Source organism: Catenulispora subtropica (assembly GCF_039531675.1).
Lineage (GTDB): Bacteria > Actinomycetota > Actinomycetes > Streptomycetales > Catenulisporaceae > Catenulispora > Catenulispora subtropica.
In genome coordinates, this window is the sequence record NZ_BAAAQM010000034.1 from 1 (window position 1) to 57,671 (window position 57,671).

Consider the following 57,671-nt stretch of genomic DNA (forward strand, 5'->3'; position numbering starts at 1 on the left):
GCCCGCCGACGTGACGGGGGATCCAGGACACCACAACTGTGTTCAGGAACCACGTGCCACACGAACCCTGACTTTCCCTCCGCGAGTGCCGTGTGACACGTGGATCAGTAACACAGTTGTCTCGTCCTGGATCCCCCGTCACGTCGGCGGGCGTAGCCAATCTGACCGGCCCGGCGGTGTCAAGCCGGGCGTTTCGCAACCACACGCTCGAATGATGCGGCTTGATACCGCCGGGCCGGTCTGATTCCGTCAGGCGACGATGTGACGGGGGATTCAGGACATGGCGACCAAAAAGCAGACCGCAGCCCGCGCGGGGGGTTGGTGATCCCCCGGAGCCGAGGCCCGCCGGAGGCTGCTCTTGACTTTCCAACCCGCGCACCGCGACACGGTCGCCCACCCCGAATCCGCAACCACCCTCACAGCCCGCAGCCGCCAACGCGCCAGCACCCCGCTCAGCGAACTGCGACTCCCCGCGGACTTTCACCACCATGGCCGAAGGTCGTATCAAGCCTTTCAACCACAGGCCAGCCGCCACCATCAGTCCCAGCCCAGCCCTGGTCCAAGCCCCAGCCCAAGCCCCAGCCCAAGCCCAAGCCCCAGCCCCAGCCCCCAGTGACCAGCCCTAGCCAGGCAGTTCCACCGACAGCCCATGCCGGAAGACATTGCGCGGATCGTACTTCGCCTTGACCTGCTGCAACCGCGGGTAGTTCCCCTGGTAGTAGAGGTCGTGCCACGGCACCCCCGACGTGTTCCACGCCGGGTCGGCCAGGTCGGTGTCCGGGTAGTTGATGTACGAGCCGTCGTTGACGTCGTTCGGCACCGGCACGCCGCCGGTCGCGGAGTAGACGCTGCGGTAGAAGCGCCGCACCCAGTCCACGTTGTCGGCGTCGTCGGGCTCGGCCAGCCAGTGGTTCGAGAAGACGGCCTTCATGACGACCGAGCGCTGCGCCAGCGCCGTGGCGTCCGGTGCCACCGCCTGGACCTGGCCGCCGTAGCCGATGAGCAGGAAGCCGGAGCCCGCGGTGCCGCTCGGGTCGGTCAGGCCCGTGTAGATCGCGGAGAGCTGGTCGGCGGAGAAGGACTTCTTCAGGTACGCGGCCTTGATCTTGTAGCGGCGGGTCAGCTTGTCGCCGCCCTCGCCGTCGGTGGGCCACGTCGTCATGTGCAGCCAGGGGAACACGGCGCCCTGGTTGACGTACGGCTTGACCGTGGTGCCGGCCGTGACCGCGTCGATCAGGCCCTGGAGGGTGGCGCCGATGTTCGGGAGGCTCGCGTCGGCCTGGACCGCCATGAGGAAGGTGCCGGACAGGCGGTTGCCGACGTTGAGGACGGCGTACAGGCCGGTGCCCGGGGCGCCGGGGGCGCTGTTCTGCTCGTGCCAGACCCCGAAGTTGCGGACGATGGTGCTGAACTCCGCCTCGGTCATGGAGGCGTCGAACGGCCACTCCACCAGCCAGAACAGCATCTCGCCGGGCGCCGGCGGCAGCTGCCCGGCCGGGTCGGTCCCGACCGCGTCCGGTGAGCGGAACCAGAACCGGGTCACGATGCCGAAGTTGCCGCCGCCCCCGCCGGTGTGGGCCCACCACAGGTCGTGGTTCGGGTCGTCCGGCTCGCGGGTGGCGACGACCGTGCGGACGGTGCCGTCGGCGGCGACCACCACGACCTCGACCGCGTAGAGGTGGTCCACGACGGAGCCGTAGCGGCGGGACAGCGGGCCGTACCCGCCGCCGACGAAGTGGCCGCCGGCGCCCATGTGCGGGCAGCCGCCGGCCGGCAGGGTGACGCCCCAGCCCTTGAAAAGCGCCGTGTAGACCTCGCCGACGCGCGCGCCGGCCTGGATCGAGAACGCGCGCATCACCGGGTCGTAGCCGACGGCGTTCATCGGCGACATGTCCAGCAGGAGCTTGATGCCGGGGTCGGCGGTGAAGTTCTCGAAGCAGTGGCCGCCGCTGCGCGCCGCGATCCACCGGCCGGAGCGGACCGCGTCGGTGACGGCGCGGACCACGTCCTGGGTGCAGGTCACGACGCGGACCTCGTCGGGATGGCCGACGAAGCGGAAGTTGTCGCCGCGCAGCAGACTGTCGTAGCGGACGTCGCCGGGTTTGACGGTCACCGGGGGCAGGCCGCCGGCGGTGGTGGCGGTATCAGCGTTCGTGTATGTGTTCGCGTTCGCGTTCGCGTTCGTGTACGCGTTCGGGTGAGTGCTCGCGTCCGTGGTCGCCGCCTCGGCGGTCGTCGCCCCGAAGCCGGCGAGCGCGCCCGACCCGACCGCCACGGCCCCGGCCCGCCCCAGCAGCCCGCGCCGGCTCAGTGCGCCCTGTCCGTCGCTCATTCGATCCTCCATCAGCGTCACTACAAACCTCTGATGTCAGAGAACTTACACGCCTCGGGCTCCGAAGGGGCGCGCTCAGACCGGGAACTCGATGTGCGGCAGCACCGCCAGCCCGGGCCCGAACCGCGTCGGGATCGGCGGCTCGTCCCCCGCGGCGAGCAGCGGCGGCTCGGCGAAGTCCAGCTCGAACTCCGCGCGGTGCAGCGCCATCAGATCCGGTGCCGACGGCAACGCGGGCTGCTCCACGACCAGCAACGGCCGCTCCAGCACCGGCGCCAGCAGGTCCAGCACGCCGTCCACCGGCGCGGGCTGCGCGGGCTCCCGCAGATCGAGGAACGCCGGCGCCGCGACCTCGACGGTCTTGGCCGCGGCCGCCTCCGCCACCTGCCGCGCGGCGTCCTCGGCGGCCGCGATCGCCTTCGACGCGGCGTCCACGACCGCCACGACCTCGGCGACGGTCTCCGGGAGGACCACCTCGGTCGACGCCAGGGCGCGGAAGGAGACGGTGGCCGCCTCGGCGAGGACGGCGGGCTTGGGGAGCTCGGGGGGTGTGGTGGCGGGGACGAGCTCCGAGGACGAGGTCGACGCCGACCGGCCGAAGACGGCTGGCGAGGAGTCGGTCGGGGCGGGGTCGGGAGCGGGGTTGCCCGATGCGGGTTCGGACACGCGGTCGGGAGCAGCACTGTCCGAAGCGGCTTCGGACGCGAGGTCGGGAGCAGGGTTGGCCGAAGCTGTTTCGGACGCGAGGTCGGGAGCAGCGCTGTCCGATGCGGCCTCGGACGAGAGCTCGGCAGCAGCGCTGTCCGAGGTGACTTCATCCACGACGGCACTGTTCGCAGAGTCGCTCGGCGAGTCAGTGGCCTGACCGGCCGACGCCTGACCGGCCGACGCCCGACCGGCCGGCGCCTCATCGTCGCGCAGCACCGGGAGCGGCTCGGTCGGTGCTCCGTGCGGAGCCGTGTCGGTCCGTATCGCGGGCATGGGCATGGTCATCGCCGCCGCGGCCGCGTCGCGCACCGCGTTGCCGATCACATCGGCGGAGCCGGGGACGACGTTCGGGATCGGCACCGTGCGCGCCGAGTCTGCGCCGGCGTCGGCCGGCACCCGCGGCATCGGCTTGGTCATGGCCACGTCGTCGGCACCGGGATGCACCCGCGGCATCGGCCGCGTCGGGGCCGATGCCCCGTTGGCCGGCTTCGGCATCGGCACGGTCCGTGCGGCGGGCTCGGTCTCGGCCCACACCCTCGGTATTCGCTCGGTCCGTGCGACGGCCGACTCGGCCGCTATGCCGGACTCGGCATCCGGCCCATCCGAGCTGGCATCCGGCCCATCCGGCCCGTCCGGCCCATCCGGCCCATCCGACCTGGCATCCGGCCCAGCACCCGGCCTCCCGGCACCCGGTCCCCCGGCGTCCGGCCCGCCATCCGGCTCGGCGACGGCTCGCGCAGCCTCCACGCCGGCCTCCGCCTCAGACCCCGCATCGCTCACCGCGGCCTTCACCTCCCCCTCACCGCCAGCAGGCACGTTGCGGTTCTTCTCGTCGGGCTCCATCGTCCCGGGTTCGATCCGGACAGTATGCGTCGTCGCTTCGTTCACCGGCATCAGGGGCTCGCGGGGTCGTCGTTCCGGGTGCTCCGGGCGTGGAGTTCGCGGAGCTCGTCGTCGTCGGGGAAGTGGTCGACGGTGCGTTTGATCAGGCTGCGGGCCTTCGGGTAGAGGTGCCAGTGGAAGGGCTGCATGCCGTCGGGGTCGGCGTTCGGAGTGCGGGTGAGGTTCAGGGTGGCGTTCGGGTCCTCCTCCAGCTGCACCGCCTCCTCCAGCAACGCCGCGCACAGTCCATAATGCCGCGTCTCGTACTGGAACGTGGCCTCGTTCTTCCACAGCGCGATCATCAGGGCCCGCAGTTCGGGGGTGTCGCGGTAGGCCAGTGCGGTGCGCAGGCGGGTCGCCCGCTCGTGGAAGGGCTTCGGGTGCTCCTCGTCCATGGCCTGGGCGATCAGCTGGTGGGCGATCTGGTGCGGCGCCGCGGCGTCGGCGTCGCCGCTCCACTGCGGGTCGGCCAGCAGCGACCACGCCATGCGGTCCAGGGCCAGCGGACGCCGCCCGGCCACCGCCGCCGAACACGCCAGCAGGCCCAGCGCCCGCGACAGCCCGGCCTGGTACTCCGGCTTCGGGTCGATCTCACTGAGCTCCTGCCACCACTGCACCGCCTCCAGCAGGTCCCCGTCGGGACCCGGCCGGGTCAGGGAGCCGGCCCGCTCGGCGAGCACCACCTCCAGCAGCGCGAACGCCTCCGGGTCGTCCGGCGTCAGGTCCAGCGCGCGCCGGACGTGGGCGAGGGCCAGCACGTAGTCCTTCTGGACGACGCGCAGTTCGGCGGACTTGCGCGTGTGCGCCACGGCGAGGTCGGCGAGCAGGTCGGCGTCGTCCGGGGCGACGGTGAGCGCCTTCTCCAGCACGGCGATCACGGCCTGCCAGTCGTCCGGCGCCGGCACCGCGATCTCGGTGGTCTTGGCGAGGTCGACGGTCCGGGCCGCGGCTCCGAGCTCGACGGTGCGGGCCTCGCTGTCGGGACCGCCGCCGTCCCCGCTCCGGCCGCCGGCCGCCGAACCGCCGGCGCCGGCCGCGTCGCCGCCGCGCACCGGCCGCCCCAGCACGACCCGCGCCGCGTTCAGCCCGGACTCCGCCGCGATCTCGACCAGCATGGACTCGGGCGCCGTATCAGGAGTCAGCGACGCCGCCCGCGCTATGCAGTCCAGCGCGTCGGCCCACTGCTCGTCCAGATGCAGCTCCATGCCCCGCATCACGAGCGTCTTGCGCAGCAGGACGGTCCACTCCTCGCCGCGGTCCTCCTCCGCGACGGTGTCCAGCGCCGCGATCGCCGCCTTGAACCGCCCGTCCTCGTACAGGTAGTGCTGCGGCCCGAGTTCGCCGTAGAGCGCGACGGTCCGGTTCCGCTCGGCCTCCTCGTCGCCGGACGCCTCGGCCTCGGCCATCTCGGCCAGCTCCGCGGCGCGCAGCGTGTCGGCCAGGTCCCGCCACTCCAGCAGCGCCGGGGTCTCCGGCTGCTCCCGCAGCAGCCGGTCCAGCGTCGGGCTGAGGATCGGGTTGGTCTCGCAGGCGAACACGTCCATCCCGAGCCGCACGGTCCAGGCGTCGGCCTCCTCGCCGGTCCGCCCGTTGGCCTCGTCGACGGCGCGTAGGGTGTCGCGCAGTTCCTCCATCAGGGACCCGCGGTCGGCGACGAACCGCTCCTGTCCCGGGGCCAGCGCCTCCGGGGTCGCGCCGGTGGCCTGCGGCCGGAAGTCGGGCGCGTAGAGCGCCGAGACCAGGCAGCCGATCGTCCACATCCAGTGCTCGGCGCTGCCGGTGGTCCGCGCGATCCGGTAGGCGGCCAGGCCGAGGGCGTGCAGCAGCCGGGGGTTCGTCGGGGCGTCGCGGACCAGGCGCAGGTAGCCGTCGAAGGCCTCCTGGTTCCGCTGCTCCTCGGCGTGCTGGCGCGCCTCGTACTCGGCGAGCGCTTCCAGGGCGGCCAGGGCCTGCGGCTGGTCGGGCCGCACCTGGAGGGCCTGCCGCAGGTCGCCGAGCGCCAGGTACGGCTCGCCGCGGCGGATGGCCTCGGCGGCGCGGCGGATGAGCAGGTCGACGCGTTCGGCCTCGGCGTCGGCGGGCAGCCGTTCCAGGGCGCCGTCCAGGTCGCCGGCCTCGGCGCGCAGCATGGCGAGCTGGCGGCGCAGGCGCGGGGTGAGGCCGGTGCCGTGCAGGGCGGTGGCCCACTTCGTCAGGATGCGTTCGGCCTCGGTCGGTATGCCGGCGCGGCGGGCGGCGTAGAGGACGGCGTGCAGCGCCGACTCGACGCAGCGCTCGCAACGGTGGGAGTGCGTCTCCGTGGGCCGGAACAGGTGCGCGTCGCAGCCTTCGCGGCCGCAGCCGGCACAGGTCGCGGCGGCCTCCCGGGTGCACTCAACGCCGACCGCGGTGGCGCACAGCGGGCCGGGCGCCTCGGCCACGGCCGCCTCGGCGGCCTTCTTCGCGGCGGCGCGCTCGCCGGCCAGGGCTATCTCGTTGACGTCCAGGGTCAGCGTGCTCTCGGCGTCGTCCTCGCCCGCGCCGCCGCGCTCGGAATCGGCGTCCTCCGAAGCCGCCGATTCCGCGCCCGCGACCGGGGCCACGTCGTTGTCCAGGAAGCGTCTGTACCAGAGCACCGCTTCGGCCCATTCCCCGGTCCGCTCGGCGACCAGGGCCCGCACCCGCGCGATCTCCGGGTCGCAGCCGGGATCGGCGGGCAGGCCGGCGAGCAGCGCCACCGCCTGGTCGACGCGGCCCTCGACGAGCGCGGCCACGGCCAGGTGGCAGCGGTCGCGCACGGGGCCGGCGGGGTCGAGGAAGTCCGGCAGGTTCGCGGTCGTCCCGCCGGCCAGGTCGACCAGGGCCCGCAGCCGGTTCTGGCGGGTGCGGTGCGTGTCCACCCGCGCCTCGACCGGCAGCGAGGCGGCCAGGTCCAGGGCCGCCGCCGCCTTCTCGCGGTTCTCGGGCAGCTCGCGCCCGGCCAGCAGCAGCCACGCCGCCTCCCGCAGCGCGGCCTCGCGCAGCGCCGCGCGGCGTTCGGTGGCCTCGGGGGCGTCCAGCAGCGCGAGCTGCAGTTGGATGCGCGCGGCGGTGGGGTCGCTGTCGAGCAGTCTGCGGGCCTCGCGGTCGCGGGCCACGGCGATCCACTCGCGCAGTTCGCCGGTGCGCAGCTTCTCCCAGGTCTCCAGGGCGCCGGCCGGGTTGCTGGCCCGCAGCTGCGCCAGTCCGTAGTGGAACGACGCCATTCCGCCCCAGTAGGAGGACTCCTCCGCCTCCGGGTGCAGCAGTTCCTCGGCCTCGTCCCGGCGGCCGGCGGCGAGCAGCACCGCACCGAGCCGGATGCGCGCGGCCCGCGAGGTGTTGTCGTGCCGCAGCGCCGCCTGGTAGTGCGCGATCGCCTCGGCCGGGCGGCCGGACTGCTCGCGCAGCAGGGCCAGGCCGAGGCGGGCCGGGGCGAAGGCGGATTCCACCGCCAGCGCCGTCGAGAAGTGGCTCCAGGCCTGGTAGTCGGCACCGAGCTGGACCGAGAGCCGGCCCAGCGAGTAGTGCACGCGCGGGTCCTGCGGGGCGACGTCCGCGGCGGCGCGCAGGTCGCGCTCGGCCTGTTCGGTGCGGCCCATCTGCTGGTGCGCCAGGCCCCGGAACAGCATCGCCTCCGGGCGCAGCCACGGACCGCGCGACCAGGGCGAGGCCGGGCCGGTGCCGCGGCGCTCGGCTTCGTCGTAGGCTGATATCGCCTGGTCGTAGCGGCGCAGGGTGCTGAGCTGGATGCCCCATCGGAACCACAGTTCCCCGCTGCCGCCGGGCACCCAGGCGGCCAGCAGGTCCTCGGCCTCCTTCACCCGGCCGTCGCGGCGCAGCATGGTGGTCAGGGCCAGCACCGGCCAGTCCACCCCGGGCAGGGCGGCCAGCGCCGCCCGGGCGGTGGCCTCGCGCTGGGCGTTCGGGCCGGTCAGGCAGCGCTCCTGGAGCCAGACGATGGTGCGGACCGCGGTCTCCTCGTCGCCGGCCTCGACGCCGTAGGCGAGGGCCTGCAGGAAGTCGATCACCGGCCGCAGGTCGCCGTCCTCGACGCGGAGCCGCTCCTCGGCGAACTGGCGCACCAGCCAGCGGGGCAGCTGCCGGAAGGGCTCGGTCAGCAGCGGGTAGGCCTCGCGGAAGCGGGCCATGGCGTCGGTGAAGATCCCCATCGCGAGGATGGTCTCGGCCTCGCCGAGCAGGGCCAGGCCGCGGTAGTGCCGCACGTCCTCAGGGGCCGTCGACAACCTCCGCGCCAGCCTGGCGTACCGGTCGCGGGCCCGCTCCATCTGCCCGGCCGCCGCGAGGTCCTCGGCCCTCGCGAACTCCTGGGTGATCCACTGCGGGTCCGTCCCACGTCCACGCCCACGCAAGGCCACACCGTCCCATCGACTCGTATCGCTGGCTACAGCTTGACATACGGGCCCGCCACCGCGCCGGACCGGATTCCGGCCGGTCCGCGCCGACCTCGGGATTTCCCGGGCGATGCCACGTAGTTCACCTTCATTACAGACGTCGCTCACATCGCGTTGCGTTCCATCGGCCCGGTGCCGGCCTTCCACGGGTACCCCGTCCGCGCGGGCGGACGCGCCGTCGCGCCGGAATGGCCCGCGACGGCGAAGCAGCTGCACGCGCGCCCGAACACGGTGCGCTACCGGCTGCGGCGTTGGAGGAGCGGACGGGGCGGCCTCGGTCGGATCCGCGACGGCTGACGGAGTCGAGCCCGGCCTACGAGATCGAGCTGCGGCAGGCGGGGGTCGTCGAGCGGGTCATCGAGAGGTGACCTCCGCAGGCTCCGCGCCGCGTCGGCCCCACACCTGGAATATCCGGGGCTGAGCGATCACCGTCTCCGGGTCGGCGGCGAGCGCCTCCAACTCCGCGTGCAGGGCCGCGATCTCGTCGCGCTCCGCCAGACCGGCGCCGAGGAGCGCGTCGGCGATGTTGGCGAGCGTCAGGGTGTGGAGGGTCTTGGCGCGGCCGGTGACGTGCGCCGGGTGCGCCAGGCTAAGGTCGATCCCGGTCAGCCCGGCCCGCCGGAACAGCCCCGGGAGCTTCGGGCCGATCGCCGGATCCCCGCCCCGGTGCCGGTGCAGATCGGCGTGGATGCTCCGATATCGGTCGAAACCCGCGGCCGGCGGGTGGCAGAACACGCCGTCCCAGTCCAGGTCCTCGACGACCACCAGCCCGCCCCGGCGTGTCACCCGCACCATCTCCCGCAGGGCGTCGAGCGGCTCCGGCAGATGCGTCAGCAGCAGGCGGGCGTAGGCGACGTCGAAGTGTTCGTCCTCGAAGGGCAGCCGGACCGCGTCGCCGGTCTGGAACTCGACGTTGTCCAGGCCGTCGGCCTCGGCGTCGCGGCGGGCCAGGTCCACGATCGCGGGGTCGATGTCCACGCCGACCACCCGGCCGAGCGGCCCGACGGCGTGCGCCAGCTGCCGTGAGGCGTGTCCGCCGCCGGCGCCGACCTCCACGCACCGTGCGCTCTCCGCGACCCCGCTGCGGCGCAGCAGCTCCGCCGTGCCGTCGCGATACGCCAGGTCGAGGACGTCCAAGCGGTCCTTTCCCGCTTGGCCTCCGCGGATCATGTAGCCGCCGACAACGCTCCCGGACTTCATAGGGCTCCCCGTGGACCGCGGCCCCCTCGCGGCGGCCGTCACCGTTGTGAACGTCGGCCAACATAGAATCAGTTCCCTGCTATGACCGGATAGCAGGGAACCGGTTCGGCGCCCCGCCGTCAGTCCCGTCCCCGCGCCGTCTTGATGAACACCGGGTTCGTCAGCGCCGCCATCGGCCCGAACAACAACGCGTCCCCCATCGTGTTGCCCTGGCCCGGAGTCCCGTCGGCCATCGGGTGGCGGATCTCGGCGCGGACGTAGGCGGCGAGGGAGGGGGTGGTACGCCAGACGACGACGCCGTCGCCGTCGGCGTCCAGCGACTGCTGGAACATCTGGCCCTCGTCGGTGATCAGGCGGACGGTGCCGTTGGGCACGCCGTGGGCTTCGAGGCGGACGTCGATCGGGGCGAGGGCGGGGAGGGTGATGGTCTCGCCGATGCCCGCGTGCTCGCCGCCGCCGGTGACACTGAAGTCCAGCTTCACCGCGGACGACTCGGCGATCCAGCTGCGGCCGGCGCGCAGGCCGTCCATGACCGAGCCGGTGGACAGGTCGTCGGCGTGGACGACGTTGTGGGGCAGGCCGATGACGTTCGGGACGCTGTGCGCGTCGCTGTTGCCCATCGCCGGGATCCAGCGCTTGCCCTCGCGGACGGCTTCGCCGAGCTTCTGGTCCCAGGTGCTGACCGCGTGTTCGTCGTCGTAGGTCCAGGGGCCGGTCCAGACCTCGGTGGCGTCGGCGTCGTCGAAGCCGAACTTCCACTGGCAGGCCACGTACGCGCAGTACATGTGCGCGGGCACCACCAGACCGCCGTGCCGGCGGACCTGGCGGGCGAAGCGGGAGAAGGCGTCGTCGCGGGAGCGGTAGCGCCAGTCGATCCACTCGCCGGCCGGCAGGCCCAGCGCCAGCCAGTGGCCGTTGCGGGTGGTCACTTCCTCGCCGGTGATGATCAGCAGGTCCGGGCCCGCGTACTGGCCCCACACCGCGTGCGAGGAGGAGGTGTTGTGGTCCGTGGAGACCATGAAGTCCAGGCCCGCGGCGCGCGCCCCGGCGGCGACCTCGCCCGGCAGGCGACGGCCGTCGGAGTAGACGGTGTGCAGGTGGCAGTCGCCGCGGTACCAGTCGCGGCCGCGGCCCTTGGCCCGGGTCGGCGGATGGTCGGGCACGAAGGCGGTCCCGGGCTCGCCGTAGGTCAGCGTGACCTGGACCTGGTAGTTCAGGCCCTGCGGGGCCACCTGGTACGGGCCCAGGACGATGTGCCAGGTGCCGCGGTTGACGGGGCCGGGCAGGTAGCCCGGGGTGGCGTCGGAGGCGCTGATCGAGAAGGCGGTGCGGAAGCCGCCGGACCAGCCGCGGAAGCCCTTGCCGCCGAGCTCGACGCCGCGCTCGTCGAAGATGCCGATGTCGCAGGAGTTGGCCTTGGTCCCGTTCGGCACGGGGGGCCGGTCGTAGGAGTACTGCACGTCGATCTGGCGGACCCCGGCCGGGATCTCGAGGGGGAGGTACACGAAGTCGGCGGCCCCGGTGTCCAGGTGGCCGCTGATGGTCCGGGTGACCTGTGTGCCGTCGGCCGGGGTGCCGGCGGAGCCGGTGGTGGCGGAGCCGTCGGCGGCGTGGGCGAAGGTCATCGGGCCCAGGGTGAGGGCGGCGGTCGCGGCGCCGGCGGTCAGCACGCCCCGGCGGGACAGGCCGGAGCCGGCGGCGTCCGGCTCGGGCAGCGGGTCGACGTTGTGCTCGCAGTATCCATCAGTGCACATGTCTTCCGACCATCGGCGACGGTGGTGAATGGCACGTGAGATCGAAGCGAAGGGCACAGGGCGGCGCGGGGACCGCCGCAAACAGCCCCCGCGCCGCCGGAAGGTGATCGCAGCCCTTTGAATCCGTGCGCTCAGATCACGCCCTGGGCCACCATCGCGTCCGCGACCCGCTCGAACCCCGCGATGTTGGCGCCGGTCACGTAGTCGCCGGGCGTCCCGTAGTGCTCGGCGGTCTCGAAGCAGGTCTGGTGGATGCTCTGCATGATCCGCGTCAGCTCGCCCTCGACCTGCTCGAAGGTCCAGGTCTCGCGCCCGGCGTTCTGCCGCATCTCCAGTCCGCTGGTCGCCACGCCGCCGGCGTTGGCCGCCTTGCCGGGCCCGAACGCGACGCCGGCCTCCTGGAACAGGCGCACCGCGCCCGGCGTCGCGGGCATGTTCGCCCCCTCCGACACCGCCTTCACGCCGTTGCGGATCAGGGTGCGGGCCGCGTCGGTGTCCAGCTCGTTCTGCGTCGCCGAGGGCAGGGCGATGTCGGCCGGGACGTCCCACACCGAGCCGTCCTTCACGAACGTCGCCGAGGGCCCGCGCCGGTCGGCGTAGTCCGAGACCCGGCCGCGCTCGTGCTCCTTCACCTGCTTGAGCAGTTCGAGGTCGATGCCGTGGTCGTCGAAGACGTAGCCGCCGGAGTCGGAGACGGTCACCACGGTGGCGCCCAGCGCCTGCGCCTTCTCGATCGAGTAGATGGCGACGTTGCCGCTGCCGGAGACCACGACCTGCTGGCCGTCCAGGTCCTCGCCGCGGGTCTTCAGCATCTCCTGGGTGAAGACCACGTTCCCGTACCCGGTGGCCTCGGTGCGCCCGGCCGAGCCGCCCCAGTCCAGGCCCTTGCCGGTCAGCACCCCGGCCTCCCAGCGCCGGGTGATGCGCCGGTACTGGCCGAACATGTAGCCGATCTCGCGGCCGCCCACGCCGATGTCGCCGGCCGGCACGTCGATGTCGGCGCCGAGGTGCCGGTGCAGTTCGGTCATGAACGACTGGGCGAACCGCATCACCTCGAAGTCCGAGCGGCCGTGCGGGTCGAAGTCGCTGCCGCCCTTGCCGCCGCCCATGTTCAGGCCGGTCAGGGCGTTCTTGAAGATCTGCTCGAAGCCGAGGAACTTCACCGTCCCCAGCGTCACGCTCGGGTGGAAGCGCAGCCCGCCCTTGTAGGGACCCAGGGCGCTGTTGAACTCGATGCGGAACCCGCGGTTGACGTGGATCTCGCCCTCGTCGTCGGTCCACGGCACCCGGAAGAGGAACTGCCGCTCGGGCTCCACGATCCGCTCCAGGACGTGGGCGTCGGCCAGATCGGGGCGGGCGTCCAGCACCGGAGCGAGGCTCTCCAGGACCTCGCGGACGGCCTGGTGGAACTCCGGCTCACCGGGGTTGCGGCGCAGGATCTCGGCGTAGATGTCCTCGATGCGGGCCGCGGACGACGCCGACACGGACGGGCTGAAGTGGAAAGACGTCACCGTTGCTCCCTGGGTTCGGATGTCCGAGCGCTGTCGGGGCGCAGTATCGGAAGGGGCCCTCGGGCCGCGCTAGAAGAAATCAAGGGCGGCGCCACCTCGGTGTGGCGCCGCCCGGGGTCCGCGCTCCCCCGAAAGCCGGGATCGGGCCGTCAGTTGACGCCCAGGCTGTAGGTCTCGGACTCCCGGTTGCCCACCGCCGGCGCCGGGGACAGCTTCGCGGCCCGCGCCCAGATCCCGAGGGTCCGCGTGACCAGCATGGCGATCGCCATGAAGACCAGTGCGTCGGTCAGGTCGGCCACGCTCACCTTGTGCGAGACGCCCCAGTGCACCAGCTGGTCCGGCCACCAGTGGGAGTTGCCGTAGGAGAAGACGGCCCGGGCGCCGATGACCACGGTCCACAGCGCCGCGTAGCTCCAGCCCGCCCGGCTGACGGGCTTGCCGGTCTGCGGACTCCGGTAGACCGTCATCAGGGCGATCGCGGCCAGGCCGCAGAGCATGCCCAGCAGGATGCCGGCGATCTGCATCTCCAGGCTGGTCCCCTTCAGGTCCGGCTTCTTGACGAACAGCGGCACGATGACCGCGGCGACCACCAGCGGCCGCACGATGCGCATCGTGCCCACCTTCCGGGCCGGGCCCAGGTCGGTCCCCAGGACCGAGCCCCAGACGGCGGCGTTGACGATCATGGCTTGGGTCAGCTCGGACGCCATATGCGATCTCCGTTCGTGTGTCCTGTGCTTCCGGGTGGCGCGGGACAAGGCCACAGCGGCCGCGCGAAAGGCGGCAACCGGGCGTACCGTCCCAAGGCGGACTGGAGGCCCGCTCGCGCGGCCCTCGCGGCGTGCTCGAACCCTGCTGGAGTCCGGCTCCCACGTCCCCCGCCACCGGCGGATACTGGTGCCCATGCAGCAGAAGATGGCCTGGGCCGGCCGCGCGTTCGGGTTCGTCTGGATCGGGCTGCTCACCATCGGCACCTCGCTCCACGCGCACGACCGGCGCACCCTGACGATCCAGATCGCCGGCTACGCCGTGATCGGCGCGGCGATGCTCGGCTGGGCCCTGATCGAGACCCGCACGCCGCCCAACACCCCGGCCGGCCGCGCCATGATCTTCCTGCTCGCCCTGGTGGCGGGTACCTCCGGTTTCCTGTGCACCAGCCACAACGGCGCCCTGCTGGTCCTGTTCGCCGCCATCGCCGCCCTGATCGCCGGCGGCGACGTCGCCCTGGAGGCGGCCCTGGCCGTGGCCGGCGTCGGCATCTTCGGCGTGATGGCCGGCGCCCTGGCCTTCGGCAGCACCGACGCCGCCGCCCTGATCGGCTTCCCCGCCACCATGCTCAGCGCCCTGTTCATCGGCCGCCACCGCCGCGCGTACCGCGTCCAGGCCGAGCAGGCCACCGCCCTGCTGGAGCGCACCCGGGAACTGCAGGAGCTGCAACGCCACGCCGACGTCCTCGACGAACGCACCCGCATCGCCCGCGAGATCCACGACGTCCTGGCGCACTCCCTGGGCGGACTCAGCATCCAGATCCAGGCGGCCCGCGCGGTGCTGGAGGACGGGAACGTCGGCAAGGCCCTCCAGGTCCTGGACACCGCCCAGCGCATCGCGAGCGACGGCCTCGTGGAGACCAAGCGCGCGGTCCACGCCCTGCGCGCCGACATCGCCCTCGACCAGGAGCTCAGTACCCTGACCAAGACGCACAACAGCCAGTACGGTTCGGAGGTGGACCTCCGGATCGACGGTGAGCCGCGCGAACTCCCGCCGGCCGCGACCATGGCGCTCCTCCGCGTCGCGCAGGAGGCGCTCGTCAACGCCGCGAAGCACGCCGCCGGCGAACCCATCGGGCTGATCCTCGCCTATGACGACGGCGAAGTCCGCCTCACTGTCACCAACGCGATCGCCGACGGCGCGCCCAGCGCCCTGAAGACGGTCAACGGCGGCTACGGCCTCACCGGCATGAAGGAGCGCCTGCTGCTGATCGGCGGCTCCCTCGACGCCGAGCGTCGTGACGACACCTGGACGGTCGTCGCCACCGCACCGACCCCGGGCCCGGGCCCGGGCCCGGCGCCAGCCCCGGGCTCAGCGCCAGCCTCCGCCTCCGCCTCCGCCTCCGCGGCATGAGAAACGCCGCGGACGTCATCCCCTGACGTCCGCGGCGCGCTGTCCCGCGGCTCTCTCACACGCGCTCGCGGACCCGTCCCTCAGCGAAGTGCCGGTCCAGCATCCCGTTGATCTCCGGCCCGTTGTCCGCCAGGAAGAAGTGCCCGCCGGAGTACACCTGCAGCTCGAAGCCGCCGAGCGTGTGGCCGGCCCAGGCCCGGCACTCGTCCAGCGTCGTCTTCGGATCCCGGTCCCCGGTCAGCGCCGTGATCGGGGCGTCGATCGCGACGCCCGGCGCGCACCGGTACGACTCCGTGGCCAGGTAGTCGGCGCGCAGCGCGGGCAGCGCGGCCCGCATCATCTCCTCGTCGTTCAGGATGGCCGCCGCCGTGCCGTCGGTCGCCCGCAGCTCGTCGATGATGCCCTGATCGTCCCGCGTGTGGATGGTCTCGTCCCGATGCGTGGACGGCGCCCGCCGCCCGGACACGAAGACGTGCACCGGCCCGTGGCCGCCGGCCTCCAGCCGCCGGGTCACCTCGAACGCCAGCACGGCGCCCATGCTGTGGCCGAACAGCGTCAGCGGCAGCTCCGTCTGGCGCTCCAGGATCTCCGCGACCCGGTCCGCCAGCTCGTTCATGTCGCTGATCGGCGTCTCCTGCCGCCGGTCCTGCCGGCCGGGATACTGCACCGCGACGACGTCGACGGCCGGGTCCAGCGCCAGCGCGACCGGCCGGAAGTAGGGAGCCGACCCGCCGGCGTAGGGCAGGCACACCAGCCGCGCGGCCGGGTTCTGCGCGGGACGGTAGCGACGCAGCCAGGCGGCGTCGTCGGAAGAAGTCTGCGACATGCCGATCCCCCAAGAATCGTATATAAGGGCTCCCAGCGAGAGTAGGCACCGGCCCGAAACTGTTCAACTGCGCCGACTCGTCACTTGAACACCCCGCCAACAGGTCACGAGAATACCCCTCAGGGTGTTCAGAAGCACCGTTGCACACCATCGCGCCCCCGGCTACCTTCAATGGCGCTAGTGACCCGAACCCCAATGCCCTGAAAAACTCAGGGCGGTGAAGGAAATCGAGGGGAGACCACGTTGGGATACAACTTCTCTCTGGTGCTCAACCGGGAGATCACCGACAGCGAGTCCGAGACCCTGAAGCAGTCGGGTTGCTCGCAGGCAGCGTTCACCACCGACTCACTCCCGACCGACGCCAGCGTCCCGGTGACGAGACTGGACTTCGACGACACCCTGTCCCCCACCCTGGCCGCGGCCATCGAGGCGGCCCTGGAAGCCGTGAAGAAGGTCCCGGACATCACCGTCCCGGGCCTGACCGTCCCGGCCCAGCCGGCCGAACCCGTGCAGCAGGCAGAGCCCGTGGCCACCGCCGCGGGCGCGGAGTGACACCGCTCTCCCCATAACCGGCTCCGGCCGGCCGCACGGACCCGAAAAGCGTCCGCTCCCGTACACCCCCCGGCGGGACGGACGCTTTTCCCTGTCCGCAAAAAAGCCGGGGCCGCCATCATCCGAGAAGAGGTGCCCCGTGCTCGAAGAACTGACGCTTGAAGACCTCAAGCCGATTCCTGTAGAAAGACTCGCGGAACGCTTGAAGCCTCCTACATTCCCCACTCCGGCGCACGAACGCCGTCATCGCAAAGAACGCCTCACGGCAGCCCTCCGCCTTTTCGCCCGCTTCGGCTTCGAGGAAGGCGTGGCGGGCCACATAACGGCCCGCGACCCGGAGTTCCCCCACTGCTTCTGGGTCAACCCCTTCGGCGTCCCCTTCCGCCACACGAAGGTCAGCGACCTGCTCCTGGTCGACGAGGACGGCAACGTCCTGAAGGGCGACCACATCGTCAACAAAGCGGCCTTCGTGATCCACAGCTCGGTCCACAAGGCCCGCCCCGACGTCGTGGGAGCAGCCCACGCCCACAGCCTCTACGGCAAGGCTCTGTCGAGCACCGACCAGACCATCGAACCGCTGACCCAGGACGCCTGCGCCTTCTGGGAGGACCACGCGGTCTTCGAGGACTACACCGGCCTGGTGAACGACTTGGGCGAGGGTCGACGCATCGCCGAGAGGCTGGGAGACCGCAAGGCCGTGATCCTGCGGAACCACGGGCTGTTGACGGTGGGCGCGTCGGTCGAGGGCGCGGCGTGGTGGTTCATCACCATGGAGCGCACGGCGCAGGCGCAGTTGCTGGCGAAGGCTGCGGGGACGACGTACCCGATCAGCCCGGAGAACGCGAAGGCGACGTACGCGGAGCTGGGGCATGAGTACGCGGGGTACATCCAGTTCCAGCCGCTGTTCGAGGAGATCGCTCGGGACGAGCCGGATCTGTTCGATTAGGCGGCACCCTCGACCGGGGCCGGATCATCCACGACCCGACCCCGGCCTACCACGCCCTGCGCCGACCGATCGAGCTACTTGCGCTTGACGGTCCACGTGAACGTCGTCGAACCAGACGCCGTACCCGAGCTCGCCGTCACCGTCACCGTCGTGCTGCCGGCCGTGGTCGGCGTCCCGCTGATCAGACCCGACGAGCTGATCGCCAGACCGGCGGGCAGGCCGGTGGCCGAGTAGGTCAGGACCTTGCCGGCCGAGTCGGTCGCCGAGATCTGCAGGCCGGTGACCGGCTTGTTGCGGACGCTGGACTGGTTGCCCGGGTTGTTGACCGTGACGGTCTCGGACGCCTGCGGGGCGACCGTCCACGTGAACGTCGTCGAGCCCGAGGCGGTGCCCGAGGACGCCGTCACGGTGACCGTCGAGGTGCCGGTGGCCGTGGGCGTGCCGGTGATCAGGCCCGAGGAGCTGATGGCCAGGCCGGCGGGGAGGCCGGTCGCGGAGTAGGTCAGGGCCTTGCCGGACGAGTCGGTCGCCGAGATCTGCAGGCCGGGGACGGCCTGGTTCACGGTGGAGGTCTGGTCGCCCGGGTCGGTGACCGTGACGGTCTCGGCCTGTGTGCCCCAGACGTCGGTGATCGGCGTCGCCGTGGCGGCCGCGCCCGCGTAGGGTAGGCCGTACATGTCCTCGATGGTGCGCAGGACGTTGAAGTGGTTGATGTGCTCGCCGTAGCGGCCCGGCTTGACGCCGGCGCCGTAGAAGATCGTCGGGATCTGGTTGCTCATCGACGAATCGTCTTCATCCCAGGTCACGATGAGCAGGCTGTTGTTGGCCCGCGCCCACTGCGCGTAGGCGTCCAGGTGGCTCTGCAGCCAGGTGTCACCTTGGGCGATGGTGCCGTCGTGCATGTCGTCGTTGAGGTTCGGGATGACCCACGACACCGTCGGCAGCGAGGCGAAGTCCGCCGGCCAGCTGGTGAGCGGCAGGTTGTCGGCGGCCGGGATGTGGTTGGCCGAAGTGCTCGGCGCCAGCTGGAAGTTCACCCACGGGTCGTGCTTGCTGGCGTAGGCCCCGGAGGTGCACGTCGTCGAGCCGGCCGAGGGCAGGTCCTCGTTGTAGCTCAGGAAGGTGTCGCCGGCCGCGAGCAGCTGCGCGCCCTCGTTCGGCGCGTCGATCGCCACCGGGCACTTGTCGGTGGTGACGCCCTGGTTGGAGCCGGAGAAGATGTCGAGGTAGTTCGGCTCGGACGGGTGCTCGATCGCGAAGGACTGGGTGAACAGCGCGCCCCCGGCGGCCAGGGTGTTGTTGATGTACGGTGCGCTGGACGAGCCGATGATCTCGTTGTAGGAGTGGTTCTCCTCCATCACCACCACGACGTGGTTGTAGCGCGGCACGCCGTTGAGCGCGCTCGCGCCGCCGGCGGTGGCCACACTCACGCCGACGGCGGCCAGAGCGGTGCCGCAGAGCACGGCGAGGATCCGCCGGATCGAGGGCTTTCTGGGTGCTGACACGGGCTTCCCTTCGGTGGGGACCTCCGCCGGGTCGGGGCGCCCGGCGGCGTGGCGAGGGATGGCATGCTGGTGACAGCTAGCGACCGTATCAATACGATTCTGAACACTGCGGCGCCGCTCGGTGAACAGCTCCGGTCGGGTCGGTCCGTCACCCCGTCAGCCCGAGCTCCCGATCGATGAGGCTGAACATCTCGTCGTCGGTGGCGTCCTCGATCTCCTGGTTGCTCTGCGCGTTGGCGCTCCCACCGGTGCGCAGGTCCTGGAGGATGCCCTCCAGCCGCGTGATGAGTTTCAACGGGTTCTCCGCCGACCGGGCCGCGAGCAACGCCTCGAACCGGTCGAGCTCCTTCAGGAGCGCCGTACCGCTCATGTCGTCGGCGCCGTCCTCGCCGCCGACGGTCTCCGCGCGGAGGTACTCCGCCAGGTCGTCAGGCGTCGGGTAGTCGAAGATCATCGTCGCGGGAAGCGGCAGGCCGGTGGCCGCCGTGAGCCGGTTCCGCAGCTCGACCGCGGTCAGCGAGTCGAACCCGAGCTCCCGGAACGTCCGGTGGGTGTCGACGCTCTGCTGCCCGGCGATCCCCAGCACCAGGGCGATCTGCGTCCGGACGATCGCCCGCAGCGCCTCCTGCTGGTCCGCCTTCGACAGCAGCGCCAGACGCTCGGCCAGCCCCTGCTGGGCCAGCGCGGCGTTCTGCGAGGGCGCACGCCCCGGGCCGCGCCGGACCAGGTTGGCGAACAGCGGCAGCGGTTCGGCGCCCTTGCGCGACAGCCGCGCCAGATCCAACCGCGCGGCCACCAGCAGCGAGTCGTCGGCTTCGCGCGCGCGGTCCAGGAGCGCCAGCCCGTCGGCCCCGGACAGCGGCGCCAGGCCCTGCCGCGCCATCCGCTCCCGGTGAGCGCTGTCGAGCGTGTCGGCCATGCCTCCGGCGGCGCCGCTCTCCACGTGCCACGGGCCCCACGCCACCGACACGGCCGGCAGCCCGGCCCGCTGCCGGTGCGCCGCCAGGGCGTCCAGGAAGGTGTTCCCCGCCGCGTAGTTGGCCTGGCCCGCCGCCCCGAAGATCCCCGCCACGGACGAGAACATCACGAACGAGTCCAGGTCCATGTCCTGCGTCAGCTCGTGCAGATGCCACGCGCCGTCCAGCTTCGGCCGCAGCACCGCCTCCGTCCGCTCCGCGGTCAGCGACCCGAGGACCGAGTCGTCCAGGACGCCGGCCGTGTGCATGATCCCGCTCAGCCGGACTCCGCGCCGCTCCAGTGATCCGAGCATCTCCGCGACCTGCTCCCGGTCCGCGACGTCGCAGGCCACCAGTTCCACACTCGCGCCGTACGCCGCCAGATCGGCGGCCAACGCCGCGACGCCGCCGGCGTTCGCGCCGCGCCTCGACGCCAGGATCAGGCTCTCCGCATGCCCGCCGTCGACCAGGTGCCGGGCCACCAGTCCGCCCAGCGCCCCCGAGGCGCCGGTGACCAGCACGGCCCCCTTCTCCCGCAGCGCCGGCAGGGTCAGCACGACCTTGCCCACGTTCAGCCCCTGGCTCAGGAACCGGAAGGCGTCCACGGCGCGGCGGACGTCCCAGCAGGTCACCGGCAGCGGCTCCAGCACGCCCGAGGTGATCAGCGCGCTGATCCGCTCCAAGATGCGGCCGACGCGCTCGGTCTCGGACCCGGACAGCAGATCAGGGATCAGATACACGGCGTCCCCGACCTCCTCCCGCAGGTCCGTCTTCCCCAACTCGACGAACCGCCCGCCGGGGCGCAGCGCCCGCAGCGAGGCGTCGATCAGCTCACCGGTCAGCGAGTTGACCACGACGTCCACGCCGGAGAAGACATCCCCGAACTCCGCCGTCCGCGACGAGGCGATCTGGTCCCCCGGCACCCCGAGCCCTCGCACGGCGTCCCACTTCGCCGGACTGGCCGTCGCATAGACCTCAGCGCCGAGGTGCCGTGCCAGCTGCACCGCGGCTCCTCCGACACCACCCGCCGCCGCGTGCACCAGGACCGACTCGCCGGCCTCCACGCCCGCCAACTCCACCAGCGCGTGATAGGCCGTCACGAACGCCACCGGCACCGCCGCCGCCTGCGCGAACGTCCAGCCCTCCGGCATCGGGATCAGGGTCCTCGCATCGGCGACCGCCACGGGCCCGAAGGCCTCGCGGAACAGCCCCGCGACCGCGTCCCCGACCGCGAACCGCTCGGCGCCCGGCCCGACCTCGACGACGACGCCCGCGCCCTCGAGACCCAACGGCCCGGCGGGCCCCGGATACACGCCCAGCACCGTCAGCACGTCGCGGAAGTTGACCCCGGCCGCTCGCACCGCGATCCGCACCTGGCCGGCCGCCAGCGGTGCCTCGGCGCCGAGGCTCGGCACCAGTCGCAGAGCTTCAAGGGTCCCCTGTCCCTCATACCCGAGCCGCCAGTCCCCTTCGGGCACCTTCAAGCCACGCTCCGCCCGCACCAGCCGCGGCACGCGTATCTGTCCGGCCCGCACCGCGAACTCGGTCTCGCCGACGCTCAGGCCCGCGGCGATGGAAGGGCCGCTTCCGGCGACGTCGTCGACGTCCACCGCCGCGATCCGTCCGGGGTTCTCCGACGCCGCCACCCGCACCATGCCCCACACGCCCGCGACACCCGGCCGCACCGCGGCCTCGGCGCCGGCGTCCACCGCACGACGCGTCACCACGACCAACCGCGACGTCGTCAGTCCCTCGGCCGTCAGCCACGCCTGCAAGAGCGCCTGAACGCCGACGACGGCACCGCGTGCGGCGTCGGGGTCGGCGTCCGAGCCCTGATCCTCGGCGCAGACCACCACCGTCTTCGGTGCCGGCGCTCCTTCCGCGACGGCGGCGGTCAGCGCGTGGAGGTCCTCATACGCGGCCGCGGCCTCAAGCCCCAGCCCGGGATCGGCCCCGATGACGGCCCAGCCCTCGCCCACCGCTTCGGCGACCGCGACCGGCAGCGCCTGCCAGCTCACGCGGAACAGCGCCTCGCGCGCCAAGGCGGCACCGGCGTCGAAGACGTCCGACGGCAGATCCCCGACCGCCACCGCGCCCACCGACGCGATCAGCCCGCCGGTCGCATCGGCCAGGACGACCCGGTAGCCGTCGGCACCGGGGGTGACGCGGACCCGTGCGGTGACCGCGTCCACGGCATGGACCTGCACATCAGCCCACTCATACCCGGCCTGCGGACGCCCGCCGCCACCGTGATCCCCCACCAGCCCGACGACCTGCACCGCCGCGTCCAGCAGAGCCGGGTGCACGCCGAACCCCGCGCCGCCGACCCCGTCGGGCAACGTCACCTCGGCGAAGACCTCGCCGTCGCGCTCCCAGGCCGCTCGCACCCCCCGGAAGACTTCGCCGTACTCGAAGCCCGGCCGGTCGTAGAACCCCGTGACGTCGAGCGCCTCCGCATCCGGCGGCGGCCACTGCGTCAGCCCCGGATCGGCCACCGTCTCCGGCTCCGGCTCCAGAACCCCCACCACGTGCCGCACCCACGCCGCGCCCTCGATCTCGGGCCTGGCGAACAGCGCGACCTCACGTGCCCCGTCCTCGTCCGCGGCTCCGATCGCGACCTGGACCTTCACGCCGCCGCTGTCCGGCACCGCCAGGGGCGCCTCGACCGTCAGGGTGCCGACCCGCCCGCACCCGACCTCGTCCCCGGCCCGCATCGCCATCTCCACCAGCGCCGCGCTCGGCACCACCGCGACGCCGCCGACCGCGCAGTCCCGCAGCCAGCGCTGGGTCTGCAACGCCAGGCGGCCGGTCAGCAGCGTCCCGCCGGTCTCCGGCACGTCCAGCGCCGCGCCGAGCAGCCCGTGATCGGCTCCCGCCAGCCCCAGACCCAGCACGTCCCCGGCCCCGGCCGTCTTGCTCAGCCAGAAGTGCCGTCGTTGAAACGCATACGTCGGCAGCTCGACACGACTCGCATCGCAGCCCTCGTAGTACCTCGCCCAGTCGACGTCGCCGCCCCGCACCCACACCCCCGCCACGGCCGCGAGCAGCGCCTCGATCTCGGGTCGCCGGCGGCGCAGCACGGGCAGCCACGTCTCCCCAGCCGTCGGCGTCACCATCGGGGTCAGCGCCGCGTCGGGCCCGATCTCGACGAAGGTCTGTGCCCCGGCCTCCCTCAGCGCGGCGACCGCGTCGCCGAACCGCACCGCCTCGCGCACATGGCGGACCCAGTACCCGGCCTCGGTGACCTCGTCGCCGACCAGCGCGCCGGTCAGTCCGGACACCAGCCCGATCTTCGGTGCGTTCAGCTCGACGCCCGCCACGACGGCCTCGAACTCGGCCAGCATCGGATCCATCAGCGGCGAGTGGAACGCGTGCGAGACGCGCAGCCGCTTGCAGCGCACCCCGCGGTCGGTCAGCTCGGCGACAGCCCGCTCGACCCCGGCCTCGTCCCCTGACACGACCACGGACTCGGCGGCGTTCACCGCCGCGATCGCCACCTGCTCGCCGCACCGCGCCACGACCTCCGCGACCACGGCCTCCGACGCCGCGACCGCCGCCATCGCCCCGCCCCGCGGCAGCTGCTGCATCAGCCGCCCCCGGGCCGCCACGACCGCGCACGCGTCCGGCAGGGAGAAGACCCCCGCCACATACGCCGCCGCCAGCTCACCGATCGAGTGCCCCGCCAGGAGCTGCGGAACGACGCCCCACGACCCCAGCAACGCACACAACGCGACCTCGACCGCGAACAGCCCGGATTGAGCCCAGACCGTCTCGTTCACGACCTCGGCGTCAGCACCGTGGATCACCGACGCCACGGAGCCGGCGCCACCCAGGTGCTGGTCGAGCTCCGCGCACACCTCGTCGAGCTTCGCGGCGAACACCGGGTACTTCGCATACAGCTCCGCACCCATCCCCAGCCGCTGCGCACCCTGGCCCGAGAACACAAAGGCCGGCGCTCCAGCGGCATCGGCGGTGCCGGTCACGACGCCGACGGCGTCCTCGCCCGCCGCCAGGGCCGCCAGACCTTGGGCGTGCTCCCCCATGATCGCGGCACGGTGCTCGAAGGCTGCCCGCGTCGTCGCCGACGCCGCCCCGACCTCATCGGCCTCCAGCTCCGGATGCGCCGCCACGTACTTCAGCAGCCGCTCCGCCTGCGCCGTCAGCCCTGCCGCGGTCCTTCCTGAGACCAGCCACACCGGAACCGCAGAGCCCTGGGTTGCCGGCGAAGGCTCCTCCTGCGGCGCCTGCTCCACGATCACATGGCAGTTCGTCCCGCTGATCCCGAACGAGGACACCGCGGCCCGTCGCGGCCGCCCGGTCTCCGGCCACGCCACCGCCTCCGGCACCAGCCGCACCGTCCCCGCCGACCAGTCCACGTTCGTCGACGCCCGCTCCACGTGCAGCGTCGCGGGCACCACCCCGCGCCGCATGGCCTCGACCATCTTGATGATCCCCGCGACGCCCGCCGCGGCCAGCGTGTGCCCGATGTTCGACTTCACCGACCCCAGCAGCAGCGGCCGCTCCGGGTCCCGGTCGCGGCCGTACGTCGCGAGCAGCGCCTGCGCCTCGATCGGGTCGCCGAGCGCCGTGCCCGTCCCGTGGCCCTCGATCACGTCCACTTCCGCCGGCGACAGGCCCGCGTTCGTCAGCGCGGCGCGGATCACCCGCTGCTGCGACTGCCCGTTGGGCGCCGTCAGGCCGTTCGACGCGCCGTCCTGGTTGACCGCCGTCCCGCGCACGAGCGCCAGCACCTTGTGGCCGTTGCGCACCGCGTCCGACAGCCGCTCGACCACCAGCACGCCGACGCCCTCGCCCCAGCCGGTGCCGTCCGCGGCGTCCGAGTACGCCTTGCAGCGGCCGTCGTGCGCCAGGCCGCCCTGGCGTGAGAACTCCGTGTACATCATCGGCGTCGAGTGCACGGTGACGCCGCCCACCAGCGCCAGCGACGACTCCCCCGACCGCACCGAGTTCGCCGCCAGGTGCAGCGCCACCAGCGACGACGAGCACGCGGTGTCCAGCGTCACCGCGGGGCCCTGCAACCCCAGCGTGAACGAGACCCGGCCGGCGTACACGCTCACCGCGACGCCGGTCATCAGGAAGCCCTCGAGCGACTCGCCGCTCTCCTGCTTCCCGACGTTCAGGTCCCCCGGCGTCCCGCTGCCGTAACCCAGCGCGAACCCACCGGTGAACACCCCGGTCTGCGAGCCGCGCAGCGTGGTCGGGTCGATGCCGGCCCGCTCCAGCGCCTCCCAGGTCGCCTCCATCAGCAGCCGCTGCTGCGGGTCCATCGCCATCGCCTCGCGCGGGCTGATCCCGAAGAACTCCGGGTCGAAGTCGCCCGCGTCGTACAGCCACCCGCCGACGTCCGCGTAGGACGTCCCGGGATGCTCCGGATCCGGGTCGAACAGGTTGTCCAGGTCCCATCCGCGGTTCCCGGGGAACTCCGCTATCGCGTCGCGCCCCTCGGCGACCAGGTCCCAGAACGTCTCGGGGCTGTCCACTCCGCCGGGGAACCGGCAGCTCATGCCGATGATCGCGATGGGCTCCTGCTGCCGCTCCTCCAGGTCCCGCAGGCGCTCCCGGGTCTGGGCCAGATCGGTGGTGACCCGCTTCAGATAGTCGCGAAGCTTGTCCTCGTTCGCCATCGATCCACTCCTCTTCCCCTGCGTCGCGGGACCTGGTTCTGCGCCGTGCCGGGCCCGGCTCAGATGCCGAGCTGGTTGTCGATGAAGTCGAAGATGTCGTCGTCGTCCGCGTCCTGGATCTGGTCGGCGACCGAGGCGCCGGCCCCCTCCTCGCCGGCGCCGAGCGCGGTCAGGATGCCGCGCAGCCGCGTCTCCAGCCGCCCGCGGGCCGACGTGTCGGTGACGATCTTCGCGAGGAACGACTCGACCTTCTCCAGTCCGGAGAACGCCGACACCAGCGGGGCGTCGTCGTCGGCCGGGGCGCCGCCGCCCAGTTCGGCCGCGATGTGCTCGGCCAGGGCGTCCGGGGTCGGGAAGTCGAAGATCATGGTGGCCGGGAGCGCCAGGCCGGTGGCCGCGGTGAGGCGGTTGCGCAGCTCGACCGCGGTGAGCGAGTCGAAGCCGAGGTCGCGGAAGGACCGGTGGGTCTGGATCGCCTGGGCGTTGCCGATGCCCAGGACCAGCGCGGTCTGCGTGCGCAGGATCTGCAGCAGCGCCTCGTGCCGCTCCTCCGGCGCGAGCGTCGCGAGCCGCTCGGCCAGCCCCTGCTGGGCCTGCGCCCCGCCGCGCCCGGCGGCCCGCCGCGCTCCGGCGCCACCGCCCCGGCGCACCAGCTGCGAGAGCATCGGGATCGGGTCGGTCCCCTGGCGCGCGAGCCGGGCCAGGTCCATCTTCGCCGCGACCAGCAACGCGTCCGAGGCTCCCGCCGCGACGTCCAGCAGCGTGAGCCCGTCCGGCCCGGACAGCGGCGCCAGCCCCTGCCGCGCCATCCGGTCCCAGTGCCCGCTGTCCAGCGTCCCGGCCATGCCGCCGGCGGCCGTGTCCTCCAGCTTCCACGGCCCCCACGCCATCGACACCGCCGGCAGGCCACTGCGACGCCGGAAGCCGGCCAGGGCGTCCATGAACGTGTTCCCGGCCGCGTAGTTGCCCTGGCCGGCGGATCCGATGACGCCGGCGACCGACGAGAACAGCACGAACAGGTCCAGGTCCAGATCGCGCGTCACCTCGTGCAGGTGCCACGCGCCGTCCAGCTTGGGCCGCAGCACCGCCTCGGTCCGCTCCGGCGTCAGCGAGCCGAACACCGCGTCGTCCAGCACACCCGCGGTGTGCACGACCCCGCGCACGAGCGTCCCGGTCTGCTTGAGCTTCGTGAACATCCCGCCCAGCTGCTTGGCGGAGGCGACGTCGCACGCCGCCACCCGGACGTCCGTCCCCAGCTCGGCGAGCTCGGCGGCCAGCGCCGCGGCGCCCTCGGCGTCCGCACCGCGCCGGGAGGCCAGGATCAGCTCCCCGGCCTGTCCGGTCGCCGCCAGGTGCCGCGCGACCAGGGCGCCCAGGGCACCCGAGGCCCCGGTGACCAGCACCGGGCCGGGTGTGCGCACCGCCGCGGGCAGCGTCAGCACGACCTTGCCGATGTTGAAGCCCTGGCTCAGGAACCGGAACGCCTCGGCGGCACGCCGCACGTCCCAGCACGCGACCGGCGGCGCGTGGAGCACGCCGGACCGGAACAGCGGGTCGAGTTCGGCCAGGATGGCGCCGATCTTCTCCGTGCCCTCCTCCAACAAGTCGAAGGCCTGATACGAGACGCCGTACTCGCCGGTGACGGTCCCGGGCTCGCGCAGGTCCGTCTTGCCCATCTCGACGAACCGCCCGCCCCGGTGCATCAGCCGCAGCGAGGCGTCGATGAACTCACCGGTCAGCGAGTTCAGGACCACGTCGATGCCGCGGCCGCCGGTCAGGTCGGCGAACTTCTCCTCGAAGTCGAGCGTCCGCGAGGACGCGATGTGCTCGGGCGTCACGCCGAGGTCCTGCACCACCGGCCACTTCGACGGGCTCGCGGTGCCGTAGACGTCGGCGCCGAGGTGCCGGGCCAGTTGCACCGCCGCGCTCCCGACGCCGCCGGCCGCGGCGTGGATCAGCACCGACTCGCCGCGGCTCAGACCGGCCAGCTCGACCAGCGCGTAGTGCGCGGTGGCGAACGCCACCGGGGCTCCGGCCGCCTGCGCGAACGTCCAGCCGTCCGGGACTGGAATCAGGGCCCTGGTGTCGGCGGCGATCACCGGCGAGAACCCGCCGGTGAACAGGCCCATCACGCGGTCGCCGACACGGAACTTGCTGACCCCCGGCCCGACTTCCAGCACCACGCCCGCGCCTTCCAGACCAAGCGGTCCGGGCGGCCCGGGGTAGACGCCGAGCACGGTGAGCACGTCCCTGAAGTTCACCCCGGTGGCGCGCAGCCCGACCCGGACCTGTCCGGCTTCCAGCTCGACCGTGGCGCCGTCGGCGGGGACCAGTCGCAGACACTCCAGCGTGCCCTGGCCCTCGTAGCCGAGAGCCCAGCCGCCCGGCGCGACGCCCTCGGGCACCGTCAGGCCTCTGTCGGCGCGCACCATGCGCGGCACCCGGATCTGCCCGCCCCGCACCGCGAACTCGGCCTCGCCGACCGCCAGTCCGGCGGCCAGCGCGGGCCCGCTGCCCGCGACGTCGTCCACATCGGCGGCGAAGACCCGGCCCGGGTTCTCCGACGCGGCGACGCGGATCAGGCCCCAGACACCGGCCGTCCCCGGCCGCACCGCGGCCTCGGCCCCGGCGTCCACCGCGCGGTGCGTCACGACCACCAGCCGCGACGCCGTCAGCCCGTCGGCCTTCAGCCACGCCTGCACCAGGGTCTGCGTGCCGACGACCACGCCCCGGGCCAGCCCGGCGGCGTCGTGGTAGTCGCCGCCGCCGCTCGGGGCGGTGGCCGCGAAACCCTTCACCGCCCCGGCGAAGCTGCCGGCCACGCTGCCCACAACCTTGTCGGCCACTTTGCCCGCGACGGACTGGATCCCGGCGCCCTTCGCGACGCCGGTCAGGGCCCCGCTGACCGCGCCGAGCACGCCGCCCTTGATGTTCGTCGCGGGCTTGTCCGGCTTCGGCGGCGCCTGACAGAACGCGACGACGGTATGCGGCACCGGAGCGCCGTCGGCGAGCGCCGCGGTCAGCGCGTCCAGGTCCGCGTAGTGCGCGGCCCGCGGCAGGTCCAGTCCGCGGTCGGGCCCGAGGATCGCCCAGCCCGTGCCGTCGGTCTCGGCGTCGTCCGCCTCCTCTACCGCCGGGGCGGGCTGCCAGCTGACGCGGAACAGGGCTTCGCGGGCCAGGGCGGCTCCGGCATCGAAGGTGTCCGAGGGCAGTTCGCGCATCGTCAGCGAGCCCACGGAGACGATCAGTCCTCCGGTGGCGTCGGCGAGGTCGACGCGGACTCCGGCCGGGCCCGGGGCGATGCGCACCCGGGCCGCGGTGGCGTCGACGGCGTGGACCTGGACGTCGGCCCACGCGAAGGGCACCTGCGGCGTTCCGCCGAAGCCGTCGCCGGCCAGCGAGATGGTCTGCAGGGCGGCGTCGAGCAGCGCCGGGTGCACGCCGAATCCGGTGGCGGTGGCGCCGTCGGGCAGGGCGACCTCGGCGAAGACGTCCTCGTCGCGCTTCCACGCGGCCCGCACGCCCTGGAACACCGGTCCGTAGCAGAGCCCTGCTTGGGCCAGCGTGCTGTAGAACTCCTCGAGGTCGACCGGCTGGGCGTTGGACGGCGGCCACTGTGTCAGGCCGGGGTCGTCGACGGGTTCGGACTCGGAGGCGAGGACGCCGGAGGCGTGGCGGATCCAGGGTTCGTCGACGCCGTCGCCTTCGACGCGCGCGTAGAGGCCGACTTCGCGGGCTCCGGAGTCGTCGGCGGCACCGACCGAGACCTGCACCCGCACGCCGCCGGTCTCCGGGATCACCAGCGGAGCCTCGATCACCAGTTCGCCCAGGCGTCCGCAGCCGACTTCGTCGCCGGCCCGGATCGCCATCTCCACCAGCGCGGTGCCCGGGACGATCACCGCTCCGGCCACGGCGTGGTCGACGAGCCACGGATGCGACTGGCGGGTGAGGCGGCCGGTGAGCACGATCCCGCCGCTTTCGGGCAGCTCCACGGCCGCGCCGAGCAGACCGTGCTCGGCCCCTGCGACGCCGAGGCCCGCGATGTCGCCGGTGCCGCCGGCCCGGGCCATCCAGAACCGCTTGCGGTCGAAGGCGTAGGTGGGCAGGTCGACGCGGCGCGCGCCGCTGCCGGCGTAGAAGCGGGACCAGTCGACGCCCGCGCCGCGGACCCACAGTCCGGCCAGCGCCGCGGTGAGCGTCTCGGCCTCGTCCCGCTGGCGCCGCAGCACCGGCAGCCATGCTTCGCCGGGGGCGGCGGTGACCATCGGGGTGAGCGCGGCGTCGGGTCCGATCTCGACGAAGGTGCGGACGCCGGCGGTGCGCAGCGAGGCGACGGCGTCGCCGAAGCGCACGGCTTCTCGGACGTGCCGGATCCAGTAGGCGGGGTCGGTGACCTCGGCGGTGACGGGCTGTCCGGTGAGGCCGGACACCAGCGCCACCTTCGGCTCCTGGTACTCCAGACTCCTGGCGACCCGGCCGAACTCGGCGAGCATCGGCTCCATCAGCGGGGAGTGGAAGGCGTGCGAGACGCGGAGCCGCTTGCAGCGCACGCCCTCGGCGGAGAGCCGGTCGACGGCGGCGTCGACCTGGTCCTCGGCCCCGGAGACGACGACCGAGGCGGCGGCGTTGACCGCGGCGATCGCGACCAGGGGGGCACCGTCCGCACCGGCGCCGCAGTCGGCAAGGATCGCAGCGACCTGATCCTCGGTGGCCGTCATGGCGACCATGGCGCCGCCGCGGGGCAGGGCCTGCATCAGCCGGCCGCGGGCGGCGACCAGAGCGCAGGCGTCGGGCAGCGACCAGACGCCGGCGACGTGGGCGGCGGCGAGCTCGCCGATGGAGTGCCCGGCGACGAGTTGCGGGGTGACGCCCCAGGAGGCGAGCAGTTCGCACAGGGACACTTCGACGGCGAACAGGCCGCACTGGGCCCACACGGTCTCGTTGACGAGGTCGGCGTCGGTGCCGTGGAAGACCCTGGAGACCGAGCGCACGCCGTCCGCGGGCTCGGCGCCGGGCAGTTCGACGCCTTCCAGGTGCTTGTCGAGTTCGGCGCAGACCTTGTCGAAGGCGTGGGCGAAGACAGGGTGCTGAGCATAGAGTTCGGCGCCCATGCCGAGCCGCTGCGCGCCCTGGCCGGAGAACACGAATCCCAGGGCTCCGAGCGTGCCGGTGACACCCGTGACGACGCCGGTGGCCTCCTGGCCGGTGGCCACGGCGGCGAGCCCGGCTGCCAGCTCTTCCCGGCCGGTGCCGGTGACCACGGCCCGCTGTTCCAGAGCGGACCGGGTGGAGGCCAGCGACCAGCCGATGTCGGCCGGCGTGTGCTCGGGATGTCCGAGGACGAATTCGCGCAGACGGCCGGCCTGGGACGGCAGGCCCTCGGAGCCGCGTCCGGAGATCGGCCAGGCCGCCAGGCGGGTGCCGTCGGGCTCGGGGTTCCCGGTCCCGGCGTTCGCGGCGAGGTTCCGGTCGACGTCCAGATCGGCGGACAGCCCGCCCGGCACTCCCGCCAGGTCCGGCGCGGCACCCACGTTCGCGTCGGTGCGGTCCTCCTCAGGGGCCTGTTCCAGGATGACGTGGGAGTTGGTGCCGCTGATGCCGAAGGAGGAGATGCCGAAGCGGCGCGGGCGGCCCTCGTCCGGCCAGGGTTCGGCGGCGGTGACCAGCCGCACGGTGCCGGCCGACCAGTCGACCTTCGGGTTCGGGGTGGTGACGTGCAGCGTCTGGGGCACCACGCCGTGCCGCATGGCCTCGACCATCTTGATGATGCCGGCGACGCCGGCGGCGGCCATGGCGTGGCCGATGTTGGACTTGATCGAGCCGAGCAGCAGCGGGTGCGCGGCGTCGCGGGCCCGGCCGTAGGTGGCGATCAGCGCCTGGGCCTCGATCGGGTCGCCGAGCGGGGTGCCGGTGCCGTGACCCTCGACGACCTCGACGTCGGCGGCGGTCAGGGCGGCGTTGGCGAGGGCGGCGCGGATCACCTGCTGCTGGGAGACGCCGCTGGGGGCGGTGAGGCCGTTGGACGCGCCGTCCTGGTTGACCGCGCTGCCGCGGACGAGGGCCAGGACGCGGTGGCCGTTGCGGCGCGCGTCGGACAGGCGCTCCACGACCAGCACGCCGACCCCCTCGGCGAGGCCGACGCCGTCGGCGCTCTCGGAGTAGGCCTTGGACTCGCCGTCCGGCGCCAGGCCGCGCTGGGCGGCGAACCAGGCCAGCCAGCCGGCGGTGGCGTGCACGGTGGCGCCGCCGACGAGCGCGAGGTCGGTCTCGCCGGAGCGCAGCGACTGGCAGGCCAGGTGCAGGGCCACGAGCGAGGACGAGCAGGCGGTGTCCATGGTGACGGCCGGGCCCATCAGGCCGAGGTTGTAGGAGACGCGGCCGGAGGCGACGGAGGTCGCGGTGCCGGTCAGCATGTAGGTCTCGGCGGAGTCCTTCTCGACCGTGCCGGGCAGTCCGCCGCCGTACTCGGAGGCGAAGGTGCCGGTGAAGACGCCGGTCTGGGTGCCCCGCAGGCTCACCGGGTCGATGCCGGCCCGCTCCAGCGCTTCCCAGCTGCCCTCCATCAGCAACCGTTGTTGCGGCTCCATGGTGAGGGCCTCGCGCGGGCTGATGCCGAAGAACTCGGCGTCGAACTCGTCGGCGTCGGCGACGAAGCCGCCGCGCTGGACCGGGGTGGCGCCGCCGGAGCCGTCGGCGTCCAGCATCGTCACCTGGTCCACGCCCCAGGCCCGGTCGGCCGGGAACTCGCTGATGGCACAGGTGCCCTCGGCGACCAGGTGCCACAGGTCCTCGGGGCTCTCGACCCCGCCGGGCAGGCGGCAGCTCATGCCGATCACCGCGATCGGATCGTCGGCGGTGCTCGCGCCGACGGCTCCGGCGGCGCCGCCGAGGTCGGCGTCGCCGCCGCCCAGCGCCTCGGCTCGGAGGAAGCGGGCCAGCGCGACAGGGGTCGAATAATCGAACACGACGGTGGTCGGCAGGGTCAGACCGGTGGCCGCGTTGACGCGGTTGCGCAGGTCGACGGCGGTGACCGAGTCCAGGCCGAGCTGTTTGAAGGTGAGCGTCGGGTCGACGGCGTGCGGCGAGGCGTGGCCGAGGATCGCGGCGGCGTGCGTACGGACCAGGTCCAGCGTCAGCTGCTCTTGTTCGAGCTCTGACAGGCCGGACAGCTGACGGTGCAGCAGGGTGGTCTCGACGGGCTCCGGGACGTGGGTGGCGGTCGTGGCCGTGCCGGGCGCCGAGTCGTCGGTGAGCCAGAACCGCTGACGCTGGAAGGCGTAGGTGGGCAGCTCGACGCGGCGGCCCGGGCGCAGGAGCGCGGGCCAGTCGACGGCGACGCCGTGGACGTGGGCCTCGGCCAGGGAGGCGAGCAGCCGTTCCGGGCCGCCCTCGTCGCGGCGCAGGGTGCCGATGACCGCGAACGGCCCGGATTCGAGCGTGTCGGTGACGGCGGTGGCGAGGACGGGGTGGGCGGAGACCTCGATGAAGGTGTCGTGTCCGGAGTCGGCCAGCACGCGGACGGCGCGGACGAACTCGACCGGGGAGCGCAGCGAGGCGTACCAGTACCCGGCGTCCATCTCGGGGCCCTCAAGCCACTCGCCGCTCATGGCCGAGACCAGCGGTATGGCGGCGGCGCGCGGCGTGATGCCGGCGAGCGCGGTCCGGATCTCGTCCTCGATGGCGTCGACGTGCGCACTGTGCGAGGCGTAGTCGACGGGGACCATGCGAGCACGGACTTCGTCGGCGTCGCAGAGCTCTTGGAGGGCTCGCAGCGCTTCCGGCTCACCGGCGACGACCGTCGCTGCGGGGCCGTTGACGGCGGCGACGGACATCCCCTCGAACGCGGTCAGCCGCTCGCGCACCCGATCGGCGGGCTCGGCGATGGAGAGCATGCCGCCGGCGCCCGCCAGGGCCCGCAGGGCCTTCGAGCGCAGTGCGACGACGCGGGCGCCGTCCTCAAGGGTGAGGACGCCGGCGACGGTGGCGGCGGCGATCTCGCCCTGCGAGTGGCCGACCACGGAGGCGGGCTCGACGCCCGCGGCCCGCCAGACCTCGGCCAGCGAGACCGCCACCGCCCACAGCAGCGGCTGGACGATGTCAGCAGCCTGCGGCGGCTCGGCCAGGGCCGCCTGGAGGGAGAAGTCGATGTGCGGCGCGAGCGCGGCCTCGCACTCGGCGAAGCGGGCGGCGAAGACCGGGGAGGCGGCGAGCAGTTCGCGGCCCATGCCGGCCCACTGGCTGCCCTGGCCGGGGAAGACGAAGGCCACCTTGCGCGTGCCGGGCGCCGCGGAACCGGAGACCACGGCCGGGTGCGGCTGACCGGCGGCCAGAGCCTCCAGGCCCTCGGGCGCGAAGACGACAGCGCGGTGCTCGAGCGCCGAGCGGGTGGTCGCGAGGGACCAGGCGACATCGGTCGCGTCGAGGTTCGAGCGTTGGGCGACCCACTCGCTGAGCCGGGTGGCCTGACCGGCGAGCCCTTCAGCCGTACGGCCGGAGACCAGCCAAGCAGCGGCCCCCGGCTCCGTGACGCCGTGGTGGGTGTGCTCATCGTTCACCGCCGGCCAGCTGGCCCCGAGCGGAATCCGCTTCCGGCCGGTGGATCCGGCGGCGGGCTCCTCGATCGCCGGAGGCGCCTGCTCCAGGATCACGTGCGCGTTGGTCCCGCTGATCCCGAACCCGGACACCGCGGCCCGGCGCGGCCGGTCGCCGGCCGGCCAGCGCCGCTGCTCGGTCAGCAGCGTCAGCGCCTCGTCGATCCCGGTGTGCGGCGTCGTGATGTTCAGCGTCTTCGGGGCGACGCCGTAGCGCAGCGCCATGACCATCTTGATCACGCCGGCCACGCCCGCCGCGGCCAGGGTGTGCCCGATGTTCGCCTTCATCGAGCCGACCAGCAGCGGGCGGTCGCGGTCGCGGTCGCCGTAGACGGCGGCCAGGGCCTCGGCCTCGACCGCGTCGCCGAGCGGGGTGCCGGTGCCGTGGGCCTCGACCACGTCCACGTCGGCGGCGGTCAGGCCGGCGTCGGCGAGCGCCGCGCGGATCACCGCGCTCTGCGCTCGCGGGCTCGGCGCGGTGAGGCCGTCGCTGGCGCCGTCGTTGTTCACGGCGACGCCGGAGAGCAGAGCCAGGACGCGGTGCCCGTTCGCGACCGCGTCCGGGAGCCGCTCCAGCACCAGCAGGCCGACGCCCTCGGACCACACGGTGCCGTCGGCGTCGGCGGAGAAGGGCTTGCAGCGGCCGTCGGGGGCCAGGCCGCGCAGCCGGCTGAAGGCCACGAACGCCCCGGGCGTCGCCATCGCCGACACGCCGCCGGCCAGGGCCAGCGAGCACTCGCCGCGGCGCAGGGACTCGGCGGCCAGGTGCAGGGCCACGAGCGAGGAGGACGCCGCGGTGTCGACGGTCAGGGCCGGGCCCTCCAGGCCCAGGGCGTAGGCGACGCGGCCGGACATGACGCTGCTGGTGGTGCCGGTGAACAAGTACCCTGACAGCCCGGCCGGGGCGGTGTGCAGGCGGGGGCCGTAGTCCTTGGGCTCGGCGCCGACGAAGACGCCGGTGCGGGTGCCGCGCAGCGCCGCCGGGTCGACGGCGGCCCGCTCCAGCGCCTCCCACGCGGTCTCCAGGACCAGGCGCTGCTGCGGGTCCATTGCCAGGGCCTCGCGCGGGGAGACGCCGAAGAACGCCGCGTCGAAGTCGGCCAGGCCGGGCAGGAAGCCGCCGCGGCGCGCGTAGGTCGTGCCCGGCGCCTCCGGGTCCGGGCCGGCCAGCGCGTCCAGGTCCCACCCGCGGTCGGCCGGGAACCCGGAGAGCACCTCGCGCTCGTCCGCCACGACCCGCCACAGGTCCTCCGGCGAGCCCACGCCGCCCGGGTAGCGGCAACCCATGCCCACGATCGCCAGCGGCTCGGCGGTGGGGAACGTTCCGGACGCGCTCATTTGTCCGCTCCAAATATCAGGGTTCTTGCCTCGGCTGGGGGCTGGGCGGCCGGTCCCACGGGGCGGGGAGGCGAGGGCCGAGGTACATCGACGGCGATATACCTCGATATCGATGTACCTCGGCGCCGGTGTACCTCGTCCCCGTGGTGTCGGCGGCGGACCCGCTCGGGTGCGCGCGGTCAGCCGACCGCGACGGCCTGGCGCGACTGCGCGGCCAGCGCGGGTGCGGTCAGCGTCATCGTGGTCGGGTCGGGCCGGTTCTCCGCGACCAGGTGCAGGCGCTTGATGTCGTCGGCGCCGGTCGCGCCGAGGGCGGCGCCGCACTCGCAGGCGTCGTCGGTGAAGCCGGCGAACCGGTAGGCGACGTCCATCATCCGGTTGCGGTCGGTGCGCCGGAAGTCGGCGACCAGGTGCGCGCCGGCCCGGGCGGCCTGGTCCACGAGCCAGTTCAGGATCACCGCGCCGGCGCCGAACGACACCACGCGGCACGAGGTGGCCAGCAGCTTCAGGTTCCACACGCCCGGGAAGAACTCCAGCAGCATCACGCCCACCGCGCCGTGCGGCCCGAACCGGTCGGTCAGGGTCACGGTCAGCACCGCGTGCTTCGGGTCGGCCAGCAGGGCCCGCAGCGCCGCGTCGCCGTAGTGCACGCCGGTGGCGTTCATCTGGCTGGTGCGCAGCGTCAGCTCCTCGACCCGGGACAGGTCCTCGCCGTCGGCGTGCTTGATGATCATCTGGAGGTCGAGCGTGCGCAGGAAGTCCTCGTCGGCGCCGGCGAACTCGCTCTTCTCGGCGTCCCGCTTGAAGCCGGCCTGGTACATCTCGCGGCGGCGGCGGGCGTCGACGGTGACCACTTCGGGGCTGAAGTCCGGCAGGCCCGCCAGCTCCAGCGCCCGCGACGCCTCGAAGACCCGCACCTCCGGCGCGTGGTACTGGACCTCGGCGCGCTCGGCCGGCTGGTCGTCGATGAAGGCGATGGTCTTGAGCGCGAAGTTCAGCTCCTCGGCGATCCTCGTGACCGACTCGGACTTCGGGCCCCAGCCGATCTTCGGCAGCACGAAGTACTCGCTGACGCCCAGCTGCTCCAGCCGGGCCCAGGCGTAGTCGTGGTCGTTCTTGCTGGCCACCGACTGCAGCACCCCGCGGGAGTCCAGCTCGACGATCAGCTCCTTGATGCCGGGGAACAGCTCGACCGAGCCGTCCTCCAGGATGGTGCCGTCCCACAGGGTGTTGTCCAGGTCCCAGACCAGGCACTTGACGAGCGTCGGCGTGTCGGACACCGGAGGTCCTCCTTGTTTCTCAGTCCACTGAAGAGAGGGCGTGCTGGGCGAGGACCAGCTGGCAGATCTCGTTGGTGCCCTCGATGAGTTCCATGCACTTGGCGTCGCGGAAGGCCCGCGCCACCACGTGGCCGTCCTGGGCGCCGGCCGAGGCCAGCACCTGGACCGCCGAGGCGGCCGCGCGGGCGGCGGCGCCGGCCGCGAAGTGCTTGGCCAGCACCGCGGAGACCACCATCTCGGCGGAGTTGGCGTCCCAGGCCCGGGCGGCCTGCTCGCACACGGCGGTCGCGGAGCGCTCGGCCACCAGCAGCTCGGCCAGGTGGCGCTGCACCAGCTGGTGGTCGGCGAGCACCCGGCCCGCCTGCGCGCGCCGCTTGGCGTGCGCGGAGGCGGCCCGCAGGCAGGCGCGCAGGATCCCGACGCAGCCCCAGGCGATGGACATCCGGCCGTAGGACAGCGCCGTGGTGAACAGCAGCTGCAGCGACTGCCCGCCGCCGCCGAGCACGGCCGAGGCCGGCAGGCGGACGTCGTCGAAGTACACGTCGCAGTGCCCTGCGGCCCGGCAGCCCAGCGGGTCCGGGATCTTCTCGACGCGCAGACCGGGCGCGTCCGTGGGGACCATCACCGCGGCCGCCGCGTCGCCGTGCCGGGCCACGATCATCAGGTAGTCGGCGTAGCTGGAGCCGGTGACCCACATCTTGCGGCCGGACAGGACGAACGACCCGTCGCCGTCCTCGGTCAGGCGGGTGCCCATCCCGGCCAGCTCGCTGCCGGCGCCGGGCTCGCTGAAGCCGACCGCGGCCAGTCTGCCGCCGGTCAGCTCGGCCAGATAGCGCTTGCGCTGCTCACGGTCGCCGAACCGGCGCACCGCGGCGGCGGCGATGCCCTGCGAGGTCATGATGCTGCGCAGCGAGCTGTCCAGCGCGCCGACGTAGGCGGTGAACTCGCCGTTGTCCCGGCCGGTGGCGCCCAGGCCGCCGAAGGACTGCGGCACCTCCGCGCACAGCAGGCCCAGGCCGCCGAGCTTGCGCAGCAGCTCGATCGGCAGCTCCCCGGCCAGGTCCCAGGCCGCGGGCTGCTCGCCGACGAGGTCGCCGACGACAGCCCGCGCCGCGAGCACGGACTCAGGCATCTGTCTCGGAGCCCTGCTGCTCGCGCAGCCGCAGCACCAGCGCGGTCATCGCGGTCACGGTCCGGAAGTTCTCCAGCTTCAGCTCCGGGCCGATGATCGCGATGTCGAAGGTCTCCTCCAGGTGCACGACCAGCTGCATCGCGAACATGGAGCTGACCAGGCCGGAGCCGAACAGGTCCTCGTCGAGGCCGACCTCGGTCTTGATCTGCTCGGCCAGGAACGCCAGCAGCGCCTGCTCGATGGCCGGGGCGTCCAGGGTGGTGTCCTGATCGACGGTCATGAGACAACCTTTCCGTAATCGTAGAAACCCCGGCCGGACTTGCGGCCGTGAGCGCCGGTGCGGACTTTCTCGAGCATGAGCTCGCAGGGGTTGCAGCTCTCGTCGCCGGTGCGCTCGTGCAGCACGACGAGCGAGTCGACGAGGTTGTCGATGCCGATGAGGTCGGCGGTGCGCAGCGGGCCGGTGGAGTGCCCCAGGCACCCCTCCAGCAGCTTGTCGACGGTCTCGACGTCCGCGACGCCGCGCTCCACCAGCTTGGCCGCGCTGTTGATCAGCGGGTGCAGCAGGAAGTTGATGACGAAGCCCGGGTTGTCGTTGACCACCAGGCCCTCGCGCCCCATCCGGGAGAGCAGCGCCTTGCCGCCGGCCATGGTGGCCTCGGAGGTGCGCGGCCCGCGGATCATCTCCACGGCCTTGATGAGGTAGGTCGGGTTCATGAAGTGCACGCCGACCAGCTCTTCGGGACGCTCCAGCCAGTTCGCCATCTCGTCGATCGGGATGCACGAGGTGTTGGAGATGACCACGGTGCCCGGCCGCACGATCCGGCCGACCTCGGTCAGCACCTTCTGCTTGACCTCGGCGACCTCCAGGACCGCCTCCACCACGACCGTGGCGTCCGCGACGCCGGCCAGGTCGGTGGTGGTGGTCAGGGTGCCCGGCGTCCGGTCCGCCGGCAGCGCGCCCATCAGCTGCGCGTGCCGCGTCTTCTCCTTGATCTTGCGGCGGCCGCCGGCCAGCGCCTCGTCGCTGACGTCCACCAGGACGACGTCGACGCCGTGGCCGAGGGCCGTGGTCGTGATGTTGGTGCCCATGACCCCGGCGCCGACGACGGCGAGCCGGTGTTCGACGGCTTCAGTGTGGTCAGTGCCCATCGAGAGGGCCTCCCTGCGTCTTTGATGAGCGGTGGTGTGGAGCCCTTTATGTGTCCAGCCACTCGGCGACGGCTTGAGCGGTCGTCGCGGCGTGGTCACGCAGCATGCTGAAGTGGTCGCCGGGGACGTCCACGACGGTCATCGCCTCCGACAGGTCCCAGGTGGACGCGTCCCCGATCGACTCCTGGGCCCGCACCAGCAGAGTGGGGACGGACGTGCGGGGCAGCCCGCGCCAGTCCATCGAGTAGTAGTGCGCCAGCGCGGTCAGCCAGGCGTCGCCGCCGGGCGCCTGCCCGGTGGCCAGCACGACCCCGGCCAGCGCGGCCTGGACGTCGTCGGGGACGCCCTCGTCCTGGGGGACGAAGGTGTCGACGAGGATCAGCCCGGCGGCCCCCACGCGGGCCGCGACGGCGTGCGCGACCAGGCCGCCGGAGGAGAAGCCGACCAGCACGAACGGCTGATCGCCGGCGGTCTTGCGCACGCTCTCGGCGCAGACCCCCAGCAACGCCTCACGGTCGGCGGCCAGCGGCTCCCCGGCGACGAAACCGGGGGTCGGCACCACCGAGACCGCGCGGCGGCCCCGGAATCCGGCGGCGAACCGGGCGAACTCCTGGGCGTCCGAGCTGCCCGCGAAGGACGGGAAGCAGATCAGCCGCGGCGTCTGCGGGCCCCTTGAGACCACGGTGGCCTCGGGCACCTCGGACAGGTCGGAGACCGCCGCGAAGCGCGGCCTGAAGGCCGCCAGCCCTCTGACAAGGGCGATCAGCTCCGGTCCGCGGCCCTCCCGGACCGCACGCGCGAACAAGGCGACCAGCGACTCACCGCCGGCCGGCGCCGCCTGCCGCACACCGGCCGCACCGTCGGCACCGTCGGCACCGTCGGCACCGGCCGCACCGGCCTCGTCCGCCGTCCGGTAGCGGCGAGCGTCCCGCGGCACCGCGCCGGCCGCCGCGTCGCGCTCGCCCAGCACCCCGGCCGCGGCCAGCTTCTCGCGCAGGAACGGCGCGAGCTCGGCGGGCGTCGGGTGGTCGAAGGCCATCGCGCCGGTGAGCCGCAGCCCGGTGATCGCGTTCACCCGGTTGCGCAGCTCGACCGCGGTCAGCGAGTCGAAGCCCTGCTCCAGGAAGGTGACGTCGACGGCGACCGCCTCCGGCGAGTCGTGCCCCAGGACCGACGCGGCCTCCGACCGCACCAGGTCGGTCAGGATCCTGACCTGTTCGGCCTCGGTGCCGCGGGCCAGCCGCTCGCGCAGCGCGGGCCCGGCGAACTGGGAGCTGGTCTCCCGCACCGCGCGCGGCACCGGCGCCAGCGCCCGCAGACAGGCCGGAAGCCGTCCGGCCCGGGCCACGGCGCGCAGCGTCGGGATGCTCAGCCGGATCGGCGCCAGCAGCGGCTCGTCCCGGCCGACGGCCAGGTCCAGCAGCCCCAGACCGTCGTCGGCACTGATGGTCCCGACGCCGCTGGAGCCGATGCGGCCGCGCTCGCCGGCGTCCAGATGACCGGTCATCGTGCTGGCGTCGGCCCACAGGCCCCAGGTGAGCGCGTGGGCGGGCAGCCCGGCGGCGTGCCGGTGCCCGGCCAGGGCGTCGAGGAAGGCGTTGGCGGCGGCGTAGTTGCCCTGTCCGGGCGCGCCGAGCGTGGCCGCGGCCGAGGAGAACAGGACGAAGGTGTCAAGGTCCTTATCCCGCGTCAGGCGGTGCAGGTTCCAGGCCGAGGTGGCCTTGGGACGCATGACGCCCGCGATCCGCTCGGGGGTGAGGGAGGCCACGACGCCGTCGTCCAGGACGCCCGCGGTGTGGATCACTCCGGTGAGGGGAACGCCGGCGAGCAGCCCGGCCAGCGCGCCCTCGTCCGCGGCGTCGCAGGAGACGATGCGGACCGCGACGCCGCTGCCGGCCAGGCGGGCGGCGAGCAGAGCGGCGCCGGGGGCCAGCGGGCCGGAACGGCTGGAGAGGAGGAGCTCCGCGGCCCGGCCGGTGGTGGCGTAGCGCTCGGCGACCAGGGCGCCGAGCGTACCGGTGCCGCCGGTGATGAGGACGGTGCCGAGCGGGCGTTGAGCGGTGGCGTCCGGCGGGATGGTCAGGACGACCTTCTCCGTGCCGCCGGCGGCCGCGCGGAAGGCTTCGGAGGCACGGCGGACGTCCCAGGCGTGGAATGCGGGAGCCGGGAGGCCGGCGACGGCACCCGCCAACGAACCGCGGACGTCGATCTCTTCAGGGTTCTGGCGCAGAGTGACGGCGTCCGGGGCGGCGAGCCGGGCGGAGGCTTCCGCGGCGCGGCCTTCGGGGGCGTCGAGGACGATGTCCATCGCGGTGCCGCCGAACCGCGCTTCGAACTGTTCGGGGCGCGTGGCGCGGGTGGTGGTGAAGACTTCCAGGCCGAGCTGGTTCGCCACGGCCACCGCAGCTCGGCCGGCGGGGGTGTCGGCGTGGTGGATCAGGATGCGCTGTCCGGGCTCGGCGTCCTTCAGCGTCTGCCGGGCCGTGGTGTACCCGACCGGGGCGGCCGCCGCCTCGGCGAACGTCCAGCCGCTCGGGATGGGGGCCAGCGCGTCGGCCTCGGCCACCGCGACCGGTCCGATCGAGCCGGGCGCGAAGCCGAAGACCCGGTCGCCGGGCTTCAGGGCCTTCACCTTGGACTCGAGCACGACGCCCGCGATCTCCGCGCCGAGCGGTTCGGGTGCCTCGTCGGCGGCGGTGGCGCGCAGATCCGAGGCGTTGACACCGGCGGCGCGCACCGAGACGCGGACCTGTCCGGCCCGGAGCTTCTCAGCGGCCTGCGGGTGCGGGATCAGGATCAGCCCTTCGGAGGCGGCCAGGCGCCAGGGCTCGTCGCCTTCGGGAACCGGCAGCCCGGCCAGCGGACGCACCAGCCGGCGGGCCCGCACCACCCCGCCGCGGATGGCGAGTTCGGGTTCGGATTCGCTCTGCGCGCCGTTGAGGGCGGCACCGATCAGCTCGACGTCCGCCGCGGCCCCGGGAAGGTCCAGCAGCGCCAACCGGTCCGGGTTCTCCGACTGCGCCGAGCGCACCAGCCCCCACACCGCCGCCGCGGCAAGGTCCCCGACGCCCTCGCCCGGCTCGGCCGCCACCGCGCCCCGGGTCACCAGCGCCAACCGAGCCGGGCCCAGCCGGTCCTCGACCAGCCACTCCTGCACCAGCCCGAGCGTGTCGGCGGTCAGCGCCGACGCCGCCTCGGCCACGTCAGCCTCGTCGGCCGCGCCGGCGCCGTCGGAGCCGTCAGCGCCATCGGAGCCGTCCGCACCGCCCAGCGGCGCCAGGACCAGATCGGGCAGCAGCTCCCCGTCCTCCACGGCCCGCACCAGATCGGCCAGGCTCGCGTGCGATCGCACGTCCACGCCCGCGGCGGCCAGATCCCCGGCCAGGTCCCGGGGATCGGCGCCGAGCACCGCCCACCGGATCCGGCCGATCGGCGCGGCGGTGATCGTCGGCAGCGCCGTCCAGTCGACCGCGAACAGCGCCTCGGACAGGTCCCGCGACTCCGCGGCGGTCACCGACTGCGCGGCGGACGCGCGCCGCATGAGCAGCGAGTCCACGGCCAGGACCCGCGAACCGCTCAGGTCGGAGGCGGTCAGCGAGTAGCCGCCGTCCTCGTCCTGCCGCAGCCGCACCCGCAGCGTGCGCGCGCCCGTGGCTTCCAGGGACACGCCGTTCCAGCCGAACGACAGCCACGTCTGCCCCTCGCCCGCGCCGGTGACGAAGATGCCCGCCTGCTGCGCGGCGTCGAACAGCGCCGGGTGCAGACCGAAGCGTCCGGCGTCGTCGGCGACGTCGGCCGGCAGCGCCACCTCGGCGAACACGTCGCCGCCGCGCCGCCACACCGCGCGCAGCCCGTGGAACGCCGGGCCGAGGGCGTACCCGCCGGCCGCGGCCGCCTCGTAGAAGCCCTCGACGTCCACGGCCTGCGCACCGGTCGGCGGCCAGGCGGTGAAGTCGGCGTCAGGGGCCTGGGACGCCGGGCGCGCCGGGGCGAGCAGACCGCTGGCGTGGCGCGTCCACGGCGCCTGCTGGTCGGCCTCGGCGGCGGGGCGGGAGTGCACCTCCAGCGGGCGCTTGCCGTCCTCGTCCGCCGCGCCGACGAAGACCTGCACGTGGACCGCGCCCTTGGCGGGCAGCACGAGCGGGGTCTCCAGCGTCAGGTCCTCGATCCGGACCACGCCGGCCTGGTAGCCGGCGACCAGGGCCAGCTCGACGAACGCCGTGCCGGGCAGGATCACCGTGCCGTGCACGACGTGGTCGGCCAGCCACGGATGCGTGCGCTGCGCCAGGCGGCCGGTCAGCAGCCAGCCCGCGCCGCCCGCGAGTTCGGCGGCCGCGCCCAGCAGCGGGTGACCGATCGGGCTCAGGCCCAGGTCGGCGGCGCCGTTGCCGGAGGACTTGCCGGTCTTGGGCCAGAAGTGCCCGCGCTGGAAGGCGTACGTCGGCAGCTCCACCCGGCGTCCGCCGCCGAGCACCGCGGGCCAGTCCACCGGCACCCCGGCGACGTGCACCGCGGCCAGCGACGCCAGCAGGCCGGCGGCCCCGGCGTCCTCGCGCCGCACGGTCCCGGCCACCACCGGCGCCGGCAGCCCGCGCGCGTCCACGGTCTCGGTGACCGCGCTGCCGAGCACCGGCTGCGCGCAGACCTCGACGAAGGTGCCGTAGCCCGAGCCGGCCAGCTCGGCCACCGCGTCGGCGAAGCGGACCGGCTGACGGACGTTGGCGTACCAGTACCCGGCGTCGAGTTCGTGCCCTGACATCCAGCGGCCGTGCGCGGTGGAGAGGAAGGCCACGGTGCCCGCGCCCGGCCGGATCCCGGCCAGCGCCGCCGTCAGCTCCCGCTCGACCGGCTCGACCCGGGCCGAGTGCGCCACGAAGTCGGCGGTCGCCGGGACCCGCCACCGCAGGATCCGCCGCTTGGACAGCAGCACCTCCAGCGAGTCGAGGTCGTCCAGCGGTCCGGCGACGACGGTCGCGGCCGGGGAGTTCACCGCCGCCACCGACAGGCCCGGGAAGTCCCGCAGGATCTCCAGGACGCCCGCCTCGGGCAGCACGACCGACAGCAGCCCGCCGCGCACGTTCAGGGCGGCCAGCGCCTTCGACCGCTCGACCACGACCTTCGCCGCGTCGCCCAGCGACAGCATCCCGGCGACGGTGGCGGCGGCGATCTCGCCCTGGCTGTGCCCGACGACCGCGTCGGGCCGCACCCCGGCCGCCTCCCAGACGGCCGCGAGCGCCACCATGACGGCCCACATGACCGGCTGCGCCACGTCGGCGGAGTCGATGGTCGGCGCGCCGTCGGCCTGACGGATGACATCGCGCGCGGACCAGGCGACGTGGGCCGAGAGCGCGGCCGCGCACTCCGCGAAGCGGGCCGCGAAGACCGGGGAGGCGTCGAGCATCTCCCGGCCCATGCCAGGCCACTGACTCCCCTGCCCCGGGAAGACGAAGACGGTCCGGCCGGGCCCCGAGCCCGGAACGCTGCCGACCACGGCTCCGCTCGCGGGCTGCGCGGTCGCCACGGCGGCCAGGCGCACGGCCAGGTCCCCGCGGTCGGCGCCGATCACGACGGCGCGGTGCGCGAACGTGGAGCGCGTCGTGGCCAGCGACCAGGCGACGTCCGCCGGTTCCAGCTCCGGGCGCGCGAGCGCGAACTCGCGCAGCCGTCCGGCCTGGCCGGCCAGCGCGTCCGCCGAGCGGGCGGCGAGCAGCCAGGCCGAGACGCCGGCGCCGGACAGCACCGGGAGCGCACCGGAATCCGCGGGCTCGACGACGGACTCGGCTTCGTCAGGTGTCTGCGACGCCGGGGCCTCCTCGACGATGATGTGCGCGTTGGTGCCGCTGATCCCGAAGCCGGAGACGCCGGCCCGGCGCGGCCGCGCGGCGTCGACGGGCCAGGGCACGTGGTCGCGCAGCAGCTTCACGTTCCCGGCCGACCAGTCGATGTGCGGCGAGGGGTGCTCGACGTGCAGGGTGCGCGGCAGCACCCCGTGCCGCATCGCCATGATCATCTTGATCACGCCGGCCACGCCGGCGGCGGCCTGCGCGTGCCCGATGTTCGACTTGATCGACCCCAGCCACACCGGCCGGTCCTCCGGCCGGTCCCGGCCGTAGGTGGCGATCACGGCCTGGGCCTCGATCGGGTCGCCGAGGACCGTGCCGGAGCCGTGCGCCTCGACCACGTCGACGTCGCCGGTCGTGAGGTCGGCGCTGGCCAGCGCGGTGCGGATGACCCGCTGCTGGGACAGGCCGTTCGGGGCGGTGAAGCCGTTGGAGGCGCCGTCCTGGTTGACCGCGCTGCCGCGGATCACCGCCAGGATCTCGCGGCCGTTGCGCCGCGCGTCGGACAGCCGCTCGACGACCAGGATCGCCGCGCCCTCGCCCATCCCCATGCCGTCGGCCTCGGAGGCGAAGGACTTGCAGCGGCCGTCGGGCGCCAGGCCCAGCGAGGAGCCGAAGCCGAACGGCGACGTGGAGGGCATCACGGTCACGCCGCCGACGAGCGCGAGGTCGCACTCCCCGCGCCGGAGGGCCTGGCCCGCCAAGTGGATCGCCACCAGCGAGGAGGAGCAGGCGGTGTCGACGCTGATCGCCGGGCCCTCGAAGCCCAGCGTGTAGGAGACGCGGCCGGAGATCACGCTGCCGCCGTCGCTGGCCGGGGTGTAGCCCTGGAGCGCCTCCAGCGGGAGGACGTCGCCGTAGGTCTGCATCCAGCCGCCGGCGAAGACGCCGGTCTGGGAGCCGCGCAGCGAGTGCGGGTCGATGCCCGCGCGTTCCAGCGCCTCCCACGACACCTCGAGCAGCAGCCGCTGCTGCGGGTCGGTCGCCAGCGCCTCGCGCGGACTGATCCCGAAGAACCCGGCGTCGAACTCGGCCGCGTCGGCGAGGTAGCCGCCCTCCTGGCCGTACTCGCCCTCGAGGTCCCAGCCGCGGTCGGCCGGGAAGCCGCAGATCGCGTCGGTCCCGGTGGCGACCAGCTCCCACAGGTCGTCCGGGCCGTGCACGCCGCCGGGGAAGCGGCAGCCGATGCCGATGACGGCCAGCGGCTCGCCGTCGGCGGCGGTCAGGGTCGGACCGGAGCCGGCGGTGTCGGCGGTGTCGGCGATATCAGCCTTGGTGCCGAGCAACCGGCTGTGCAGATGCCGCGCGACCGCCGTGGCGTTGGGGTAGTCGAAGACCAGTGTCGACGGCAGTGTCAGGCCACTGGCTCCGTTGAGGCGGTTGCGCAGTTCGACGGCCGTCACCGAGTCGAAGCCGAGGTCCTTGAACGCCCGGTCGGGGTCGACGGCGTCGCCGGAGGCGTAGCCGAGGACCGCGGCCACCTCGGCGCGGACCACGCCGACGACGGTGCGCTCCTGTTCGGCCGGCGACAGACCGTCGAGGCGGCGGGCCAGTGCCGTCCGGGGCCCGGTGTCAGCGTCCTGGCTCGCGCCGGAGAGGACGCGGCGCACCTCGGGCAGCGAGGCGATCAGCGGGCTCGGACGACGCAGGGTGAAGGTCGGCGCGAAGGTGTCCCAGTCGATGTCGGCGACGGAGACCAGGCAGTCACCGCCGTCCAGGGCCTGGGCCAGGGCCTTGACCCCCTGATCGGGGCTCATCAGGCGCATGCCGTAGCGCTGCATCTGGTCGCCGGCGTCCCCGGAGCCCATACCACCGCCGTCCCACAGGCCCCAGGCCACGGACGTGGCGGCCAGGCCGCGGGCCCGCCGGTCCTCGGCGACGGCGTCCAGGTAGGCGTTGGCCGCGGCGTAGGCGCCGAGCGATCCGCTGCCCCAGGTGGCGGCTCCGGAGGAGAAGAGCACGAAGGTGTCGAGATCGAGGTCCTGCGTCAGCTCGTCGAGCAGGTCGGTGCCGGCCCGCTTGGCGCCCATCTCGGTGGCGAGGTCGGCCGGCGCGATCTCCTGGACCGCGCAGCCGTGCGCGACGCCGGCCGCGTGCAGGACGCCGGACAGTGCGGGACCGTCGGCCGCGAGGCGGGCGAGGAGAGCCTCGACGTCGGAACGCTCGGCGACATCGCAGGCGATGACCTCGGCCAGGGTGCCGCTGTTCGCCAGTCGCGCGGCGAGCTCGGCGGCTCCCCGGCTCGACGCCCCGGAGCGGCTGGTCAGCACCACGCGCGGAGCCCCCCGCTCGGCGGCGAGCTGCGCGACGAAGCCGCCGATGGCGCCGGTGCCGCCGGTGACCAGGACGGTGCCCCGCGGCTGCCAGGCGGCGCCGGCGGTGATCGGGGCGTGGGAGAGACGACGGCCCAGGATCCCGGCCGCACGGACCGCGACCTGGTCCTCGCCGCAGCCGGACAGGACCGCGCCGACCCGGGAGGCGCTGCGCTCGTCCCAGGACTCGGGCAGGTCCAGCAGGCCGCCCCACTGGTCGGGGTGTTCGAGTCCTGCGACCCGCCCGAGACCCCAGACCTGGGCCTGGACCGGGTGCGCGGGACGTTCACCCGGCGCCGCGCCGACCGCGCCGCGGGTCGCGACCCACAGCGGGGCGGCGGTACCGGTCTCGGCCAGCGCTTGCATGAGGGCTACGGTTCCGGCGAGACCGGAGGCGACCGTCGGGTATCCCGGCAGCGAAGACTCGTCGAGCGCGAGCAGGGAGAGGACGCCGACGACCGGCTCGTCGCCGGAGACGGCTCGCGAGATCCTGCCCGCGAGGAGTCCGCGGTGGAGTTCCTCGGACGCGATGCCCAGGATCACCGTCGAGGCGCCCTTGTCGGTCAGGGCTCGGACACAGTTGCCGGCGATCGCCTCGTGCTCGGCGCCCTCGGGCACCACCACGAGCCACTTGCCGTCGAGCACCGTCGCGGCGGGATCGGCGACCGGTGCCCAGGTGATCCGGTAGCGCCAGTCGGCGATCTCCGAGTCGGCGCGCTCGCGGCGGCGCCAGGCGGCCAGCACCTCGTCCAGCGCGCCGCCGTCGACGCCCAGGCTGTCGGCCAGATCGCGGAACTCGCCGCTCTCGACCGCCTCCCAGAACGCGCCGTCCTCGGCGGATGCGGGGGCGGCCGGGGGCCAGAAGTGCTCGTGCTGGAACGCGTACGTCGGCAGGCCGGCCCGCCGTCCCGGTTCGAGCACCGCGGTCCAGTCCACGTCCACGCCGTGCACGTGGACCTCGGCCAGCGACGCCAGCAGCCGGGCCGGGCCGCCCTCGTCGCGGCGCAGCGTGCCGGTGACGATCGGCGCCGGCAGCACCCCGTCCCGGGAGGCGGCCTCGACCGAGTCGCCGATGGCGCCGGTGAGGACCGGGTGCGGTGAGGCCTCGATGAAGACCTGGTACTCGTCGTTCGCGAGGGTGCGGATGGCGCGGTCGAACTCGACCGGGGAACGCAGCGACGCGTACCAGTAGTCGGCGTCGAGCTCCGGACCGTCCAGCCAGGCACCGCTCATCGCCGAAATCAGCGGCACGCGTGCGGTGACCGGCGTGATCCCGGCCAGCACGCGCTTGATCTCGCTCTCCAGTCCGTCGATCTGCGCGCAGTGCGAGGCGTAGTCGACGGGGATGATGCGAGCCCTGACATCCTCGGCCTTGCAGGTCTCGCACAGCTCCCGCAGCGCTTCCGGCTCGCCGGACACGACGGTGGCGGCGGGCCCGTTCACCGCGGCGACGGAGACCCGGTCGCCGTAGGGGGCCAGGCGCGTGCGCACCGTGTCGGCGGGCTCTGCGATGGAGAGCATCCCGCCCTTGCCCGCCAAGGGCTTCAGTGCCTGCGAGCGCAGGGCGACGACCTTGGCGGAGTCGTCGAGCGACAGGATCCCGGCGACCGCGGCCGCCGCGATCTCGCCTTGCGAGTGCCCGATCACCGCGTCCGGCCGGACCCCCGCGGCCTCCCACACCGCGGCCAGCGAGATCATCATCGCCCACAGCACCGGCTGGACCGTGTCGGCGGTTTCGAGCTGCTGGTCGAGGGCGTCGTAAAGGGACCAGTCGATATAAGGGGCCAGAGCCGCCGCGCACTCGGAGAAGCGTGCCGCGAACACCGGTGAGGTCTGGAGCAGCTCCCGGCCCATGCCGATCCACTGGCTGCCCTGCCCGGGGAACACGAACACGCGGCGGCCCACGCCCGCGGCGGGCACCGCCCCGGTGATCACGCCGGTGCCGGGCTGCCCCGTGGCGACCGCCGCCAGACCCGCGTTCAGCGTCTCCCGGCCGGTGCCGGTGACGACCGCGCGGTGCTCGAACGCCGACCGGGTGGTGGCCAGCGACCAGCCGACGTCCACCGGGCTCAGCTCCGGCGCCCCCAGGGTGAACTCGCGCAGCCGTCCGGCCTGCGCCGCGAGCCCGGCGGCACTGCGCCCGGCCACCGGCCACGCGAACACGCCGGTGCCGGCCAGCACCCTCGGCTCCGGCTCCCGCGCCGTCAAAGCCGCGGCCTCGACCTCGTCACCGTCCTCGGCGACCGGCTTCGGCGCGCCCTCCGCGGCGTCCGGAGCCGGGGCCGGGGCTTCCTCGACGATGATGTGCGCGTTGGTGCCGCTGAGTCCGAACGCCGACACGCCCGCGCGCCGCGGCTGCTCGCCCGCCGGCCACGGCCGGGCCTCGGTGAGCAGCTGGACCGTGCCGTCGGACCAGTCGATGTGCGTGGAGGGCGTCTCGGCGTGGAGCGTGGCCGGCAGCAGCCCGTTGCGCAGCGCCAGCACCATCTTCATGACGCCGCCGATGCCCGCGGCCTGCTGCGCGTGGCCGATGTTCGACTTCAGCGACCCGATCCACAGCGGCCGGTCGGCGGTGCGGTCGCGGCCGTAGGTGGCGATCAGGGCCTGGGCCTCGATCGGGTCGCCGAGGGTGGTGCCGGTGCCGTGCGCCTCGACGGCGTCCACGTCCAGGCTGGACAGGCGCGCGTTCTCCAGCGCGGCGCGGATGACCCGCTGTTGCGAGGGTCCGTTCGGCGCGGTGAGGCCGTTCGACGCGCCGTCCTGGTTGATCGCGCTGCCCCGGACCACCGCGAGCACCTCGTGCCCGTTGCGGCGGGCGTCGGCCAGCCGCTCCAGCACGATCATCCCGGCGCCCTCGGCGATGCCCATGCCGTCGGCCTCTTCGGCGAACGCCTTGCAGCGGCCGTCGGCGGCCAGCGCCTTCTGCCGCGAGAAGCCGATGAACTCGGCGGGGTTGGCCATCACCATGACGCCGCCGGCCAGCGCCAGCGAGCACTCGCCGGTGCGCAGCGCCTGCGCGGCCAGGTGCAGGGCCACCAGCGAGGAGGAGCAGGCGGTGTCGACGGTGACCGCCGGGCCCTCCAGGCCGAGCGTGTACGAGATGCGGCCTGACAGAACGCTGATGGCGCTGCCGGTGATGAGGTGGTTCTCGGCGCCCTCGGCGTGGATCGCCTGCTCGATGTAGCCGGAGGGCGCACCGCCGACGAACACGCCGGTGAGCGAGCCGCGCAGGGAGAACGGATCCACCCCGGCCCGCTCCAGGGCCTCCCACGACGTCTCCAGCAGCAGCCGCTGCTGCGGGTCCATCGCGATCGCCTCGCGCGGGCTGATCCCGAAGAACCCGGCGTCGAACCGGGCGGCGGCGTGCAGGAAGCCGCCCTCCCGGACGTAGCTGGTGCCGGGGTTGTCGGGGTCCGGATCGAACAGGCTGGACATGTCCCAGCCGCGGTCCACCGGGAAGCCGGAGACCGCGTCGCCGCCGGCGGCCACCAGGTCCCACAGCTGCTCGGGGCTGCCGACGCCGCCGGGGAACCGGCACCCCATGCCGACGATCGCGATCGGCTCGCGGCCCCGGGACCGGGCCTCCCGCAGCTGTTCGCGGGTCGCCCGCAGCTTGCCGGTGACCTGCTTGAGGTAATCGAGCAGGCGTTCCTCGTTCTCCATCAAGTCACAACCCTCTGAGCGGTCCGGCACATGGGATGGTCCGTTGCGGCGAGCTGCCGGCGGTCAGTCGAAGTCGGCGGCGTTCAGCTCGTCCTCGACGAGGTCGAACATCTCCGCGGCGCTCATGGCGTCCAGGTCGCGGGTGGCGCGGCCGTCCTCGGCGGGGGCCTGGAACCGGTCCAGCAGCGCCTGCAGCCGCCCCGCGATCCGGGTCCGGGCCTCGTCGTCGCGGGCATTAGACGCGAGGGTGGACGCGAGACGCTCGAGTTCCTCTAGAGCGGGGAGATATCCGCCCCCGGACGCGCCGCAGATCTCGCCGCGCAGGTACTCGGCCATCACCGCCGGCGTCGGATAGTCGAACACCGCCGTGGAGGGCAGCTTGTGCCCGGTGGCCGCGGACAGCCGGTTGCGCAGCTCGACGGCGGTCAGCGAGTCGAAACCCATGTCGCGGAACACAAGGTGCGCCGGGACGTCGCGGGCTGAGGCGTGGCCGAGGACCGCGGCGGCGTGCGTGCAGACCAGGTCGGACAGCATGCGTTCCTGGTCGGCCTGCGGGAGGCCGGCCAGCCGCTGAGCGAGCGCGCTCGCCTGACCGGAGTCGTCGACGTCGTCAGCGTCCGTGTTCGCGGCCGCGGCGGCACGCTTGTCGGCGAGCTCGTCCAGCAGCGGGCAGTCGCGCTTGGCGCTGAACACCGGGACGAAGCGCGACCAGTCCACGTCGGCGACGGCCAGGAACGCCTCGTCGTCGGTGACGGCCTGTCCCAGCGCGGTCAGCGCCGGCTCAGGCGTGAGGAAGGCCATGCCCTGCCGCGCGAGCCGGGCCGGGGTGACGATGCCGGGCCCGTCGGGCAGCTCGGCGCCGGAGGTCGACCAGCCCTGCGTGTCCCAGACCCCCCAGGCGACGGAGGTCGCGGGCAGCCCGCGCTGGCGCCGGTTGACCGCCAGGGCGTCGACGAAGGCGTTGCCCGCGGCGTAGGCGGCGTGCTCGGCGCTGCCCCACGTGGCCGCGATCGAGGAGAAGAGCACGAACTTGTCGACGCCGGAGTCCGCGGTCAGCTCGTCCAGGCTCACCGCCCCGGCCGCCTTGGCCCCGAGCGCCTTCTGCAGGTCGGCCAGACCGGTGTCGTCGAGCATCGTCAGGTCGACGGCGTTGGCGGCGTGCACGACGGTGGTCAGCGGCGGACCGCCGGCGCCGATCCACCCGAGGAGCGAGCCGGCCTCCTCCCGGTCGGCGACGTCGCAGCGGACGAGCGTGACGTCGGTCCCGGAGCCGGCGAGCGAGGCCAGGGCCCCGGCCGCCTGGGCGGCCACGGGGGAACGGCTGGGCAGCACCACACGGCGCACGCCCGAGGAAGCGAGCCAGCGGACGAGGTGCGGACCGATCTCCCCGGTGCCGCCGGTGACCAGCGCGGTGCCGGTCGGCGTCCACGGCTCGGCGGGTTCGGCCGCACGCGGGGCGCGGACGAGGCGGCGCTTGAGGATCTCGGTGCCGCGCAGGGCGATCTGGTCCTCGGCGCCGTCGGCGAGGACGGAGCAGAGGAGGTCGGCCACACCGTCCGGGAGTTCGGCCGGCAGGTCGATGAGGCCGCCCCAGCGGTCGGGGTGTTCGAGGCCCGCGACGCGGCCGAGTCCCCAGGATTGCGCCTGGACGGGACTGGTGAGCTTGTCATCGGGCTGGGCGGACATCGCCCCCTGGGTCAGGACCCAGAGTCGGGCGGTGATGCCGGCGGTGCCGAGCGTCTGGGTGAGACCCATGGTGCCCGCGATGCTGCGCGTCACGCCGGGGAAGGCGGCGATCGGCGTCTCGTCGAGGGCCAGGAAGGACAGGACTCCGGCCGGCTCGGTGCCGTTCAGAGCGGCGGTGATGCGCGCAGCGAGGGTTTCGCGGTCCAGGATGTCGATGTCAGCCGCCGGAGCTTCGACGGTCACCACGTCGGCGCCGTGCGCTGTGAGCGCATCGGCCGTGTCGAAGTGCCGTCCTTCGGGAACCACGACCAGCCAGGTGCCGGAGAGCACCGGAGCGGCAGGCTCGTCGACCGGCTTCCAGACGACACGGTAGCGCCAGTTGCCGACCGTCGAGTCGGTGCGCTCGCGACGGTGCCAGGAGGCGAGCGCCGGGAGGATGCCGGTGAGCGCGTCGGCGTCCTCGACGGCCAGGGTGTCGGCGAGCTCTGCGATGTCGCCCTGCTCGACCGCGTTCCAGAAGCGTTCCTCGGCCTCGGAGTTGGCGGAGGCTGCCGGGGTTTCCTTCGCCGGCATCTCCGGGAACGGCGGCGCCCAGTAGCGACGGTGCTGGAAGGCGTAGGTCGGCAGCGCGACCTGCTCGCCGGTGGCCAGCACGGAGGTCCAGTCGATCTCGACACCGTGGACGTGCGCCTCGGCGAACGACGTGAGCAGGCGCGCCGGGCCGCCTTCGTCGCGGCGGATGGTGCCGATGACGGTGGGGGCGACGATGTCGAGCGTGTCCAGGGTGTCGCCGATGGCGCCGGTCAGGACCGGGTGCGGCGAGACCTCGATGAAGGTGCGGTGGCCGTTCTGAGTGAGGGTCCGCACGGCGCGGTCGAACTCGACGGTGGAGCGCAGGGACGCGTACCAGTAGTCGGGGCCGAGCTCGGGACCGGTCAGCGTCTCGCCGCTCATCGCGGAGATGATCGGGATCGCCGCCCCGGTCGGCGTGATGCCGGCGAGGACGCGCTTGATCTCGGCTTCGAGGGCGTCGACCTGGGCCGTGTGCGAGGCGTAGTCGACCGGGATCATGCGGGCCCTGATCCCATCGGCCTCGGCCGCCGCCTGGATCTCCCGCAAGGCTTCCGGCTCGCCGGCGACGACGGTCGCCGAAGCACCGTTGACGGCGGCGACCGAGACGCGGTCGCCGAAGCCCGCGATGCGCTCGCGGACGAGGTCGGCGGGCTGGGCGAGGGAGAGCATGCCGCCCTTGCCGGCAAGGGGCTTCAGTGCTTTCGAGCGCAGAGCCACGACCTTGGCCGAGTCGCTCAGGGAGAGGATCCCGGCGACGGCCGCCGCGGCGATCTCGCCCTGCGAGTGGCCGACCACGGCGTCGGGAGTGACCCCGGCCGCCTGCCACACCGCCGCGAGGGACACCATCATCGCCCACAGCACCGGCTGGACCTGATCGGCTGTTTCGAGCTGCTGGTCGAGCAGGTCGTAGAGGGACCAGTCGACGAACGGCGCCAGCGCCTCGGCGCACTCGGCGAAGCGGGCCGCGAAGACCGGCGAGGTGGCGAGCAGCTCGCGCCCCATGCCGACCCACTGGCTCCCCTGCCCCGGGAAGACGAACACACAGCGCCCCGGACCGTTCGAGGTCGTGGAACCGGCGACCACGCCGGCCGCCGGCTGCCCGGTCGCGACCGCCGCCAGCCCACCGGCCAGGGCACCGCGCTCGGATCCGACCACCACGGCCCGGTGCTCGAAGGTCGACCGCGTGGTCAGCAGCGACCAGCCGACGTCGGCGGGCTCCAGCTCCGGCTTCGCGAGCACGAACTCCCGCAGCCGTCCCGCCTGCCCGGCGAGGCCGTCGGCGCTGCGGCCCGAGACCAGCCAGGCGCCGACCGCGGAGTCCAGGACCTTCGGCGTGGTCTCGGCGACCGGCTCGTCAGGAGTCCCAGGCTCCTGAAGCGCCGGGGCCTCCTCCAGGATCATGTGCACGTTCGTGCCGCTGACCCCGAACGACGACACCCCGACCCGCCGGGTCTTCCCGCCGCCGCGCCACGGCACCGGGTCGTTCAGCAGCTTCACGTTGCCGGCGTCCCAGTCGATGTGCGGCGAGGGCTCCTGCGCGTAGAGCGTGACCGGCAGCAGTTCGTGCTTCAGGGCCATGACCATCTTGATCAGGCTCGCGACCCCCGAGGCGGCCTGCATGTGGCCGATGTTCGACTTCACCGACCCCAGCCACAGCGGCTTGTCGGCGTCGCGGTCCTGGCCGTACGTCGCCAGCAGCGCCTGCGCCTCGATCGGGTCGCCGAGGGTGGTGCCGGTGCCGTGCGCCTCGACGGCGTCGACGTCCGCGCTCACCAGCTTGGCGTTGGCCAGGGCGGCGCGGATGACCCGCTGCTGCGAGGGGCCGTTCGGCGCCGTCAGGCCGTTGGAGGCACCGTCCTGGTTCATCGCGGTGCCGCTGATCACCGCCAGCACCTCGTGGCCGTTGCGGCGGGCGTCCGACAGCCGCTCCAGGACCACCATGCCCGCGCCCTCGGCCCAGCCGATGCCGTCCGCGTCGGCGGAGAAGGCCTTGCAGCGGCCGTCGGCGGCCATGCCCTGCTGCTTGCTGAACTCGGCGAACGCGCCGGGGATGATCATCACGACCACGCCGCCGGCCAGGGCCATCGAGCACTCGCCGGCCCGCAGCGACTGGACCGCGGTGTGCAGGGCGACCGAGGACGAGGAGCAGGCCGTGTCCATCGTCACGGCCGGGCCCTCCAGGCCCAGCGTGTAGGAGATGCGGCCGCTGATGACGGCGGTGAGACCGCCGGTGAGCAGGTAGCCCTCCGAGCCGCTCTCGCCGACCAGGCCGCCGCCGTATCCGGAGTGGTTGGCGCCGACGAAGACGCCGGTCTGCGAGCCGCGCAGCGAGTGCGGGTCGATCCCCGCACGCTCCAGCGCCTCCCAGGACGTCTCCAACAGCAGCCGCTGCTGCGGGTCCATCGCGATGGCCTCGCGCGGGCTGATGCCGAAGAACCCGGCGTCGAACCCGCCCGCCTCGTGGACGAACCCGCCGACCCTGATGAAGGAGGTCGAGCCCTCGCCCTGGTTCAGGCCGTACGTCTCCTCGACGATGTCCCAGCCGCGGTCGGTCGGGAACGGCCCCAGCGCGTCGCCGCCCGCGGCCACCAGGTCCCACAGCTGCTCGGGATCCGTGACGCCGCCGGGCAGTCGGCAGCCCATGCCGACGACGGCGATCGGCTCGCCGGCCGCGATCGGCGCGACCGCCGGCGTGCCGGCGGCCGGACCGGACTGCACGCCGGTCAGCTCGCCGCGCAGATGGTCGGCCAGCACCGCGGACGACGGGTAGTCGAACACCAGCGTCGACGGCAGCCGCAGCCCGGTCGCGGCGTTGAGCCGGTTGCGCAGCTCGACCGCGGTCACCGAGTCGATGCCCAGGTCCTTGAACGCCTGCGCCTTCTCGATGGCGTCAGGGGACGAATAGCCGAGGACCGCGGCCACCTCGGTGCGCACCACGTCCACCAGCAGGCGGTCCTGTTCGACGCGCGACAGCGCGGACACCCGCCGCGCCAGATCCGACTGCGGCGCGGCGGAGGCCGTCTGCGCCGCCGGAGCCTCGGCCGTCGCCAGGGCCTGCTTCACCTCGGGGAGCGAGGCGATCAGCGGACTCGGCCGCCGCAGCGTGAACGTCGGCGCGAACTTCTCCCAGTCCACGTCGGCGACGCTGATCAGCCCGTCGTCCCCGTCCAGCGCCTGCGCCAGGGCCCGCACCGCCACGTCCGGGTCCATGAACCGCATGCCGTAACGCTGCAACTGGTCTCCGGCGTCGCCGGCACCCAGACCGCCGCCGCCCCACAGCCCCCACGCCACCGACGTCGCGGCCTGTCCGCGCTGCCGCCGGCACTCGGCGACCGCGTCCATGTACGCGTTCGCCGCGGCGTAGCCGCCGAGCATCCCGCTGCCCCATGTCGAGGCCCCGGAGGAGAAGAGGACGAAGGCGTCCAGATCAAGGTCCTGTGTCAGCTCGTCCAGCGCGTCCGTGCCGGCGCCCTTGGCCGCGAGCTCGTCGGCCAGATCGGCCGGTCCGAGGTCCTGCACCAGGCAGCCGCGGGCGATGCCGGCCGCGTGCAGGACCGAGCTCAGCGCGGGCCCGTCCGCCGCGATCCGCGCCAGCAGCCCGGAGACCTCGGCGCGGGCGGCGATGTCACAGGCCAGGACGTCGACCCGGACGCCGGTCCCGGCCAGCCGTGCGGCCAGCGCCGCAGCCCCGGACCCGGTCGGTCCGGAACGGGAGGTGAGGACCAGGCGCGCCGCACCGCGACCCGCTGACCAGCGCGCCACGTGGCCGCCGATCGCGCCGGTCCCGCCGGTAACCAAAACCGTTCCGTGGGGCTGCCATCGTTTCCCTCCCGTGTCGTCGGCGGGAGAGTGCACGAGCCGGCGCGCCATGGCGCCGGACGCGCGCACCGCCACCTGGTCCTCGCCGCACCCGGCCAGCACCGTGCACAGGCGGGCGGCGCAGCGCTCGTCCCACTCCCCCGGCAGATCTATCAAACCGCCCCAGCGCTCCGGATGCTCCAGCGCGATAACCCTGCCCAGTCCCCAGATCTGGGCCTGTTCCGGGGAGCTCATCAGGTCCCCGGCCGCCGCCACCACCGCGCCCTCGGTCGCGGCCCACAGCCGCGCCTCGACCCCGGCCTCGCCCATCGCCTGGGCGAGCAGCACGGTGGCGGACAGGCCCGCGGGAACCGTCGGGTAGTCGGTCAGCGGCGTCTCGTCCAGTGCCACCAGGGACAGCACTCCGGCGAAGCCCTCGGCCGGCTGCACCCGCGCGATCCGCTCGGCGAGCTCGGTCCGGTCCAGGCCGTGCGCCGTGATCTCGATGAGCGACGTCTGCGCACCGTACTCCGTCAGGGCGCTGGCACAGCGGTGGGTCAGCTCCTCGTGGTCCGAGGACGCGACGATCAACCAGCTCCCGGTCAGCTTCGGCGCGGCGGCTCCGCCGACCGGCACCCACGAGACCCGGTAGCGCCACGCCGCGGCCGTCGAGCCCTCCCGGTCCCGGCGCCGCCACGAGGCCAGCGCGGGCAGCACCTCGCTCAGCGGGCTGTGGTCCCCGACGTCGAGGGTCGCGCTCACCCGCGCCAGATCACCTTGTTCGACCGCCGTCCAGAACCTCGACTCGGCCTCGGTGCCGCCCGGCTCGGCCGAATGGGCCGCCGGGGCGATCGGCCAGTACCTCTGGTGCTGGAACGCGTACGTCGGCAGCTCGATCGCGCGCGCCGGCTCCAGGACCGTGGTCCAGTCGACGCGGGCGCCGTGCACGAACGCCTCGG

At 73.6% G+C, this 57,671-nt stretch carries 20 protein-coding genes and 3 pseudogenes (1 of these 23 running past the window's edge); 4 read left to right on the forward strand and 19 right to left on the reverse strand.

Annotated features, from left to right (window positions below; translation table 11 throughout):
• Positions 1 to 622: 622 nt before the first annotated feature.
• The 3 genes from ABD466_RS26565 to ABD466_RS26575 form a co-directional block, all read right to left on the reverse strand.
• Positions 623 to 2,332 (reverse strand): FAD-binding oxidoreductase, encoded by a 1,710-nt coding sequence (locus ABD466_RS26565; RefSeq protein WP_344659903.1) that lies wholly within the window; start codon positions 2,330 to 2,332, stop codon positions 623 to 625.
• A 75-nt stretch (positions 2,333 to 2,407) separates the two neighbouring features.
• On the reverse strand, positions 2,408 to 3,535 hold the full coding sequence (locus ABD466_RS26570) for a hypothetical protein (RefSeq protein ID WP_344659904.1): 1,128 nt from the start codon (positions 3,533 to 3,535) through the stop codon (positions 2,408 to 2,410).
• 398 nt (positions 3,536 to 3,933) lie between these two features.
• Positions 3,934 to 8,292, reverse strand: coding sequence for a tetratricopeptide repeat protein (locus tag ABD466_RS26575; protein WP_344659905.1), 4,359 nt, complete (start codon positions 8,290 to 8,292; stop codon positions 3,934 to 3,936).
• Positions 8,293 to 8,466: 174 nt separating this feature from the next.
• On the opposite strand from ABD466_RS26575, the gene ABD466_RS44465 reads away from it, so the two are divergent.
• Positions 8,467 to 8,631 carry a helix-turn-helix domain-containing protein gene (locus tag ABD466_RS44465; protein ID WP_425558744.1) on the forward strand — a complete coding sequence of 55 codons (165 nt, stop codon included), beginning with the start codon at positions 8,467 to 8,469 and terminating at the stop codon, positions 8,629 to 8,631.
• Between the two features lie 57 nt (positions 8,632 to 8,688).
• On the opposite strand, the gene ABD466_RS26580 is transcribed toward ABD466_RS44465, so the two are convergent.
• From ABD466_RS26580 to ABD466_RS26595, 4 genes are all read right to left on the reverse strand, one after another.
• Positions 8,689 to 9,534, reverse strand: a complete 846-nt coding sequence (locus tag ABD466_RS26580) for a methyltransferase domain-containing protein (RefSeq protein WP_344659906.1) — start codon at positions 9,532 to 9,534, stop codon at positions 8,689 to 8,691.
• A gap of 119 nt (positions 9,535 to 9,653) precedes the next feature.
• Complete coding sequence (locus ABD466_RS26585) at positions 9,654 to 11,288, reverse strand: CehA/McbA family metallohydrolase (RefSeq protein WP_344659907.1); 1,635 nt, start codon at positions 11,286 to 11,288, stop codon at positions 9,654 to 9,656.
• A 131-nt stretch (positions 11,289 to 11,419) separates the two neighbouring features.
• Entirely contained in the window at positions 11,420 to 12,772 is a 1,353-nt protein-coding gene (gene gdhA / locus ABD466_RS26590) for an NADP-specific glutamate dehydrogenase (protein ID WP_425558745.1), read from the reverse strand.
• A gap of 176 nt (positions 12,773 to 12,948) precedes the next feature.
• A complete protein-coding gene (locus tag ABD466_RS26595; protein WP_344659909.1) occupies positions 12,949 to 13,506 on the reverse strand; it encodes a hypothetical protein in 558 nt (185 codons plus the stop codon).
• Positions 13,507 to 13,699: 193 nt separating this feature from the next.
• Between ABD466_RS26595 and ABD466_RS26600 the strand changes: the two genes are divergently transcribed.
• A complete protein-coding gene (locus tag ABD466_RS26600; protein ID WP_344659910.1) occupies positions 13,700 to 14,917 on the forward strand; it encodes a sensor histidine kinase in 1,218 nt (405 codons plus the stop codon).
• 55 nt (positions 14,918 to 14,972) lie between these two features.
• Here the strand turns inward: ABD466_RS26600 and ABD466_RS26605 are convergent, their stop codons facing one another.
• Positions 14,973 to 15,743 (reverse strand): thioesterase II family protein, encoded by a 771-nt coding sequence (locus ABD466_RS26605; RefSeq protein ID WP_344659911.1) that lies wholly within the window; start codon positions 15,741 to 15,743, stop codon positions 14,973 to 14,975.
• Positions 15,744 to 15,986: 243 nt separating this feature from the next.
• Here ABD466_RS26605 and ABD466_RS26610 point away from each other — a divergent pair, with 243 nt between their 5' ends.
• Together ABD466_RS26610 and ABD466_RS26615 are read left to right on the forward strand one after the other, a co-directional pair.
• Complete coding sequence (locus ABD466_RS26610) at positions 15,987 to 16,295, forward strand: hypothetical protein (protein ID WP_344659912.1); 309 nt, start codon at positions 15,987 to 15,989, stop codon at positions 16,293 to 16,295.
• A 151-nt stretch (positions 16,296 to 16,446) separates the two neighbouring features.
• Positions 16,447 to 17,241 carry a class II aldolase/adducin family protein gene (locus tag ABD466_RS26615; RefSeq protein ID WP_344659925.1) on the forward strand — a complete coding sequence of 265 codons (795 nt, stop codon included), beginning with the start codon at positions 16,447 to 16,449 and terminating at the stop codon, positions 17,239 to 17,241.
• Positions 17,242 to 17,315: 74 nt separating this feature from the next.
• Here ABD466_RS26615 and ABD466_RS26620 read toward each other — a convergent pair whose 3' ends face one another.
• The 11 genes and pseudogenes from ABD466_RS26620 to ABD466_RS26665 form a co-directional block, all read right to left on the reverse strand.
• A complete protein-coding gene (locus tag ABD466_RS26620; protein ID WP_344659926.1) occupies positions 17,316 to 17,873 on the reverse strand; it encodes a putative Ig domain-containing protein in 558 nt (185 codons plus the stop codon).
• A pseudogene (locus ABD466_RS26625) lies at positions 17,856 to 18,746 on the reverse strand (alkaline phosphatase family protein); the annotation flags it as partial. The gene ABD466_RS26620 and the pseudogene ABD466_RS26625, both read right to left, overlap by 18 nt.
• Positions 18,747 to 18,894: 148 nt before the next feature.
• A pseudogene (locus tag ABD466_RS26630) lies at positions 18,895 to 25,329 on the reverse strand (SDR family NAD(P)-dependent oxidoreductase); the annotation flags it as partial.
• A 77-nt stretch (positions 25,330 to 25,406) separates the two neighbouring features.
• Positions 25,407 to 30,878: an SDR family NAD(P)-dependent oxidoreductase gene (locus tag ABD466_RS44470; RefSeq protein WP_425558746.1), complete on the reverse strand. Its 5,472-nt coding sequence runs from the start codon at positions 30,876 to 30,878 to the stop codon at positions 25,407 to 25,409.
• Positions 30,852 to 35,231 (reverse strand): annotated as a pseudogene (locus ABD466_RS44475) (beta-ketoacyl synthase N-terminal-like domain-containing protein); the annotation flags it as partial. The pseudogene ABD466_RS44475 and the gene ABD466_RS44470, both read right to left, overlap by 27 nt.
• A 224-nt stretch (positions 35,232 to 35,455) precedes the next feature.
• The gene (locus tag ABD466_RS26640; RefSeq protein WP_344659915.1) at positions 35,456 to 36,556 is read right to left on the reverse strand and encodes an HAD-IIIC family phosphatase; all 1,101 of its coding nucleotides are present in this window, start codon (positions 36,554 to 36,556) and stop codon (positions 35,456 to 35,458) included.
• Between the two features lie 19 nt (positions 36,557 to 36,575).
• Entirely contained in the window at positions 36,576 to 37,688 is a 1,113-nt protein-coding gene (locus ABD466_RS26645) for an acyl-CoA dehydrogenase family protein (protein ID WP_344659916.1), read from the reverse strand.
• Positions 37,681 to 37,968: an acyl carrier protein gene (locus ABD466_RS26650; RefSeq protein ID WP_344659917.1), complete on the reverse strand. Its 288-nt coding sequence runs from the start codon at positions 37,966 to 37,968 to the stop codon at positions 37,681 to 37,683. Before ABD466_RS26650 ends, ABD466_RS26645 begins: the two co-directional genes overlap by 8 nt.
• Complete coding sequence (locus ABD466_RS26655) at positions 37,965 to 38,840, reverse strand: 3-hydroxyacyl-CoA dehydrogenase family protein (protein WP_344659918.1); 876 nt, start codon at positions 38,838 to 38,840, stop codon at positions 37,965 to 37,967. The genes ABD466_RS26650 and ABD466_RS26655 overlap by 4 nt, the downstream gene beginning before the upstream one ends.
• 46 nt (positions 38,841 to 38,886) lie before the next feature.
• Entirely contained in the window at positions 38,887 to 50,655 is an 11,769-nt protein-coding gene (locus ABD466_RS26660; protein ID WP_344659919.1) for a type I polyketide synthase, read from the reverse strand.
• A 63-nt stretch (positions 50,656 to 50,718) separates the two neighbouring features.
• Positions 50,719 to 57,671 carry the 3' portion of a type I polyketide synthase gene (locus tag ABD466_RS26665; RefSeq protein WP_344659920.1) on the reverse strand. 2,677 nt of this gene lie beyond the right edge of the window, so only the last 6,953 of its 9,630 coding nucleotides appear in the window; its start codon lies off the right edge, out of view — the gene reads right to left on this strand; its stop codon occupies positions 50,719 to 50,721.

Bases quoted from the DNA above. Each gene is read 5' to 3' on its own strand.
- ABD466_RS26595 (WP_344659909.1), bottom strand. From the start codon at position 13,506: ATGGCGTCCGAGCTGACCCAAGCCATGATCGTCAACGCCGCCGTCTGG.
- ABD466_RS26585 (WP_344659907.1), bottom strand. From the start codon at position 11,288: ATGTGCACTGATGGATACTGCGAGCACAACGTCGACCCGCTGCCCGAG.
- ABD466_RS26600 (WP_344659910.1), top strand. From the start codon at position 13,700: ATGCAGCAGAAGATGGCCTGGGCCGGCCGCGCGTTCGGGTTCGTCTGG.
- ABD466_RS26655 (WP_344659918.1), bottom strand. From the start codon at position 38,840: ATGGGCACTGACCACACTGAAGCCGTCGAACACCGGCTCGCCGTCGTC.
- ABD466_RS26650 (WP_344659917.1), bottom strand. From the start codon at position 37,968: ATGACCGTCGATCAGGACACCACCCTGGACGCCCCGGCCATCGAGCAG.
- ABD466_RS26570 (WP_344659904.1), bottom strand. From the start codon at position 3,535: ATGCCGAAGCCGGCCAACGGGGCATCGGCCCCGACGCGGCCGATGCCG.
- ABD466_RS26660 (WP_344659919.1), bottom strand. From the start codon at position 50,655: ATGGAGAACGAGGAACGCCTGCTCGATTACCTCAAGCAGGTCACCGGC.
- ABD466_RS26580 (WP_344659906.1), bottom strand. From the start codon at position 9,534: ATGAAGTCCGGGAGCGTTGTCGGCGGCTACATGATCCGCGGAGGCCAA.
- ABD466_RS26645 (WP_344659916.1), bottom strand. From the start codon at position 37,688: ATGCCTGAGTCCGTGCTCGCGGCGCGGGCTGTCGTCGGCGACCTCGTC.
- ABD466_RS26605 (WP_344659911.1), bottom strand. From the start codon at position 15,743: ATGTCGCAGACTTCTTCCGACGACGCCGCCTGGCTGCGTCGCTACCGT.
- ABD466_RS26565 (WP_344659903.1), bottom strand. From the start codon at position 2,332: ATGAGCGACGGACAGGGCGCACTGAGCCGGCGCGGGCTGCTGGGGCGG.